Below are 55,790 nucleotides of genomic sequence, written 5' to 3'. Positions count from 1 at the left end.
ATCGGCGGTCAGTTTCTCGGCGGCGGCTACGGCCTCCTCGGGGGTGTCGGCGGTGATGCCTTCTTGCACGCGAACGCCGTACTTTTTCAGGATTTCCTTACCCTGGTATTCGTGAATGTTCATAAAAACAGTAAAGGGGTGGTGATGCTGGTCGAACCGGTGCTTTTGCCGCCGGGTGGCGGCAGTTACCGGCGCGAAAGTACGGCTTGGCACCGTCATTGTGCTAGCCCGCCGCGGTTATTGCGCATACCATTGCGCCAAAACAGCCTCCGCGAGCTTGTGCTGCGGGGTAAAATCGGCGTGGCGGCGGGCTGAGCCATCGGCTGCCAGCCCCGGGTACCACTTCCAGATGAACGTACCCTTCAGCCACGGCTGGCCCCAGCAAGCCCGAAACAGCGCCTCGTAGCAGCGGGCCTGAGTAGCTTCGTCGGGGGCGGTAGTGGCCATGCGCTCGGGCCATTCCCAAGGCTTGGCTGCCGCGTCGGGCGTGGTTTTGTAGCCCACTTCGGTGAAGACAATGGGCTTTTTACTTTTCTGCTGCCACCGGGCCAACCGTTGCACATGTGGCTGCCAGCCGCACAGCAGCGTATCGAGCGGCGGGCTGGCAGCCGTGCTCAAGGGGAAATACGCCTGAATTCCCACGTAATCCAGTGCGTCCCAGAAGCGGATTTGCTCGTACTCACCGCTCCAGTTGGCGGCGTAAGTGAGTTGGCCGTGATACGTTTTACGGATGGCTTTGATGAGGCTGCGCCACGCTTTTTCGTGGGCCGGTTCGGTGGCGTGCAACAGCTCGGTGCCAATGCAAAGGCCCTCAAAATGGTTGGCTTCAGCCAGTGCGGCGTAGTGCAGCATGAAAACCGAATAGTTGGCAAACCACGTATTCCAATCGGCCGGGGTGGCCATGTTAATGTCGCCGGGCCAGGCGCCACGCCCGCGCACCCATAGGTGCGGCTTCAGCAGCGTGCCGATGCCGTGCTGCCGCGCCAGCCGGGCGGTGTAAATCAGGCCCGCGTCGCTTTCGCCCCACAGGCCACGCCGGCCCACAGGGCGCTCGGTATTCATGCGGATGGCGGGCGCGGCGGCATCGGCCTGCCAGCCGAAGGGCATCTGGGCAATCCAACTGATGTGGTCACGCAGCAGTGGGGCCAGTTCGGCGGCGGTGATGGAGTCGCCGGCCACCCAACTCACGCCGCGCAGTCGGGTGCTGTCAAAAGCTATAAATTTTCGTGTCAGCTGGCCGCTCGAAGACAGGGCAAATTCAGCTTCCAGCTCGCGGGCAGTTGGCGTGTTTTCGCCGGACTGAGCCAGCCAGGGACTCCCAATTTTCCACGCTCCACCTAAAACGATAGCAGTGGCTATTACGATGGCCAGCCGGCTCCGCCACGAAAACAAGGAAGAAGGCATGACGAAGAACATTCGGGCCGAAGACATGCCCAAAGCTACATACTCGGGAAAGTTGCGTATAGGGCCAACAGGCTCCGCCCGGATTGTGCGTAGCTTTGTTGCTGCCCGCATTCATTCACGTCTATCGTTGCCCGCCGTTGCTGCAAGCTATCAACATTCATAAGAGTTACAATTCCCTGAACGTACTCAAGGGCATTGACTTGACGATTGAAAAGTCGGAAATCGTGAGCATCGTGGGCTCGTCCGGAGCCGGCAAGAGCACGCTGCTGCACATTCTGGGCACGCTGGACACGCCTGACTCGGGCGAAGTATTGTTTGACGGTGAGCTGGTGAGCGCACTGGGGCGCAACGATTTGGCTCGGTTCCGCAACCGACACATCGGCTTCATTTTCCAGTTTCACAACCTGCTGCCCGAGTTTACGGCCCTCGAAAACGTGTGCCTGCCCGCCTACCTGGCCGGCCGCACCGAAAAAGAAGTGCGCGTGCGGGCCCGCGAGCTTCTCGCCATGATGAACATGGAGCACCGCGCCGAGCACAAGCCCAGCGAAATGAGCGGCGGCGAGCAACAGCGCGTATCGGTAGCCCGCTCCCTCATCAACTCGCCCGAAATCATCTTCGCCGACGAGCCCAGCGGCAACCTCGACACCAAAAACGCTCAGGAACTGCACCAGATTTTCTTCCTATTGCGCAAAGAACTGGGCCAAACCTTCGTCATCGTAACTCACAATGACCAACTCGCCGAAATGGCCGACCGCAAGATTGTGATGCGCGACGGCCACATTCTGGAAGGCGGCTAAGCCTAGAACAAGAAAATCAGCCGGTCATGCTTCGCTGACGCTCTGCATGACCGGCTATTGGTTTCTTAACCCACCCCTACCGCGCCGGGTCGGCTACGAACCAGAAGTCGCCGGAGTCGTTGAGGTTGTGGCCTTCGACCTTACCTCTTGTGGCGGCATCGCCGGCGTAGTAATAGAGCGGGTGGCCGTTGTAGACGAGCTGCTCGCGGTTTCCATCGCGGGTGATGGTGGTGAACTTGGTGGCTACGAGTGTGGACGGCAGTGCGGGCTTGCCCATGTACAGCGCGGGCCATATGGCAGCGCAACCACCCGTGCAGTTGGTGGGCAGCGTGTTGGGGTTGGTGTTGTCCTTGGCGAAATAGTACAGCGTCCGCCCGTTGATATCGGTCATGTATGTTTTGGAGGACGAAGTGCCAGCCGTTTTGTCAACCACCGTTTTGCTGGCTAGCACCACGCCGTAGTTGGGATTGAGCACATGCCAGACGCCGCCCACGCCGTTGCCGCCGGTGGTGCCGGGAGCTTCGCGGGTGTACACACCGTTGGTGGCCGGGGCATAGTAATAGAGCGGCCAGCCTTTGTAGGTGGTTTGCGAGCGGCCGTCAGTGGTGGTTTTGGTGGCAAAATCAGCTGCATTCAGCGATTTAGGCACCTTGATGTTGGCTTCGTAGTACACGGGCCACAGGGGCATGCAGGTGGCGCTGGTGCAGGCGTTAGTGCCATCCACGTCGCGGGCAAAGATGTAGAGCGTGTTGCCAGCAGCGTCGGTCAGGTAATTGCCGAGCGTGGCCGAGGTGGCCATTTTCACGTTGGCCACGGCGTCCTGGTCGACTTCCGTAGCGGAGTCTTTTTTGCAGCTGCTAAGGCTTACGCTCGCCGAGCCGAGGAGGATTAAGCCGAGACCGATGGAGGAGGCGCTCCGCCGAAGAACGTTTGTCAATATTGCCATGATGGTGGGAAAAGTAAGCCGTTGAGAAAGTTGATGGGATGGTCCTACGCCTCAAAAAGGAGGCGCATAGGGGAGCCGAGCAGGTCAGTAGACCAACCGGAAAATGAGCCGGGTACGAAAACCGGCAGTTGAAATAGGAGGAGTGATGGATGGAACAGCCGGCCGGGGCTGGACAGGGAAAGTCGGCGCCAACATTTCCTTGCTTGGCCACGGGCCGGCCAGTGACACAGCAGATGAGCAGCACCGGTCGCGAGCCGGCGTGTGGCCGCTGTGTCAGGGGCTACATTCCCCTACTCGGAGCAAGTGCAGGAATGGTTGTTTCAGCGGAGCGAAAAGGAGCAGAAAACTGTTTGAGAAAGGTTGTGGTTCGCTGCACAACCCTGAAAAAGGAGAAGACGACCTGGTCATTTGCTAAGTATTCCGCTGAAATGGACTCTTACCAACCTGATTAGCCAGGAACAAAAACACTTATTTTTTACTATTGCTAATAAAACACTGATATACAACGATAAAATTTACCAATATTTTTGGCTTTTGTGGCACGATTCCTTTTACCTTTGGGTTATTAACACGAACATCAGTTGGACACATTAAAACAAAGCACCGCCATGAACGAGGCCACCAAAACCACCAAGGACGTTACCAAAAAAGTTAAAGTCGAGAGCTATGACATTGCCCGCTCCGATGAAACGCTGGATTTGGCGAAGGACCTCGCTAAGTTCATCAAGGACAACAAGCTAACCACGAACGTACAGGGCAAGGAGTTCGTAAACGTGGAAGGCTGGCAGTACGCGGGCTCGCGCCTCGGCATCGTGCCCATCGTGGAGCACGTCATCAACGTGAGCAGCGCTGAAGAGCTTAAATACCAGGCCAAAGTGACGCTGTTTGACATGCGCCACGGTACTACGGTAGGTGCAGGATTCGCCGTGTGCTCGAACAAGGAGAGTGGCAAGAAATTCTACCAGGAGTTTGCCATCATGAGCATGGCCCAGACCCGCGCCATAGGCAAAGCTTACCGCAACTGCCTGGCCTGGATTATCCGCGCCGCCGGCTACGAGCCCACTCCTGCCGAAGAAATGGACTACGATACTAACAGAGCGGCTGTGGCTCCCACTCCGGTAGCTGCCCAGCCCGTGCCCGCCATGCAAGTGGTGCCCGCCGAAACCCCGGCTCCGACCGTAGCCGCTGAAGCTGCCGCCCCCGTGCAGTACGCTACGGCTTCGCAGAAAGAGGAAATCATCCGCCTGCTGAACCACCCGGTCATCACCCGCCCGGAGAAGACCAAGATGCTGCTCAACATTAACCGCCTCGATGAGGAGCGCGCGCTGCAAGCCATTGCCAAGCTGCGCAAAGCCATCGACGACCGTGAGAACGGTGAAAAGGCCGCTGCTTAATTCCTTTCCTTCCACATTTCTACCAGCCCGGCGCCGCAAGGTGTCGGGCTTTTTTGTGGCTACTCGTACCTGGTGTATCATGCGGTGAAACCAGCACGGCCTGTTACTCAAGCAACCCACCGGCTACCCGGACCGCCTGAACAGTACAGGAACCACCAAGCCTCTATGGGCTTTGCACCTCGCTGAGTTGAACTTGTGCGGACCAACCGGGTTATGGCCTTGCTTTTTAGTAGCCAGTAGCTGCTCCGCCAAGGCCAGCCCACTGAAAATGCACGGTCCCATCCTTCTTACCCGATAGGTAGAAACCCAATGAAATCCTCTCTGCTGACGGCCGCGCTGGCCACTTTCGCGGTTATAGCACAGGCCCAAACCAGCGCCCCATTGCGCGCAGTCGCCGACCAGATTGCTACCAAACAAGGCCCTCTCACGGTGCAGCCCATTACGCACGGCAGCTTGGTATTGACGTGGGGCGGCAAAACGATTTACGTAGACCCCTATGGCGGGGCGGCGGCCTATGTCGGACTAGCCGCGCCTGATGTAATTCTCATCACCGATATTCACGGTGACCACCTGGACCCGAAGACGCTGGCGGGCCTATCCTTAGGCAAGGCCCTGATGGTGGTGCCGCGGGCGGTGGCCGAGAAGCTGCCAGCCGAGTACAAAGCACAAGTTCGCATCCTGAACAACGGCCAGCGGCTCGACACGCTGGGCCTGACGGTTTCGGCCATACCGATGTACAACCTGCCCGAATCGGCCGACGCTCTCCACACCAAAGGCCGGGGCAATGGCTATGTGCTGAACTTGGGCGGTAAAAACGTGTACCTCTCCGGCGATACCGAAGACACCGCCGAAATGCGCGCCCTCAAAGGCATCGATGTGGCCTTCATGTGCATGAATCTGCCCTACACCATGGATGTAAACCAAGCTGCGCAGGGAGTATTGGCCTTCAAGCCGGGCATCGTATACCCGTATCACTACCGGGGTCAGAACGGCCTGAGCGACGTGGCCGCCTTCAAGAAAATGGTGAACGCGACCAACAAGAAAATAGACGTTCGGCTACGCAACTGGTACCCGGCAGCCCAGTAGCGTTGCGGAACTACGTGGAGCATCCAATTAAGCAAGGGCTGGCTAGGCAGCGGATACGCTGCCTAGCCAGCCCTGATATTCAGCAGGCGACCGTAGCCTACCGCTGGTGCGGCCCAGGCGGCAGCACCTCCTCTCCGGGCACGTCCCGCACCAGCGGCTCCAAGCCGTAGCGCAGTGCTGCTTACTTGCGCGGAGCAGGGCACCCGTTTGACAGTGGGGTATGCTATTCTTGTAGTCTCAGGCAAACACATAGTGTGACGACAACTACATACTATCTAATCATTCACTCAACAATCTTGTAGTCGAGCCCTTTTTTGAACATCCTTCTTTCGGACTCCAACAAGTCCCTTGACCAAGCATCACTGTCGATGTGGTACTCTTTGATAAGATTCCCTTGCTCATCCCACTCTTGTTTGCGAATAATATAGCCTAGTTCAACAATCGCGTCAGATTTGAGTTGGCCATTCTCGAACCACTTTCGATTGTGGCCATGCACCCGATTCCACCGATAGTCCGTCTCAGACTGAAGTTGGCCGTTTAGATACCAGTCTTTAGACACACCACTCAAGACCCCATCTTCATAAGCTTGTTCACTCCATAAATTACCCAACTCATTCATCTCGTACGCGACCCCCGTCAACGGTTTATCGTCGAATACAATGATGCGGCTGCCACCCGCCGTGAATTTCTCATCCAAGTCATCTGCATTTACTCTCAACATGTCGTTTTAGTGTTTATAGGTTAATCGTTGCCGATGACGCGCACCCCTTCCGTAAGGTGCCAACAATTAATACAACGTGGTGGTACCCCCTGGCCTAATGATTTGCTTACTAACGAGCGGTTGTGCAACAAGAATTCACCAAGTTCTGATTCCTGCATCGCTCGGCCTGTCACTTTTTCTCTAGCCTTCATTGCTTTATTTAAAGCAACAATTTCACCATGAGTGCCAGCTCTTCCGGCTCTATCCAAATCGTCCGAACTAGCATCAATTTCCCCTGCTTCCTTTTGGGTAATATATGCTTGAACTCTTTTCGCAAGTAGTAGGGTGCAAATCATCGGGAAGCACTTCTACATTTTTCCCAAAGTGCGTTACTCCGGTTAGCGGGTCTTTAACGCCGGCCAAGACAGGACCTCTCACTTTGTTGGATTCAACGGCCGCACCGGATGGCAACTTGGTCCCCAGTCGTAGCGCTTCGGCTTGCGTTTCGGTCACTAAGTCAACCCCCTGCGCCCATACTTCGCTTCAACTTCGGCCAGACTCAGCGGCATTCCCTGCGGCTTGAGATTAGCAGAAATGTATTGTCTTTTCGGCGTGTCGCCCCCCGCCCCCATCGCCCCGCCAATGCCCAGCTCGCGCCCCGCCGCTGGAGCCGCAGCCGCCACCACGGCGGCCGCCCCCGGCACCCCGTGCTCCCTAGCAGCCGGGGCCACAAAGGCCGCGGCCGGGCCGCCGGGCGCGATGGTCCAGCCCGTGGGGTCGCTCAGCGTTAGAAAGCACTGGTAGGCCCTGCCTTGTGCGGCGCCGCTCACGAACTGCTCCTGGTAGGCCGTCGGCAGGCGCAGCGTTTCGAGGGGCTGGCGGCCGGTGACGGGCAGGCAAACCACGCGGGCGGCTTTCCAAACCCAATGAAACGTAATGACATGTTTTACTACGACTTAAGCAGCATGTCTTTCCCTTTTTCAGTTATTAATACCGAATTATTTTCCTGCTTCCATATTAATGCCGCGTCATCTACCAGCGCACGCACCCGAATCAGTAGCTCACCGTTCTGAATTATAGCCGGGTGAGTGCGCATGAGACGCATATCAATGCTGCGTAAGCCTACTGCTTCGCCACTATTTATAGAAGCAACAAGCTTCAAAATCTCGATATTTTCGGTGCTAATCATAGTAATTTACAGTAAGGCATCTGGATGGTAAAGAAAGCTATTGCCTTGGGCATCGTTGTCTGCTAGTTGGTAATCTTCTAAAGTGGCTGTATGCGTATCGTTCCACACTTCGTAACCGGGGTCTTCGCCGTCCGGCACTCCTAGCTGACGGTAGCGTTCATATTCACGAATTTCGTGCGTATAGTAGCGCTTATCCCAATCAGTAGCAGTAAGCTCATTGCTGCTGATGCGTTGTAAACGGCTAATCATGGCAACATTGGCAGGGTCCTTCTCAAAGCGATTAGTGTGCTGAATAACAAGGGCTATTCCGTCCTTGGTGACCACTGCGTTCTTCCAATCTAAGCTAGCAATAGGACCTCCGCAACTGTCCGGGTCGTATGGGCGTCTGCTGAATACGCCCACTGTATCACCCATCCCGTTTGGCCCTCTGCCGCCGGTATGCGCGATTAACGTGCTACTTGCCACTGCCCCAACTGCTACCGGCCCGTGCTCCCGCGCAGCCGGAGCCACAAAGGCACTAGCCGGCCCACCCGGTGCCATCGTCCAGCCCGTGGGGTCACTCAAGGTCAGAAAGCACTGGTAGGACCCGCCTTGTGCGTCGCCGCTACGGAATTGCTCTTGGTAGGCCACACAGTAGGCCGCTGGCAGGTGCAGCGTTTCCACCGCTCGCCCGCCGTTGGCGTCCAGAAACACAATGGCTGTGGTGTGGCGCTGGTCGGGGTCCGTCGCCCAGGCCGGCAGTACGTCCCCGTCGGGCACGTCCAGCACCAACTGCACCGGGCCGTAGCGCACCTTCGCACTCGCCCGGCCCCGCAACTGCGTGGCTTGTTCAACTTCGAAGTGGCAGTGCGTCACGGGGAAGACGTGGCCTGCTACGTGTAATTCAGCGGAGAAAGAGGCTATGGTGGAAGGAGAAGGCAGGCTCAGGCTAAACGGTAGGCGACAAAGCTAAGTTGTACCGATGATATGACCGCCGCGAAGGCTCCCAATGGGTGTGGTAAGACGCTGAAGGCCTTTCGGCGCTACTTTCGCTTATGCTTCCGCCCGCCCCCGCCTCTGCCCCCGCGCCGCTTGCCCTATTGCAGGCGCATTGGGGCCACACGGCGTTTCGGGCCGGGCAGGAGGACATCATCAATTCGGTGCTGGCCGGGCACGACACGCTGGCGCTGCTGCCCACCGGCGGCGGCAAGAGCATCTGCTTCCAGGTGCCGGCCCTGGCCCGGCCGGGCATCTGCCTCGTGGTGTCGCCGCTCATTGCCCTGATGAAGGACCAGGTGGACAACCTGCGCAAGCGCGGGCTGAAAGCCGAGGCCATTTACGCCGGCATGAGCCACCAGGAAATCGACCAAGCCCTCGACAACTGCGTGTACGGCCGCAACGTGAAGTTCTTGTACGTGAGCCCCGAGCGGCTGCTGACGGAGCTGTTCCAGGTGCGGGTGACTAAGATGAACGTGGGCCTGCTGGCCGTAGACGAGGCCCACTGCCTCTCGCAGTGGGGCTACGACTTCCGCCCCCCCTACCTGCGCATTGCCGAGCTGCGCGAGAAGCTGCCGCCGGGCACGCCCGTCATCGCCCTCACGGCCACCGCCACGGCGCAGGTGCAGGCCGACATCGTGGAGAAGCTAAAGTTTGGGCCGAACGGCCAGGTGTTTCGGCAGAGCTTTGCGCGGCCCAAGCTGTCGTACTCGGTGCTGCACACGGAGGACAAATTGCGCCGGCTGCTGGAAGTGGTGCGGGGCGTGGGGCCGGGCAAAACCGGCATCGTGTACGCTCGCACGCGGCGGCAGACGGAGGACACGGCGTCTTTTTTGCAGCAACACCGGTTTGCGGCGGCGGCCTACCACGCGGGCCTACCAGCCGACAAGCGCACCAAGGTGCAGCAGGATTGGATTGCCGACAAAGTGCGCCTGATTGTAGCCACCAACGCCTTCGGCATGGGCATCGACAAGCCCGACGTGCGCCTCGTGGCCCACCTCGATGCACCTGACACCCTGGAAGCCTATTACCAGGAAGCCGGCCGGGCCGGGCGCGACGGCCTGTTTGCCTTCGCCGTGCTGCTGGCCGGGCCCAATGATGGCGACGAGCTGCGCCGTCGTACCAACCAGTCGTTTCCGCCGCTCGACACGGTAAAGCGCGTGTATCAGGCGCTGGCCAACTACTCGCAGACGGCGGTGGGCGGTGGCGAGCTGGCGGCTTTCGAATTTGATATTCAGCAATTCGCCGAAACCTACCGCATCAAGGCCGTGGACGCGCACAATTCGCTCAAGATTTTGCAGCGTGAGGGCTTCGTGCAACTGAACGAGGCCGTGAATCAGCCGGCGCGGGTGCACCTCGTCATCAACCACCAGGATTTGTATGCCTTCCAAGTGGCCAACGCGCAGCATGATTTGCTGATAAAAGCCCTGCTGCGGTTGCACGGCGGCGAACTATTTGCCGATTTCCAAACCATTTCGGAGAATGCCCTGGCCACGCACCTGCGCCGTAGCGTGGTGGAGGTGCGCCAGCAGCTGCGCTACCTGCACACGGCAGGCATCCTGCATTACCAACCAAAACAGGAGTCGCCGCAGGCCATGTTCACCACACCCCGATTTGACTCAGCCAAACTGCCCCTCGACCAGGTGAAGATGACGGCCGCCCGCAACCTGGCCCGCCACAAGACCAACGCCGTGGCCCAGTACCTGAGCGGCACCCGCTGCCGCCAGATTCTGCTGCTCTCCTACTTTGATGAAACCGACCCGAAGCGGTGTGGGGTTTGCGACATCTGCCTGGCGGAGAAGAAAGCCGCCCAGGCCGCCGAGCAGGTGCCTTCGCTGCGCGAGCCGCTGCTGGCGCAGGTGCGGCAGGCGGCGCTATCGCCGCGCGAGCTGCTGGCCCGGTTTCCTCCCAAGGATGCGGCGGCCGTGACGGCAGCAGTGCGCGAGATGGTGGACCGGGGCGAGCTGGCGTACGCGGCCGATGGGACACTACAGGCTAAGCCCTAGCAGTTGCTTGCGTTTGCCAGCGGGCGGCAGCGCAGCCCGCAACCTACCCGGCAGGTGTATTATGAGAAATGCAGTAGCCAAAGTCTGATTTCTGCCGAAAATTTCTTTGGTAACCAACCCCTTACGGCCAATTGTCTAATTATTATAATATCCTTTGTTATTCAAATTTGATTTGGGAGCGCTGGCAGTTGACCCACATCTTTGGCCATGCCTAGCAGCTTCCAAAGCCCTGCTGCTGGTCTGTTGCCGCCGCGCCCTGCGGCCGGCGGTTCACCCGATATACTAATTACTAACATGAACGAACCCGATGAATCGATGACTCAGCGCTTGAAGATTGGCGAGGGTCACATCAGCGGCAATGCGTCTATTTGTCTGGCAGTGATGGCCATGGCGGCGGTGCTGTGCTTCCATTACCCGGAGTACCTCACCACACCGGAGTTCCGCGAGCTGTACACCGGCGAGATGATGAAGACAGTGCTGATGGCCGTCATTGTGGCGTCTTTCTTGTTTGCAACGGTAAGCTTCCTGCTGAGCAAGGAGAAAAAACGCGCGGTCACGGGCATCGTGATTTCGGCTATGGCGGTAGCTACGGGCGGGTTTGAGGTGCAGGCACGGTCGGTAGAGAAAACCGTGTGGCACGTTGGCCTCGATTGGCTGCTGATTGACCTACTGCTGCTGGCGGTGATTTTCGTGCCTATCGAGATGGCATTTCCCCAAAATAAGCGGCAGTCGCGCTTTCATGCCGAGTGGCGCACCGACCTGGTGTATTTCACCGTCAGCCACTTGTTCGTGCAGTTTTTTGGAGTGATTACCCAGGCCCCGGCTAAGCTCATGTTCGGCTGGATGGGGTTGGCGCCGTTTCAGCATTGGGTGCAGCAGTTGCCATTCGTGGCGGGTTTCCTGCTGGCGCTTTTTGTCACCGATTTGTTTCAGTATGCGGCCCACCGCTTGTTTCACTCGCATGTGTACTTGTGGCGCTTCCATTCGGTGCACCATTCTACCCAGGCCATGGATTGGCTGGCGGGCTCGCGCACGCACTTCGTGGATATTTTCGTGACGCGCTCTATTTCATTTATTCCGCTCTATGTCTGCGGTTTTTCGGAATTCACCTTTAATGCCTACATCCTCTTTGTGTCTATTCACGCGGTGCTTATTCATGCTAATACAAGCATCAACTTCGGCTTTGTGAAGTACCTGCTGGTCACGCCGCAGTTTCACCACTGGCATCACTGCGAAGACCCGGCCCACTACGGCAAGAATTTCGCCATTCACTTCCCTCTCATCGACCGGATTTTCGGCACGTACTACCTGCCGGGCACCACTTGGCCCGAGGCCACGGGCGTGCGCGAAGGCTCCTACCCCAAAGGCTACTGGAAGCAGTTGAAGCACCCCTTCACCAAGAGCCCCTTCGACAACGACCTGAACATGGAAGAACCCAGCAGCCGGTAAGCGCACCCAACGGCAACGGCCCCACGGACCACCCAGCATTTATTGGGTTGGTCCGTGGGGCCGTTGCTTCTTACTTGCTACTTGCCTTCGGCCGCGTAGGCCTGGTAGCCGCCCAGCAGGTTGCGTACGTTGGTGAAGCCTTGCTGGGTGAGGAAGGCTTTGGCCGAGGCGGAGCGCCCCCCCCCTTTGCAGTGCACGATGATTTCCTGGTTCTTCCACTCGTCGAGTTCGTCGAGCTTGTCGGGCAGGGTACCAAGAGGGATGTTTTGGGCGCCGTCCATGCGAGCTTCTTCGTGCTCCCAGGTTTCGCGCACGTCGATGATGGTGGGGGTTTCGCCGGCTTTCTGGCGTTGGATGAGTTCGGCGGGGGTTATGTCGGCCATGGTTTTGGGACTTGGAGTCTGAGGGTCTTGGGGACTTGGTGGGGCGAAAGTACGGCCGAAGTATTCTTGGTTTCGTAACGCCCGGTCCGTCACCGACGTGCGGCGCAATCCGTACCTTTGTGGTTCCCGGCAGGCTATAATATTTCCAAACCTGCCGCTTCGCACTCCTCGCCGCCCTGCTTCTGCCAGCCAGAAACCCAAGTTCCCACGACCCTAAGTCCCCAGTCCCATTTTCCCAATGAAACACATTTTCTCTTCGCTGCTGCTCACGCTGGCTTTGGTGCCCGCCGCGCTGCATGCGCAAACCGCCCCGGCCATGCCCCCCGCTGCGCCGGCCAACCTCTCGGGCGTGACCCTGCGCGACTGGTACCGCGTGAACTGGTACGACGGCAAGCGCGTGGAGCTGAGCTACAACACGGCTCGCGGCAAAATGTATAACTACGCCGACAACTATAACAACCTGGTGACCTGCGTGTACTCGGGCTACCAGGAAACGGTACCCTATAGCACCACCAACACCAGCACCACCACGGTGAACCGCATCAACTGCGAGCACACGGTGCCGCAGTCGTGGTTCAACCAAGTGGTGCGCATGCGCTCCGACATGCACCACCTCTACCCCACCTACGATACCTGGAACAACCTGCGCGGCTCGGACCCCTACGCCGAGATTCCTGACGCAACTACTCAAACCTGGATGCGCCTGCTGGTCAGCCAAAACACCATTCCGACCACCAACCTGGCCGAGTGGAGCGAGGACACCAATACCCTGTTTGAGCCCCGCGAAGACCACAAAGGCAACGTGGCCCGCTCCATCTTCTACTTCTACACGATGCACGCCGGGCAGCCCAGCCTGGTGGCGACCGGCCACGACAACATCAACACCATTGCCGACATCAACACACTTTATGCCTGGCACCTGGCCGACCCGGTCGATGCCCACGAGATTGAGCGCAACCGCCGCGTAGCCATTAGCCAGGGCAACTACAACCCCTACATCGAGCACCCCGAAACCGTAGCTACTGCCTGGGGCCTCGCGCCTCCCGGCCCTGTATTCAGCTTTGCCACGGCCGCCGGCACTATTGCCGAAGGCAACACCGGCACCGGTACCTACACCCTGACCTTGCGCCTGACCCCTGCCGCCACTACCGCTACCACCGTGCAGGTGAACGTGAACGGCGCGACCTCAACCGCCACCAACGGCACCGACTTCACCTTCACCTCGCCTACTACCGCGACTTTCCCGGCCGGCAGCACCTCCCAGACGGTGACCGTGACCGTGAACGGCGACACCCAGCCCGAAGCCGACGAAACCGTCATCCTGAACCTGACCAACCCCAGCACCGGCAACAGCGTGGGCAGCCCTGGCAGCCACACGCTCACCATCACCAACGATGACGGCCCCGCGCCGGCCGTGAGCTTCGCCACCGCCACCGGCAGCATCACCGAAGGCAATGCCGGCACCAGCACCTACACCGTGAACGTGACGGCCAGCGGCACCCTGCCCGCTGGCACCTTCACCGTGCCGGTGACCGTAGACGCAGCCAACAGCACCGCCACCTCGCCGGCCGACTATACACTGAACACCACCAGCCTCACCTTCAGCAGCACCGCCCTCACCCAGGCCGTGACCGTGACCGTGACCGGCGACGTGACCTTCGAGTCCAACGAAACGGTACGCCTGCGCTTGGGCACCCCCTCCAACGCCACCATCATCGTAGACCAGCCCAATACGCACACGCTGACCATTCTGAACGACGATACCCCCCCAGCCGGCGCGCCCTGCACCAAGCCCTACTTCTCCCAGTATGTAGAAGGGCAGGCCACCAATACCAAGGTGCTGGAGATTTACAACCCCACCCTGAGCCCCATGCCGCTGGCCGGCAAAAGCGTCGTGCTGTATGCCAATGCCGCTACCACGCCCACCTTCACGCAGCCCCTCACGGGTACCATTGCCCCCGGCGACGTGTACGTGATTGCCAACTCTGGTGTAGTTGATGCTGGCGTGGCGGCACAAACCGACTTGCAAAGCAACGTGGCTTTCTATAATGGCGACGACGCCATTGTGCTCTTCGATGGCACCGATACGCTCGACATCATCGGGGTAGTGGGCCAGCGGCCCACCGAGTGGACAGTGCCCGGTGGCTCTACCCTCAACAATACCCTCGTACGCCAGCCCACCACCAGCCAGGGTGGCCGCTGGAACGGCCCCTACGGCAGCACCACCTGGAGCGCCGGCGGTGTAGACAACTATGCCGGTGTGGGTAGCTACACCAGCTCGGCCTGCTTCATTCCGACGGCCAGCCGCAACGCCTCAGTGCTGCGCAACTCGTTGGGAATCTATCCCAACCCGGCTTCTGAAAGCGTGCAGGTGCGCCTGCCCGGCCAGCCCGGTGCCCGCCCCGCCACCGTGGAGGTCCTCGATATGCTGGGCCGCACCGTGCGCCAGCGCACCGCCCAGCTCAGCGCCAACGAGGCTACTTCGGTGGACCTGCGCGGCCTGCCTGCTGGTCTCTACGCCGTGCGCGTGCAATGCGCTGGGCTGGAATACACCGGCCGCGTGGTGGTGCAATAGCCCTGCCTGCCCCTCCACAAAAGCGCCCCCAGCCAATTGGCTGGGGGCGCTTTTGCTTTTACTTTAGCCCCGGTGCGTTGCCTCGTCGTGCACAAGAGGCGACAGGTACCCCGAGGACTTCAGGGTGCCTGTCGCCTCTTGTGCAAGGCGGATTGAATCCTTCAGGATACTTGTTGCCTCTTTTGCAAGGCACCCTGAAGCGTTCGGAGTGCCTGTCGCCTCAGCAGAATGGCATCCCGGCTCAGGCCAGAATGTCGGCGTACTCGTCGTGATGACGCTTTACGAAGCCGTGCATAAACGTGCAGGTTGTTTTCACTTTCAGGTGGTTTTCGCGGGCAAAGGCCAGGGCGGCGCGGGCCAACTCTTCGGCCACGCCCTGGCCGCGCAGGTTCTCGTCAACAAAGGTGTGGGTGAAGTCGATGAGGTCCTTGGTGGGACGGGCATAGGCTAGCTCGCCGGAGAAACCATCTTTGCTGATGGTGAATTCTTGGTCGTCGGAGTGGTGATGAACGGACATGGGAAGGAGATGATGAGCGGAGAGATATCAGGCGACTGGTAGCAAAACTCAACGGCAGCCGCTGGTTTGCGTAGAGGAAGGTAAATACGGACTGCGTCCGTTTGGTTTTTCACTTTCCTACTTTTTTCCTGCTGCATGGACTCCCCGACCCCTTCCCAACAGAACGAAAACGACCACCGTCCGCAAGACCAGCAAGCGCGCGCCGCCGACGCCCAACCCAACGTCAACGACCCCATCCGGCACGCGGCCAGCCCCAATTACGGCACCTTCGGCCACGCCGACGATGCGGCTTTCGCAGCCAGCAGCTCCGGTGGCCGTAGCGGGTCCAACGATAACCCGGACGAGTTTAGCGAGTTCGACGACCGCGAGCAAGACGCCCAGAATGCCCCCGAAAACGCCGAAGACCAACCCGGCCACATCATGCAAAACCAGGCCCCTGAACTCGTGCGTGAAGTAGAAGCCGAGGACGCCGATAACGAAGAACTGCGCAAAGCCTGGGCAGAAGATGACCCGCGCTACGCTGGCGGCGGCACCCACAACACCCGCGAAGAGGACGCTGACGCCAAGTATCCCAAGAACGACGACTAAGTTTCAGGTACTAGCGAGCAGTCAATGATGCGCAATTACCGCTCTACATTTACGGCTTACTGATACCTGCTCACTGTTAACCTAACCAACCATGTCCCCAGACAACGACAACCCTAAATCGACGGATAGCTCCAACACCTTCGACGAGATTTCCAACGGCGAAGACGGCGCTTCTACCGCCATGCTCAACGCCGAAACCTACGGCCAGCAGCTGGACGACAACAACGCCTCTGGTCAGGAAAAAGCCGACGAGATGGACGACTCCCTCCGCATGGACACCCAGGAGATGACCAAAACCGGTCCCGCCCCCGCTTCTGATGAAAACCTTCCCCGGGAGCTCACCGACCCCAGCGACCGCGCCTTCACCCTGCCTGAAGAGCAAAGCTAGACGGCTTCGGCTTAACGAAGAACGAGGCGTGAAGAATTATCGATTGGTAATTCTTCACGCCTCGTTCTTCGTTAAGCCGAACGTGTTAAAGCCGCCAGCCTACTTGTGCTCCGGCGTACCAGGCCCGCCCGGGCGCGGGCTGAAAATACCGTTTGCCAAAAGCATTCAGGTCGTTGCCGAGGCTGTAGCGGCGGTCGGTGGCATTGTCGATGCCCGCATAGATGTTCGTTTCCAAATGGCCGGTGAAGCTGCGCCGCCAGCCGCCCCGCGCTCCAAATACCCAATAGCCGGGCGCCTCATCAGTGTTGGCATCGTTGAGTACGATGCGGGCCTGGTGGCTCAGGTTGGGGTTGAGGTAGAAGCCCAGCCGCTGGCTGAAATCGAGCCCTGCGCTGAGGGTGTGCGGCGTGGTGCCGGTGAGGCGGTTGCCGCTTAGGTCGGCTCCGCCGCTGGAGTAGCCGCCGAAACGAAAGTCGTTGTAGGCATAGCTGCCCCAGGCACGCAGGCCGTTCGGTGCTCCCGGCATATCCGTTTCCTGCCGCCACAGCCAACCGCTCAACGCCGCCTCAATGCCGCGCTGGTGGGTGCTGCCAGTGTTGCGAAACACGACGATGCCCTGGTCAGTGGTGCTGCTGACGATGGTCTGGCGCAGCTCCAGGTCGAAAGCGGTTACTTCGTAGGTCAGGCGATTGGCGAAGAAACTACCGCGCGCCCCCACCTCGTAGCTGGTGCCCCGCTCGGCCTGCAGGTCGCCGTTGAGGCTGCCGTCGGAGGGCCGGATTTCATCAATCGTGGGCGGCGAGAAGCCCGTGCTCACACTGGCGTACACCGACAGATTGGGACTGAACTCGCGCAGCAGCGCCAAGCGGGGCGAGATTTCGGGCCGAAAGTCGCGGCTGAATTCGTAGCCAGTGGGGTTGGTGGCGGCACTGCTCACCCGCGCAATGCGATGGCGCAGGCGGTTGTAGCTGGCGGCCACGGTGAGCTGAAAATCGGCTGGCAATTCATAGTCGGCTTGCGCGAAGGCAAAGCCAGTCGTGGTCGTGATTTCGTCATTGTAGCGCAGCACGCCGGGCGTGCCACCGTTGTTCTGGTAGCTCCGCCCATCGGTGAAGCCGCCCTGAAACTCGCCGCCGCCCTGCAGGCGCAGCACGCGCCCGGCCAGCGTGGTGCGGTAGCTCAGGGCCGTGCGCCCGCCCAGGCCCAGGCCGGTGTTGCGCTCATAGTCCACCAGGTAGGGCGTGCGAATGACCGTGCCGCTGCCGTAGAGGGTGGTTTGCAGCTCCAGCTTATCCGTGAATCGGTACTCGTGCGTGAGCCCCAGCAGGCCAGTGCGTGAGGCGTAAAAGGCCTGCTGGGCCACCGTGCCGGGGGCTGTAGCCGTGCCCGGTCGCGCCTGCCGCGGGTCGGCATCGAATTGCGCCTGCGTAAGGCCACCGGGCAGTTGATAATTGATATCGGTGTAGAGAAAGTGTGCGGCCAGGGTGGTTTTGGGTCCGGCCACGGTGCGGGCATCAAGGGCGAAAACGTCGCGTCGCAGAGCACTTTGCTGGCGGTAGCCGTCCAGCTCCTGGTGGGCATACTGGGCCCGAATGCTGCTGGTGGCGCTGCCCGTTTCGGCCGTGATGGTGCTGCGGCGCAGGCCATAGCTGCCCACCGTAGCACCCACCACTACCCGGCTGCTGCCAGGCAGCACTTCCGGGGTACCAAATAGGGCCACGCCACCCGTACCCGCGCCATACACGCTGCCGGCCGGCCCCTTCAGCACTTCTAAACGCCCGATAATGGCGGGGTCGAGCAGGTTGAGCGGGGTGCTGCCGCCAGCCTCGGTAAACGGGATGCCGTTGTAATACACCTTCACGTTGCGCACCCCAAACGGCGAGCGCAGCGTGCTGCCCCGAATGCTGAGCCGGTAGCTGGCCGTGGCCCGCTCTTCCAGCCGCACGCCGGGCAGCGTGTTTACGGCCTGGGTGAGAGCGGCGGGGTTGAACTGCTGAATGACGCGGGCATCGATAATGCCCACGGCTGCAGCCGTGCGGCGCAACGGCAGCTGCTGGCCGTAGCCGGTAATGGGCACGTCGGGCAGCACTACGGTGCGGGTGGTATCAGCAGGGGCTTGGGCGTGGCTGGGTAGTTGAGCTACCAGCAGCACCGGAATCAGGTAACGAGCGAACATAAACACAAGGGAAGCAGAACGACGTAGACCATTCAGTTACGCGAATTGTTGCCGGACAATGGACTTTGGGAAAGTTTTCCGCCGAAAGACTGCTACATACATGGTGGTTGCACGGGGCATGCGGCGAGTGGCAGACTGGTAACTTGCCACCATGAAATTTCTTTTACCCGCCTGCTTCGTCGGGAGCAGTTTGCTGGCGTTGCCGGCTGCCGCGCAGCAAGTCAACCGCATTGACGACTTCAACCGCATCGGCTGGTTTGTGTACGAGGGCGACCACGCGCTGGGCCCGCGCTGGACCATTCACACCGAAGCCCAGGTGCGCCGGGTCGATTTCGTCACCGATTGGCAACAGCTGCTGCTGCGCGGCGGCCTGGGCTACCAGGTGCTGCCGCGCCTCAAGCTCGGCGGAGGCTACACCTACCTCAGCACCCACCCATATGGCAAGCACCCCACCGCCGATGCCGGCACCTACCCCGAGCACCGCTTCTACGAAGACGTTACGCTGAGCGACACGCTGGGCCGCGTATCGCTGGCGCAACGGGTGCGGCTGGAGCAGCGCTACGTGGGCGTGCCCGGGGCTGCCGGCCCACTCAGCAACTCGGAAGTGTGGCAGCGTCAAAACCGCATTCGCTACCAGCTGGCGGTCGAGTTTCCCTTGCAAGGCTCCACCCTCGACGACCACGAATGGTACCTCACCGGCTTTGATGAGGTCTTCCTCAACTTCGGCCGCGAAATCACAGCCAACGTCTTCAATCAAAACCGTCTGGCTGGCGGCGTGGGCTACCGCTTTCAGGAGAACTTCCGGGTAGAACTGCAATTCCTCAACCAAATCACCCAGCACTACGACCCCGACCCGGCCACGAAATTCCCGGTCTACGAGTTCAACAACGGCTTCCGCTTGGGCGTGAGCTACAATTTGACGCTGATAAAATAAGGGCCCGTTGATGGCGTTGGCAGTAGCGCGGACTTTGTCGTCCGCGTCCCCAATCATTCCGCCACACGAACTATAAGACTCGCGCTATTCCCCATCTCATGCGTTTCTACCTGCCTCGCCGCTACCGCCGCAAGCTGCTGTTTCCGCCCGGCCTACTGGCGCTGGCGGGGCTGCTATGGCTGGGGTGCGTGGCGGTGGGGTCGTGGCGGGAGCAGTTGAAGCCCAGATACGCTATAAGTATCACAACGCCTGTACGGCTGATTCATCACGACTCCCAGTTTCCAACTATTCAGTTCGAATTACCCAATCCCGATTCAGTCTGTGAATCCTGTAATTGGCACAATGCTTCTTTTACAGGAAACCCTATTGCTGATAAACATGAGCAGGCACTAGTTGTAAAGTATGTCCGCAATATTATTGCCGACACCATGCATGCTGGAGGTATACGAATACGCTTCACCCCAACAGCACACTACGCAAGCTTAGTGTTTATATTGAATTTGATGAACGAGAAGGCGGTTAAAAAGTGCTGGCTCGACATTACACGCAAGCCTGTTACTTACTATGTCATTACCAACGCGTATAAGTCCAAAATAATTAAGCCCAAAACAACCATTGAGGTCGCAACTATTCCCATGCATTGTTTGCTGAACAACGATGTCATCTATTCTCAGAATAAACCATCTGATATAGAGCTTACCAAATCACTAGCTGGTTTCTGGAAACTGAAGTGGCTACGGCCGCTGCGGCAACCGGAGTGGCGAATCTCCGTGGGGCTGCTGGCAGCAATGGTCACACTCAGTGGCTGGCGCATCATCCGGGCTTGGCGCATGGCCTAGCCTCCGTTATTTTGGGGCTGCTACTCTCCACCAAATCCTGATGCCCGCCCTTTCCCCCGACCTGCGCCGCGCCCTGTTCAGCCTGCCCGAACGCGAAAAAGACCAGCTCCTGGCCCGCCTCGTAGCGCAGGATGCGGTGCTCACCGAGCAGCTGGCTTACCGCCTGCTCGAAGGGCCTGAGGCGCTGGAAACCCGCCGCGCCGTGCTGCGTGCCCAGGTCGACGACCCAGTGCGCGGCTACCACCCTACTCCCAACGACCTGCTCGTGATTCTGCGGCAGCTTCAGGCGCGGCTGGCCTACCACGCCAAGATTACGGAGGATGCCTTCGGCGAGATTGAGCTGAGCTGGCGTCTGTTGGCCAACGTGTTCCGCCACCAGCCCGAACTCACGGCCCGCCTGCACGGCCCCACCCAGCCGCTGCTTCAGCACCTCACCAAGCGCACCCACGAAGCCCTCAAGCAAACCACCAAGCTGCACGAAGACTACCACCTGGAGCTGGCACCCGCCGCCAACGAAGTGCTGGCCGCGCTGTGGCAATCTGGGGCCGCCCCTCTGGCCCGGGAGGCCGGACTGCCGGTGCGCTTCGCTCAGTGAGGAATGAAAAATGAGCGTAGCGTCAAAGTGCCCGGAATACAATGGGCATAGTTACGCTCACCCAAACGGGCTGGCCGTGGACCTTACCGGGGTTCCACCAGGGCATAAGGCGCACGAGGCGCAGGGCTTCTTCGTCGAGGCCGGCGCCGAGGCCGCGCACCACATGGGGGTCGTGCAAGTGGCCTTCGGAGTCGACCACGAAAGTGAGGTACACTTTGCCCGACAGGTGGCGGTCGAGGGCGGCGGCGGGATAGTTGAGGCGGCTACTTAGAAACTTCAGCAGGGCCGCGTCGCCGCCCGGGAAGGAGGGTAACTCGTCGGCGGTGAAGTAGACGGTGGGCGCGGTTGCGCCGGTAGCAGCTTGGCCCAGGCCATCCGGGTTATTATCTACCGCGACAGAAGCTGTTTGGGCCATTGCCCAACTGCCAGAGGTAAGCAGCAATCCACCAATGAATGTACAGGTGCGAAGCATAACAAAGCCGGGCAAAAGCTATTTCACAAAGCTACCCGTGTCGTTTTGGCGGCAGGTTTGCCCGGAATTACCCTTTTGTTGTGCTTGTGTTGAACCCAGTAGCTGGATTGTGCTGGATGGTTCTTTCGAGTCAGTCGCAACACCTTAACAGCTATTGCGTAAGCATGGTCGGGTGCCACCGGCCGACGGCCACTGCGCCATTCCTTTCCACTTAGTCCCTCCTGCCATGAAAGCCTCCTTCTTCTCCCTGCTGCTCGCCCTCTGTGTTGGGGCTGCCGCCACTGCCGATGCCAAGCCCAGCCCCGGTGCCAAATCCAAACGCGCTTACTCGCACAACAGCGAATCGAGTAGGGGCAAAACCAGCAAGGCTCAATTCCGCAGCCAAAGCATTCGCCCGGTTATCGACCTGCACCCTCACAAGGCCGGCACCTTCAAAACAGCGAAGGCCGCACCGTCTTATAAGTACTACAACCCTCGCTAGCTGACCCAGCGAGCCTTTTCCGCACCAGCCTCGCCAAACGCCGCCGCTCCCCTTGAAGGAACGGCGGCGTTTGCGGTTAATTAATCCCGTACTCAGTGGCCAGGGTTTGCGCATTAAAGCGGTTTCGGCATCGATGGTTAGTAGCGCGAACTTTTAGTTCGCGTGCCTGCGCTGTTTGACAGTCGTTCCAAACGCGAACGGAAAGGCCGCGCTACGGCCCGGCCGGTATATGGATGCCGAAACGGCTCTAAACATGGGCGCACGGGAGTTCCTAGCAGGGTGCGCAGTGGAAAAGCACTGGCTCGCCGTGCGCGCCGGCTATTTTATGACGGCAACTATTCTGCGAAAAACGATGCTTTTATTTTGATTCGGAAACCCTGCCTCACGGGCATCCCAACCAAGGTCCGACTACGTAAATCAGTATCTTTACCAATAGTCATTACCGTTATTCTTCTGCTTGATGAAAAACACGTTACGCCTATTTCTAATCTTATTATTAATTGGATTATCCTCCCCTGGCTACGCAGTAGGCGCACCGCCCACCATCCCAGGCCGCCTCGTGCTGAAGCTGCGTGTCGGCCAGACGCCCGTCGCCCTGGAAGCCGCCCTGCGCGCCCTGAGCGCCACCGCACCGCAACAGAAATTTCCGCACGCGCTGGCTCCCAGCCCGGAGCGCCCCGGCAGCGTGGACCTGCGCGGCATCTACCAGTTTCAGACCTCGGCCACACTCGACAAAGCCCGCACCATGCTGCTGGCCACCGGCGCAGTGGAGTACGTGGAGCCGCTCTACATCCGGAAGCCGCTCTATCAGCCCAACGACCCGCTGGCCGATTCCACGCTTACCAGCCTTACGGCCAGCCAATACTACCTCAAGCAGATAAAGGCCTACCGCGCCTGGGACGTAACGCGCGGCGACAGCAGCATCGTCATTGGCATTACGGACGGCGGCGTGCGCCTCACCCACGAGGATTTGCGGCCCCAGATTAAGCATAATTACGCCGACCCCATCAACGGCATCGACGACGATGGCGACGGCTACGTGGACAATTTCACCGGCTGGGACCTGGCTAACAACGACAACGACCCCGGCTACGATGTGGCCATCGTGCACGGCTCGCTGGTAGCGGGCATATCGTCGGCGCGGGTCGATAATGCCGCGGGCCTGGCCGGCGTGGGCAACCGCTGCCGGTTTCTGCCCTTGAATATTTACCCGAATACGGCTACCGGCACCTTCGCCGGCATCGAAGCCATTGTGTACGCAGCCGACCACGGCTGCCAGGTCATCAACATGAGTTGGGGCGCGCCGGGCGGCTATTCGCGCTTCGAACAGGATGCCATCACCTACGCCGCCGTGAACCGCGACGCCGTGCTGGTGGCTGCCGCCGGCAACACCAATGCCGACCTGCTGTTTTACCCGGCCTCGTATGACCACGTGGTGTCGGTGTCAGGCGTCGACAATACCGACCGCAAGGTGGGCAGCGCAACCTTCAGCCACCGCGTCGACCTGGTGGCGCCAGGCATCAGCATCCTCACGGTGTATGGCTACCACGCCGGTGCAGTCGATGCCGATTACACGGCTGTGGGCGGCACCTCTTTTGCCGCGCCCATGGTGGCGGCGGCAGCGGCCCTGGTGCGCTGGCAGTTCCCAACTTACACTGCGGCCCAGGTAGCCGCCCGCCTGCGCCAGACCACCGATAATATTGACGCACTAAATACCACTTGGGTGAGTCGCCTCGGTACCGGTCGGCTCAACATGGTGCAGGCCCTCACCCGTGCCAATGTGCAGGAAGCGCGTGTGATAACCAGCACGTTTGCCCCCGCCCGCCCCGCCTACACCCCCGGCGACACCATGCGCCTGACGGCGACCGTACAGAATCTGCTGGCCCCAATGGCCGGCCTCACCGTCACACTCACCTCGCTCTCGCCCTATATCACGGTGCAGACGGGTAGCTTTGTGGTAGGCAGCTTGGCTACGCTGGGCCAGGCCAATAATGCTGCCGCCCCCTTCCGGCTGGCCGTGACCGCCAGCGGCATCCCCCTGAATACGACGGCCACACTGCGCTACCGTCTCACGGCTACCGGCGGCTTTCAGTACGACCAGTATGTAGACCTCGTGTTGAACCCCGACTACGTCGTGCTCAGCGCCAACGACCTAGCCGTGACGCTGACCAGCCGAGGCAATCTGGCCTACGATAACCTGGCCGGCACCGTGGGCGCGGGCCTAACCTATCGCACCAGCGGCAATATGCTGAGCGAAGGCGGCCTGATGCTGGCCACCTCGTCCACCCGCGTGTCGGACCGGATTCGGACCAGTGGCGGGCTGTCGCGGCAGTCGTTTTTCAGCCTGCGCCAGGCCACCCGCCAGCAGCCCGGCCCCCGCGCCGACCAGGAAGCACGCATTGCGTTTCAGGATACCATTCCGGTAGTGGGCAGTCGCATTCGGAGCGTGGGCGTAGCCGTGCACCAGCGGGCCTATGCCTGGGCAACCCCCGGCCGCCGCGATTTCATCGTGCTGGAATATTCGCTAAAAAACCTTACCGCCGATACACTCAAGCCACTTTATGCTGGCATTTTCACAGATTGGGACTTGCCCAATCCCGACGGTGCTGCCCGCAATGCCGCCGACTACGATACTACCCGGGCGCTGGGCTACTGCTATGCCTTGGGCCAGCCCACTACGGCCTCGGTGCCCGCACAATACGCGGGCATTCGCCTGCTACGCGGCGGCACACCAACTGTATATTCCATCAATAGCGGTGCTTCGGTGGGCAGCCCCGTTCGCCTGGCCGACGGCTTTTCCATCGCCGAGAAATTCCTGACCCTGAGCAGTGGCACCGCCCGCGCCCAACGCAGCGCCGGCCTGCCTGGTGGCGCTGATGTGACGCAGGTAGTAGGTACCCGCATCGCCAGGCTTGCCCCCGGCGACTCCACCACGGTGGCCTTTGCCGTGCTGGCCGCTCCTACCCTCACGCAGCTGCAGGCCAGTGCCGATGCGGCAGCCAGCACTTACGCTACCGTGTTGCCCACCCGGCCCACCACCAGTCTGGTCGGCTTCAAGGTGTACCCCAATCCCACAGCCGGCCTGCTGCGGGTAGAAGCACCCGCTGGCTTCGGACTAACAGAAGTGCAGGTATTCAATGCATTGGGCCAAGCCGTGTTGCGCCAAAACGCTGGCAGTAATGTTATTAATCTGAGCCTGAATGGCCTCGCGCCGGGGCTATACACGCTGCGGGCCCAAGGCCAGAGTGGTGCATTGACACGGTCGGTTGAGGTCCGTTAAGAAGCTGTATTGCCTGCGCTTCCCGGCCCAATGTGCGGAACTGTCCGACCGGTTGTTGAACGAGGGCGCTGCTGGGCGTACTACTTCAGGAGCATTTTTACGCTCAACTCACCTGCCACAGTTCATCCCAGCGTGTGGTGTATAGCGGCGAGCGATGGGCTGCACGACCAGCCCAGACCGGCTGCTGGTCGTTGCCCTCGGCATCTTTGGTAACGCCGGCTGCGGCCAGCCGCACTAGCTGCCGGCCGAAGCGGGCATTGAGACTGTCCAGCGTTGCGGTGAGCTTTTCGCTACGCGCGTGGTCGGGAGCGGGGGCGGTGAACAAGTCGAGCTGCGGAGCTTGTCCCATCGGTTCCAGCCCGCTGAGCAGCACGCCGGCCCGATGGTACGCCACACCGGGGCGGCGCAGCTGGCGTAGTCCATCCAGGGCGGCGCGGGTTAGCAATGTTGGATTGCTGGTAGCCCGGGGCAGCGCAATGGCGGCCGTGTAAGTGCTGGGCCCGGCCACGGGGGCATACTTATCCGTGCCAAGTATCACCGTGACCAGATGCGCCACGAGGCCATGCCGCCGTAGCTTCTCAGCCGCCTTGGCGGCGAAGGTGGCTACGGCTTCGGCGAGCACAGCGGGCTCGTGCTGGGGGCGGCCAAAGGAGCGGGTGCACACGGCGCTGTGGCGGCTGGCGTGGCTGGTCGGAAGCTGATGGTCGGCTTCGTCCCACTCAACCGGGTTCCAGTCGTGGCAGGGCTGGCCGTGCAGCTCGCGCCACAGCCGCTGGCCCACCACGCCGCCCATGTGCCGGCGCAACCAGTGCTCAGGCAGCGCCGCCAGCTGGGCTCCGGTGTTGATGTCCATTTCCTTCAGCTTGCGCGCGTAGCGCCGGCCCACGCCCCAGATGCTTTCCACCGGGGCCAGGGCCAACGCTTCCTGGCACTGCGCAGGCGTTTCCAGGAGCAATACGCCCCCCGTGCCTTGCTTGCGGGCCAGCCGGTTGGCCAGTTTAGCCAGGGTCTTGGTGGGCGCAATCCCCACACAGGTCGGAATGCCGGTGTGCTGCTTCACCGTTTCGCACACCCGGATGCCGTACGCCAGCAGGTCGGGCGCGAGCAGGCGCATGCCTTGAAAATCCAGAAAAGCTTCGTCAATAGAATACACTTCCACGCCTGCGGCGAAGTGGCTGAGCACCTGCACTACCCGACGGCTCATGTCGCCATACAGCGCGTAGTTGGACGAGAACACGCGTACTTGGTGCTGCATCAGCAGCGGGCGTACCAGGTGGTAAGGCTCTCCCATTTTCAGGCCCAGCGCCTTGGCTTCGTCGGAGCGTGAAATCAGGCAGCCGTCGTTATTTGAAAGCACTACGACGGGCCGGCCTTCGAGCTGCGGGGCAAAAACCCGCTCGCAGGAAACGTAAAAATTGTTGCAATCGACGAGAGCGTACATCCGGTTTTATTCCAAGGCTCGCCGATAAATATCCGCTGTTCATCGACATTACCAGCATTAAGTAAAAGAGATATTACACTTTTGACGCACTCGCCAGCTACCTGCTGACGGCCGGTCCACTAGCCAACGAATGAATGACGTGCGTCACCACTCCCCACACCACCAAGCCCGCATCGGGTCCAACGGGGAGAGGCGCGTAGCGGACGTTCTCGGCCACCAGCCAGGGTTGGCCAGCCCGAAACTGCAGTCGTTTGATGGTGTGCTCGCCGTCTACCACAGCGACCACAATGCTGCCGTGACCAGGACGCAAGGCCCGGTCCACGGCCACCAGGTCGCCGGGATGAATGCCGGCCCCGGTCATGGAATCGCCACTGACACGGGCCAGAAACGTGGAAGCCGGATTGCGAAACAGGTGTTGCGTGAGGTCGAACGGACCTTCGAGATGGTCGTCGGCGGGTGAGGGGAAGCCGGCCGGCACCGGGCAACCAAACAGCGGCAGTGTCCGACTACTACTTAAGAGCGATGCCGAAATAAAATCGTGAAGTGATGCAAGCATAATTGTTTTCGCGCGTCTATCCTGGTAAACCAGAATGCTAATTACTAACTTAATTAGCAGATAGTTTTACTACGCCTGCCGCAATCCGCCAACAATTGGTTGGCGTATATCAATATCCTTCACGGGAAAATCATGCAGCATTTATAAATTCCGGCCTTTATTCTGTAAAAAAGAATAAAAAATATTCTTACCATTTTTTTTAGTTTTCTGTAAAATTAGTATCTTTGGGTATGTCAAACGTCAAGCTTCCTACGCCGCTGCCCATGCAGCAATTTGCCCGTTGCGTGAACAACGCGCAACGCCCGGCCGACTACGTTGGCGACTGGCCCGAAATGGGCCGTGTGTACGCGGTGCGCGTGCTGCCGCATGTGCGCACTGGCCAGCCCCAGGTGCACGTCCTCGGCTTTTATGCCGAGCGGCCCTACGGCGCTTTCGCCGCTCATCGCTTTGAGCAAGTGGCCGATGTGTGGCTGAACTAGGCCCCGCAGGCCGTCAGTCCGATGGTTTCATCCCTTATGGCCCCGTTGGCTTTGCAGCCGGCGGGGCCTGCTTGTTCTTAGGCAGTAAACACTTGACCGTCATGCGGAGCGCCGCCGAAGCATCTTGCGTGTTGGAATAAGCCAAGCAGTTAACGATGCGAGCGAGATGCCTCGGCGGCGCTCCGCATGACGGTTTACCTGTACCGCTCCGGTTATCGGCCGTAGATGCGGAAGATGCCTTTGTCGGACGGGGTCCAGAGGCAGGCGCGTTGGCCGCAGGCTTTCAGGGCGTTATTTGTCCAGGTGTTGCAGGTGTAGAGGAAGCTGTACACGCGGTGGGCTTCGTAAAAAGCATCGTCTTGGCCGTAGCTGTGGCCTTTGATGTGCTGCACCTGGCCAGAAGCATCAAGGGCGAAGCTTTGCTGGATATAGGCGATGAGGCGGGCGTACTCGGCCTGGCTAAGGTGGAGCGGGATGGTTTCGGGGCCGGGAGCCAGGCTGTGGAAATACGTGGTGTGCATGGCTGAGGAACCCAGCCAGAACGCAGCCACGAACGCCGTGCTGAACTTGAGGTCGGCCCAGGTCGGCGTGTCGAGGTAAAATCCTTTGTCGCCCCAGCCAAAGGCGATGTAGCGCATGGTGCTATCCTGCGAGGGAATGTTGGCGAAGGGCAGCTGCTGGCTCCAGTCAATCTGGGCCGTTTTGATGGGCAGCACGATGTCGGTGTGGACACCGTTGGTATGCAGGAAAACGGTGACATCGGCGGGCGCATTGGGCTCCTTTTTCTCCACCGGGATGGATGAGAGCGCCAAGGCCGACCCAAGGTATAACGCCGCGACGCCTATCAGCGAGCCCAGCGTATAGCCTGTAACTTTCAGCGTTTTGCGAAGCGTTAGCGGCATAGGTTCTTAAGCACTAAGCTACTGGGGAGTGCCAGCGCGCTGGGTATCGCGGGTATTTTTCTGCACGGCAATGGCCGCGAATATGCTCAGCAGAAACGACATGGCGTAGAAGCCTTTTTCGCTCAGCGCGAGCGTAGCGTTCCAGAGTCCGATAGTGAGCAACAGGATGCAGAGCAGGGTGGAAAACCAGCTCAGTCCATAGTAGATATTGGTAACGGGGATACCTTCGAGGCGGTCGCGCACACTCTTTTGCAGCGAAATGGCCGAGAACAGGCCGTACATGAGGATGGTGAAATAATAGCCCTTTTCGTTGAGGGCCATGGTGGCATTCCACAGCCCGATGACGAAGGCAGCCATGCCGGCCAGCAGCGCCACCCAGGAGGCGGCAATAAAAGCATTAGACGGTTGCGGCTGGGGGTTCATAGCAAAGGAAACGGTTGTGTTTAGGCTGCCAAGTACGGTAGAAATTGGATAATGGCCAGCGAAAAGCTGGCGCTGGCCACCCGTACTTTTGCCCGGCTGTCCGCCACTTCGGGCAGCCCCTCCCCTATCTATGTGGACCTCAACTTCTCAGAAGCTTGCCACTCTCGACGCCGAATGGCGCCAGCCCACGCCGCGCTTTCGCAATTTCCCGCTCATTGCCCGCTACCATAGCGTCGTGCAGAACGAGCCGGCCTACCACCGACTCGACCAGCAAACCTGGACCGACCTAAACGGGGATGAACTGTTTACCCTGTTTGATGGCACGGTGAGCAAGGTAGGCCAGCAGTGCCTCTATCACCGCCTGCGCAGTCCGCAGAACGATGCCGAAGCGTTGCGGGAGTTTGACGAAGCGGCCACTTTTTTTGTTGAGCAGCCCAAGCCGCGCGGCCAGGTCCAACTAGCTCTCAACCGCCTTACGTCAACCGAGGCATACTACATCACCGACCTGCTGAGCGGCAACGCCTTGCCCGCCCTGCCCTGGACGGCTGCCGCCCCGGCCATGGTGCTGCTGCTACTGGCTACGGTGGTGGGCGGTTTCTGGCAGCCGGGGCTGTGGCTGTTGTCCGGCGGGTTGTTTCTGGTGCACACGCTGCTGCATTTCATGTACCGCCCACAAATCGCAGTGGGAATACGACCCGTGCTACAACTGGGCAGCCTGTACCGAGCAGGGCGCGATTTGGCGAAGCTAACTCTACCCCTGGCGCCTTTGCAGCGCTTGACCGCCCCACTGGCCCGGCTGGGCTCCATCGTGAATAAGGTGGCTTTTTTGCAGGTCGAGGGCCAGCTGCAGGGCGACCTTTCTATGCTACCCTGGCTGATACTGCAGTACATTAAGACGGTGCTGCTGCTTGATTTCATCGTGTACCACAGCTGTCGGCAACAGGTAGAGCAACACGCCAGCGCTATTCGGGCGGTGTTTGAGGCAGTAGGTTATGCGGATTGTGCCGTAGCGGTGGCCGGGTTTCGGGCGCGGCACCCGCACTGTGCGCCACAGTTTGAGCCCAATGGCGCGGGGCTTCGCTTAGTGAGTGCCTACAACCCGCTGGTGCCCGGCTGCGTGCCCAACGACCTGACCGTGACGGAAGCCAGCATCCTACTCACGGGCTCGAATATGTCGGGCAAAACCACCTTTATGCGCGCCATTGGCCTCAATGCGCTGCTGGCCCAGACTATTGCCACCTGCCCGGCCAAGGCCTACACAGCACCATTTTGGCGGGTGGTATCCAGCATCAACCTGGCCGATAACCTGCCCGAAGGCAAGAGCTACTATTTCGCGGAGGCCGAAGCTGTGCTGGGCTTTGTGCAGGCTGCCGAGAACGAAGGCGGCTACTTATTCATTCTGGATGAGCTATTTAAGGGCACCAATACGGTGGAGCGCATTGCGGCTACCCAGGCGGTGCTGGCGTATCTGCAGCCGCGCAGCCTGGTGGTAGCGTCCACGCACGACGGCGAATTGGGCGCCTTGCTACACCCGGCTTTCACGGAGTACCACTTCTCTGAAACCGTGACCGAGGCCGACTGGTATTTCGACTACCTACTGAAGCCCGGCCCGCTTACCACCCGCAACGCCATCCGGCTGCTGGCCCGCGCAGGCTACCCCGATGCCATTGTGCAGAACGCCCTAGCCCTGAGCCGCACGCTGGATGCGGCCGGCGCCTGAGCGGCACGACGTGCTACCGACGGCCTACCATTCACACCAAGTCGCAATACCAGAAGCCCGTATCAAACGGGCTGGGGTCCTTATCGTCGCCACATTCGTAGTCGGCGCCGTTAGCCGAAGTGGCCGGCGCGGTGTATTTGCGGTGCACAATTTCACCTTTTTCGAAGGGAATGGGCTGGCTGAACAGCGGACCGTCGAAGACGAAGGTGTGGAACTCGCCGTTTTCGCCGCAGGGGTCCACGTTGGCGGGTAAGTCGCGTAGGAAATCCTCGTCGATGACCCGGCCCACGAAGCTGCGGTCCAGGTATTTCTCATTGACGCAGGTAGTGATGGTTTTGAAGCCAAGGCCAATGAACTCCCGGATGAGCTCCGTGGTAGGCACGCCCCAGAGCGGAAACACGGCCCGCAGCTCCACCTCAGCCAGCTTGTTTTCGCGGTATTGCCGCAGGTCTTCCAGGAAAATATCGCCGAAGATAGAAGCCGTTGCGCCTCCTTTCTTTAGTTCTTGCATGGTGCTGGCCATCAGGGTTTCGTAGGCTTCCATGCTGGGCATTTCGGGCAGAAACAGCTTCCGGCAAGGCAGTCCCAGGGCTTCGGCCTGCCGGTCGAGCAGTGCGGTGCGCACGCCGTGCATGGAGATGCGCTGGTACGGCTCGCTGACGGTGGTGAGCAGCGTCTGGACTGCGTACTGGCCTTGTTGCCGCACTTTGTAGAGCGCCAGGGCCGAGTCTTTGCCGCCGCTCCAATTGAAAATGGCTGGTTGTTTCATGCAGCGGCAAAGTAACGGCCGAACCACAGCAGATGGTGCGGCTGGCGCGGCTTGCTACCTTTAGCCCAGTCCAAACTTCCGCCACTTTCCCGCTGATGAAACGCTTCCTGTTGCTCGCGCTGCTTATTGGCAGCGCATCCTATTCTGCTTCAGCCCAAAGCGCCTTCGATGTGCCCGCGCAGTACTCCTTCAGCAAGCCCGACGACTACGCGCAAGTGGAGCCGCAGGTGCTGAGCACCATCAACTGGCTGGAGGAAACGCCGGCCAACCAAGACGTGACCCGCCGGCAGCAGGCCCACCGGTTTCTGCTGGCCTGGGCCAGCGGCAGCCCCAAAGTATCCATCGGCCTGCAGCCTTACGTGGGCGAGTTGGCCGGCAAAAACACGGCCCTGCTCATAGCCTACATGGGCGGCTGGACGCGCTACAGCCTCCAGCATCCCGGCGACAAAGATGCCCTCACGCTCAATACCGAAGGCGTAAAATCCATGCTGAAAGTGTACGACCTCGGCGGCATCGACAAGAGCAAAGGCATGGAAAACCTGCGCGCCGTGGCCGCCAAGGGCGAGCTGGACAGCTGGCTGCGCAGCAAAATCAGCACGAAGTAACTGCCTTACCGAATGCCGGTTGGGCTGGCTACTGTTTGTGTCAAACGCCGCCGCTGGCAACTTTTCCGGTCCCAATCCCGAAAAGCAGTCCATGCACTTCACCGTTATCACCCCCACGCACCAGCGCCGGGAGCTGCTGCCCGAAGCCGTGGCCAGCGTCCGCGCCAGCATCAATGCCCCGCTCGATTTTTCGTTTGAGCACCTGATTTACGACAATGGCTCGCACGATGGCACAGTGGCCTACCTGCGCGATGCCGCCGCCCAGCCGGGGCCGCCGCTGCGCCACTGGCACTCGCCCGGCCGCCAGCTGGCCGGCCTGGCCCGCAACCACCTCATCCAGGAAACCGCGCCTGATGCCTGGATTGTGCCGCTCGACGACGACGACATCATGCTCCAGCGCACGCTGTTTCATTACGGCACCCAAATCAACGCTAACCCCGGCCGGTCCTGGTTTGTGGCCGATTTCCTGCGCGTGGACGAGCACGGCCGCTACCTGCCCAATGAGGATTACTACGCCTGGCCGTTCGAAACGCCCACGGCCATGCTCCAAGCCATTTTCAAGGCTGAGCACTTTATTCAGGGCAACGTGTGCTACAGCCGCGCATTCGTGGATGAAGTGGGTGGCTACGATGGCGAACTGAAGATGGCCGAGGACCTGGACCTCTACGTGCGCTTCCTGCTGGCCGGGCAGCTGCCGGTGCTGTGTCCGCACATCAGCCACCTGCACCGCTTCCACACCCGCAACGTGAGCATTGGGGTAGACGCGGCCACGCATAACGCCGATTTGCAGGTGATTTATGCCAAATACCGAGAGCATCTGCAAAAAATGGGAATTGCGGAGCCTGGAAAATAGCTAAATCCTTATTTTTGGGCTTTCCCTTGCCCTATGTCCGCTCCTACACCCCAGGTTTCCGAAGAAGTGTATAGCATCCCGGCTGCCTACCGGAAAATGGAAAACACGCACATCCTGTTCTGGCTCTTGAAGGACATCGCTTGGTGCATGGTGTGGCGGCCGCTGGGCCTGGCCATGGTAGTGCCTACGCTGGGCATTGCCCTCGTCATTGCCTGGCGCACCCGCGCCTACGCCTCGGAGCTGGCCCACAACCTGGCCATCGTGTTCTGGATTACGGCGAACTCCTACTGGATGACCAGCGAGTTTTTTGGGTTCGACACCGTGCAGGTGACGCCCTACATCACAGGCAAACACCTGGCTCTTATCCCGTTCCTCATCGGGTTAAGCATTTTACTGTATTACTACCTGGTGACCAAGCCCCGCGAAAATAGAGAGGCGCAAACAGCCACGCTGTAGGAAGCCGCAAAAGCCCGTTGACTACTTAAACGCCGCCAGCACGTACTTGCCAATCATCTCATCAGAAGGCGACTGCTGGTTGAAATTGCCGCCCGTTACGATTACTACGAGCTTCTGCTCGGGCCACACCGAAATGCGCTGGCCGCCGTTGCCCTGCGCCATGGCACCGTGGTAGCGCCGGCCGGCCACGTCCAGGTATTTCAGCCACCAGAGGTAGCCGTAGCTTACGCCCTGCACCACGGAATGCTGGGCGAGCGAGGCGCTAACCCACGCCGCTGGCACCAACTGCTGGCCCTGCCACTGGCCCTGGTTAAGGTAGAGCAGGCCGAATTTGGCCATGTCGCGCGGGCGGAGCGACAGCTGGCAATACGTGTCAGCGCTGGTCGAATCGGGCTGAAAGCGCCAATCAAAGTTTTTGATTCCCAGCGGACCAAACAGCACCTGGCGGGCAAAATCCGGCAGTGGCTGGCGAGCCTGCTTCTCGATGATGCGGCCCACGGTTATCGGATTGCCCGAGCAATACATGCCCTTGCCGCCGGGGTGGTCGCTCAGGGGCAGGTCGAGGGTGTATTTGACCCAGTCCGGGGAATGGTCCATGGTGGTTTCGTTGCCCACCGACTGCTCGTTGGCGATGTCACAGTCGAGGCCACTCTGGTTGGCCAGCATGTTTTCGATGCTGATGCGCTGCTTTTCCGGCGAGTCGTTGCGCAGCTTATATTCCGGAAAGTACGCCGCCACGGGCTCCTGCACACTCTTGATGAAGCCCTGCTCAATGGCGATGCCGGTGAGGGCCGAAATGACGCTCTTCGTAGCTGAGCGCTGCGAGTGCAGCGTCTCACGGTCGTACTCATAGAAATATTCCTCAAACACCAGCCGCCCGTTCTGGAGGACGAGCACGCTGTGGATGTTGGGCAGGCTGCCGTCCACAATCTTTGTCACCATCGTGGCCAGCAGCGCCGGGTCGAGGCCGGTGTTTTGGAGGGTGCCCACGGGCAGGCCGTCGGTGGTTTTGGGCGGTGCCGTATAGCGGTACACGAAGGGCTGGCCGGCCGCCAGCGGACGCGGCGACCACATCTGCGGCGGAAGGTTCAGGTTGCCTTTCAGCCGCCGGTACACCTGCTGCTTGAGCGTGTAGGAAATAACCTTGCCGCTGGCATCGCGCTGAAACTGCACGGCATTGTTGCTGCCATCCGCAAAGCTATCCGGGCCCACGGCGTGCAGAGCGTAGCGGGCATCGGCAATAATGGCATACAGCACGAGGTCGCGCGGGGAAGCGGCCATTTGCAGCGTGGCCCGGTTCTCGTACTCGTACAGGCCTTGGTATTCCTGGAGCTGCACCAAGGTGCGCGCGAACGGAGCCTGTGCAAAAACCCGCGCGGAGGTGAACCCAAGAAGCAGCAACAACACCCACTTTTTCATAGCATGACTGGCTTGGTGAAAGGCCGCCGGATAGGCCGGCGAGGTGCTACAAAGGTGAGCCGCCGACGGACCGACCACCAACCACCAATGGGCGACATTGCGGCGACATTTCTATGACAATTGCCCTCAGATAAGTGAAAACGCACTTTTCAACCCGTTTCGGCGTAGTCTAAAACAGGCGCAGCCCCACCGGGTAGCCCGTGTACCGCCCCTGCCGCGCCCGCCACGCGCCCAGCAGCAGCAAGGGCGCGTGCAGCAGATTGAGGGTGAACAGAAACACCAGCGGCGCCAGCACGATGACAATCTGGAAATACATGATGAGGATAATCTGGGTGGCCAGCAACAGGCCGTAGCCGCCATAGGTCACCAGCGTCCAGACCAGCTCGAAGTTGAGCAGCCGGCTGCCAGCTTCCTGAATTTCGGGCACCTGCCGCCGGTGGTAGCGCATCAGCAGCGGCAGCACGATGTTGGCCCCCGGCAGAAGGATGTAGCTGAACGCCGACAGGTACATCAGGGCTACGTAGGCGGGTGTACCATCATCCGGAGCCGCCGCAGCGGGCAGCACAGGCGTCGAAGCAGTGGGTTCCGGGAGTATTGGTTCGGGAGCAGTAGGCGGTGCGGGTTGCGGCGCGGCTTCAGCAGCCACAGAAGTAAGTGCTTCTACGGGCAGCTCAAGGGCCGTGGCCAGGGCTTGCAGCGTGAAGCCACGCGGCAGGCTCTCGCCCTTCTCAAGCCGCTGCACCGTACGCAGGCTAAGTCCGGCGGCCTCCGCCAATTCTTCCTGGGACAGCCCCCGGCGCTTGCGGTTGGCAATGAGGGTGGCGGCCAGCAATTGTGGGGGCTCCATGGGCAGTTACTCGTTCAGATAGACAGCCGGCTACGCGCGAGGGCCACGCTTAGCAGGCTGCGGCAGGCTTGAGGACGAAGGTATACTGCCCGACGAATCCTCGTAGCTTCGCGGCTCATCCGCCCTCCGCCCCTACATGTCTTCTGAGGAACAGCAAGCTTTTACCGAGCTCCAGGACTGGCAGCACCGCATGCAGCTACCGCCCTCACGGCTGAATAATTTTGCCCACCGCGTGCAGGTCCGCCTCAATGCTTTTCTGCCCGAAAGGCTCCATCAGGCCATCACGGCCACCATCAAGCAGATGGTGCGTGGCGTACTCTTTGGCTCCAAGTACACCACCAGCAAGCCCCTGGCCAACGCTCCTTTCGCTACCCGCGAGGTCGAAGCCCGCATCCGCATCCGCGACTACCGCACCATGGCTACGGCTGAAGGCGCCGTAACCGGTGCAGGCGGCTTTCTGCTCGGGCTGGCCGACTTCCCCATCCTACTGGGACTCAAAATCAAGATGTTGTTCGACATGGCGGCCCTCTACGGCTACGACGTGCACGATTACACCGAGCGGCTGTACCTGCTCTACGTCTTCCAGCTCACCTTCAGCAGCCAGCACACCCGCAACATCACCTACCGCCGCCTGGCCCACTGGGACGCCTACCGCCTCACCCTGCCCCTGAACCCGGACGAGTTCGACTGGCGCACCTTCCAGCAGGAATACCGCGACTACATCGACCTCGCCAAAATGGCCCAGCTCGTGCCCGTCATCGGGGCGGCCGTGGGCGCCGTGGCCAACTACAAGCTCATCGAACAGCTCGGCGATACAGCCATGAACTGCTACCGCCTGCGCCACTTTGCCGCGGCCGAAGACGTGAAGCGGTTGACGGATTAGTGCTGTGGAGTAGACCGGCCCGCCATGGCTCCACAATCTCAATCGCCTAGCATGTCAACTGTCATCCGTCCGTTTTCGTTTTTCTCCTGAATGCTTATTCGCACCCGGTACTCGGCGGCTACGGGCTGGCCGGCTACCACTTGCGGCAGCCAAGTAGTCTTGAGGTTCCGCAATCCCGATAAAATAAATTCTTCGAATGCATTGGGCAATATATTCACGCCCAGCCCAAGGTGGGTCTGCTGGCCCGTCGAATCTACTGAAAACACGAAGTTAGCGCTGCCTATCTGGTAATGCTTTAGCAGCGCAAAGGCTTCAATATGGTGGTGAATGGCGTCGCGCAGCTGATATTTCCCACCTACGTAGAGCAGTGGGTGGTTCTCAGCCAGGGCTTGGCCAACCACGGGCTCTTGTGTGCCTTGGTGCCAGTACAGCAGCTGGCGGGTCGACTCATTTATTTTTTGAATGATGTTGTTTTGGGCATCATAATACACCCATACCCCGGCCTTCATCCCAGCGTAATTCATGCCTTTAGCCTGCAAAACGGCTGAAGTATCGACGACCGAAACCACGTATCCAGCCTTGGTCTTTCGGCCATTGGGAGCTGCCTCTTCCAAGCCACGTCTTTTCGTCCAAGCGCAGTGATAATACTGCCACAAACCGTCGGGCAGACCGGCGTGGTAGCTGCCTTTGCTTAGCAGCTTATTCCACGGGTAATCCTCCGAAAAGCACCGCCATTCCCCTTCTTTCAAGCCATTTTCGTAATTGCCGGCCTCAAATACTGCCACACCCGTGCGCCCACCCAGTGGCCGGTACCGGATGTAGGGCCCTTGCCGTACGGTGTGGTCAGCTTTCAGCACACTGAACTCCTCTACCACGCCGGCAGTGCCTTGCTGCAACACCTTCTCGGTTTGGGGCTGCGCTTTTGCGGCCACATTCAGGAGCAGCAGCCCAATTAAATGGATGTACCATTTCATGTGGTCAGTATCGTATTCTAATAAAAGTTAGCTGGCCTCGTTCACCCTGTCGCCGTGCGCTTTCGGCTCCGAAATCACCAGAAAGTGTAGGTCCAGCGGCCCATAATTGGCGATGCGATGCGGTATACCGGGCACAATGTGCAGGCTCTCCTGTGCTGCTACGCGCACCGACTGCTCCCCCACCTCAAACGTAGCTTCCCCTGCCAGAATAAAAAATACCTGCTGCGCCCGTTCATGAAAATGCCGCTGCTCGGCTGTGCCCGGCGGCATGCGCTCCTGAATGACACTCAGTGAGTCGCTACGCAATAAGTGCCAACCGTCGCAGGCATTGCCCCAGATGTAGTGTTCAGCCGTTTGAGTAGAGATTTTCATTCCTGTTAGCTGGGAGGAGCTCCATAAATCCATACCTCAAACATAATATGTTACATCCCAACATGTTCTATGCTTTCGTGTAACAGATGATATGCGCTGTAGCTACGGCAGGCTGGTCACACGGTCCCGGTCGGCCGCTTCCAGTGTCGGACCGGGACCGTGCCATAACCAGAAGGCTACTTATTCACCAAAAGATTCTACAGTCAGCGTTTTAGCAGCATCGGTAATAACACTGTTTATCAGCACAAAGTAACTTGCTGCGCTAGCATGGCCGTTGCTCACACGGGGTAACCACAGGGTCGGAACCTTCCCTAGCTGCATCAGCACCTGCTGCTCGTATTTGGTAGGAACGGTTTTAGTAGTCAGGCCGATGCCGGTTTGCCGCCCGGTACTATCCACCGAAAATACGACCCCGGTATCAGCCGTTTTGCCGGAGGTTCGCCAGAACTCCACATCAAACGCCCCGGCCAGGTCACGCTGCAGCTGCTCCTTACCGCCCACGTAGAGCACGCCGTGGTTGGCCTGAACCAGCGCGCCACTCACCGCTGGGCCGGTGGCAGGCTGCCAGTACAGCAGTTGGGCCGGACTGGCCGAATGGTTGATGGCCTGCACCAGCTTGCCTTTGGCATCGTAGTATTTCCACAGGCCGGCACGTGCGCCATCCAGGCAAAAACCCTTGGCTTGGACCGTGGCAGTGGTATCGTCGGAGGCGATGATGAAAGAAGTTCCAAGGCGCCCGGGGTCGAACACCATTTTTCGGACGGGCGCGGCCCCGCTCTCGTGGTAATATACCCACGGGCCCGCCGGCACGCCGGCCAGGTAGGTGCCCCGGCTCACCAGTCGGTTGGTGGCCTGCTGCTCCGAAAAGCTACGCCATTCGCCCTGCTTCAGGCCGTGCTCGTACGTGCCGGCTTCGTACACCACGCCCGTCATCGGGCCGCTCATTCGGTACCGAATATAAGGACCTTGCCGAACAGCTTTATCGGCTTTCAATACGCCGAATTCCTCTATTTGCCCCGCTTCGTTTTTCTGCTGCACCCGTTCAATTTCTTCCTGTGCCAGGGCTTGCAGTACCGGCAACTGCGCCAGCACCACCAGCCACCCAAGCCGCTTACTATTCCATTTCATCGACCAGATTTTTCTTTCGTGCTTTTTTCGGCAAATTAACCACCTCAACCACAGCAGCCGACCAATCAGGGCGCTATATTCGCCCGGTCGCTAGAGGCTTGGGATTCCAAAATCACGAGGCATCACAGGTCGTCCGCAAACTCGTGAGCAGACCAGCAAAGTCAACGGCCATCATCTCGAAGCTCAGCGCGTCACCGGCGCTACCACGTCACTGCCTTGGGCGTGGCTATTCACAGCAATGACGTGGTAGCACTGGGCAAAATAGGCTATGCTCTTCGCCAGGCCGAGATGTTGTCGCCGTTGCCGTGAATCAGGAGCAGCGGCGGCCCCTTTCGTAGTACAGCTTCACGCCACGCACCAGTTGGTAGTGCCTAGAGGAAGTGGCCGTAGGGAACGGCGGGCTGGGCAGCGGCCAAATACCCAAATTGAAGCAATACTGATAACAAAAGGAATGCTTTCACAACCAATAAATTAGATTAACCGCACAAATACCTCATCAAAGCAGTTTAAAATCTACATGGTAATGGTCATCATGAGCTTTATTTAATACCGGTGTTAAATTCTGGGCAAAATATATACCACTCGCCTTCAGCTTTTTTCCGGATTCAGTCGCAAATAATTCGTCTTTCAACTCAATTTTCAAAATCACTTTGCTAATCATTAACCCGTTTTTTCGGGCATTTTTCTCTAACAACAGCAAGTGAGTTGCCAGTACTTCAAAGTCTATATTAACTGCTGAGTTCAGTGTTGACTTGCCCGTGCTATCAAAACTCAATAAATACCGAAACAACCCCAATCCATTGTAATATTTAGGCTGGTGGTGCTGTACCAGGGGGCTCATAAAATCAATACTCAATCCGTTCTGGTGGGTACGGTGCGGAAAAGGCCGGCCACCTTTGCGCCGGGCGCTTTCCATATAGATAAATGTTCGCCCCGGGCATCTCTCTTCCATTGCCTGATAGGTCGCCAGCACCGTGTGGTATACCCGCGAATTCGTATACTCCCGCCCAAGCACGTAATAGCTGAACCAACTATAGCATTGGAAATTCTTACCGCTGCGGGGTAGTAGGTACCCATTCCGCAAGGCCCCTTTGTTGTAGTCGCCCACTGACACACTTTCGCCTGTATTGCGGTGCGTAAACTGCGCAAAAGACAATCCGGTGACCAGCATGCACACAAGCAGGGGTATCTTAAATTTCATTGCCTGTGTAGAAGATAGGATAATAGAACACCATCGACAAGTAGGTAGCACATTTAACTGCTTAATTCCGCTCTAATGTAACCAAAACGGCCGCCCCGGTTTCCCGAGGCGGCCGTTGTTGCTTAAGCGGCTAGTGCTACTTGCTTATTTCTGCGAGAGGTTGGCACCGCTGGCTTCCTTCATGCGAATCAGGTTCAGGGCCGAGCCGGCTTTAAACCACTCAATCTGGCCCTCGTTGTAGGTGTGGTTGAGGGTGATGAGGTCGGTGTCGCCGTCGGCGTGGTGCAGGCGGGCCTGCAGGGGCTGACCGGGCGTGAAGGTGGTCAGGCCTAGGATGTCGATGGTATCGCCTTCCTCAATCAGGTCGTAGTCGGCCTTGTTGGCGAAGGTGAGGCCGAGCATGCCCTGCTTCTTCAAGTTGGTTTCGTGGATGCGGGCGAAGCTCTTCACAATCACGGCGCGCACGCCAAGGTGGCGGGGCTCCATAGCGGCGTGCTCGCGCGACGAGCCTTCGCCGTAGTTTTCATCGCCAATTACCACGGTGCCGATGCCCAGGCTCTTGTACGAGCGGGCCGACTGCGGCACGGTGGTATAGCCGTCGCCCTGCACGGCGAAGTTGCGTACCGAGTTGGCCTCGCCATTAAAGGCGTTGGTAGCCCCGATGAGCATGTTGTTCGAAATGTTGTCCAGGTGGCCGCGGTATTTCAGCCACGGTCCGGCCATCGAAATGTGGTCGGTGGTGCACTTGCCTTGGGCTTTGATAAGCAGGCGCAGGCCCATAAGGTCGGTGCCTTCCCAAGCCTTGAAGGGCTCCAAGAGCTCCAAGCGGTCCGAGGTCGGATTCACCAGTACTTGCACCGTGCTGCCATCGGCGGCAGGTGCCTGGAAGCCGGCATCCTCCACGGCGAAACCGCGGGGAGGCATCTCCACGCCCTGGGGCTCGTCGAGCTTCACGGGGCCGTTGGTGCCTTGCAGGGTATCGGTGAGGGGGTTGAAGGTCAGGTCGCCGGCAATAGCGAAGGCCGTCACGATTTCGGGCGAGGCCACGAAAGCGTGGGTGTTCGGGTTGCCATCGTTGCGCTTGGCAAAGTTGCGGTTGAAGCTCGTGATGATGGAGTTCTTGCGCTTGGGGTCGTCGGTGTGGCGGGCCCACTGACCGATGCACGGACCGCAGGCGTTGGCCAGCACCACGCCGCCCATGTCGGCAAAGGTGTCGAGGAGGCCGTCACGGGCTACCGTGTAGCGCACTAGCTCCGAACCGGGCGTGATGGTGAACTCGGCGTTCACCGTCAGGCCTTTGTCAACGGCTTGCTTGGCAATGCTGGCAGCGCGGGTAATGTCCTCGTAGCTCGAGTTGGTGCACGAGCCAATCAGGCCCACTTCCAGCTTCTCGGGCCAGCCGTGCTCTTTCACAGCCGCAGCAAACTGCGAGATGGGCCAGGCGGCGTCCGGCGTGAACGGACCGTTCACGTAGGGCTCCAGGGTATTCAGGTCGATTTCGATGAGCTGGTCGAAGTACTTCTCGGGCTGAGCGTATACCTCGTCGTCGGCGCGCAGGTGCTGGCGGATAGCGGCAGCACCCTCGGCGATTTCGGCCCGGCCGGTGCCGCGCAGGTAGTCGCCCATCTTCTCGTCGTAAGCAAATACCGACGTCGTGGCACCAATTTCAGCGCCCATGTTACAGATGGTGCCTTTGCCGGTGGCGCTCAGACTCTCGGCACCTTCACCGAAGTATTCCACAATGGCGCCGGTGCCGCCTTTCACAGTCAGGATGCCGGCCACGCGCAGAATCACGTCTTTAGCCGAAGTCCAACCGTTCATCTTGCCGGTCAGCTTCACGCCAATCACCTTCGGGAACTTCAGCTCCCAGGCCATGCCGGCCATCACGTCCACGGCATCCGCGCCACCTACGCCGATGGCAATCATGCCCAGGCCGCCCGCGTTGGGGGTGTGCGAGTCGGTGCCAATCATCATGCCGCCGGGGAAGGCGTAGTTTTCGAGCACCACTTGGTGAATGATGCCGGCGCCGGGCTTCCAGAAGCCGATGCCGTATTTATTAGAAACCGAGGCCAGGAAGTCGTACACCTCTTTGTTTTCGGTGTTGGCTTCGGCCAAATCTTCGGTAGCGCCGTCTTTAGCTTGAATCAGGTGGTCGCAATGCACGGTGCTGGGCACGGCAGCGGTGGCTTTACCGGCCTGCATGAACTGCAGCAGAGCCATTTGGGCGGTGGCGTCCTGCATGGCCACGCGGTCGGGGGCGAAATCGACGTAAGAAACGCCGCGCTCATAAGCCTGCTTTACTTCGCCACCGTAGAGGTGAGCGTAGAGAATTTTCTCGGTGAGCGTAAGCGGGCGTGCCACGGCGGCGCGGGCCGCCTCGATGCGGGAACCCATGCCGGCATACACCGAGCGAATCATTTCCAGGTCGAAAGCCATAGGATGCGTATTAATAAAGAGTGGTTGTGCAAATGTAGCACCCCCGCCAAGTTGTACCTAGCCAAAATGCGCGGATGCGGGTTTTGGTAGAATTAACGTGGGTTTTTGCGCTTGCGTTCGGGAATAGTGCAAACCCGGGTTCCTGGTGGTTTTTGCAGAGGTGCGCAGTGGCGGACGGCAACCTATTGGCGCGGGTGGCGGTTGTGTAGCTTCCGTTTGCATTTTTGCGCTTACCATGAAATCAATGTCCCTTTCCCTGCTGGCTGCGGCCACGCTGGGTTTCAACCTTGCCGGCTGCTCATCTAACTCTGGCAATTCTTCCGAATCGGCTACCGGCGGTACTACTGCGGCAGCCCCGGTACTCACGCCCGGTCCCTGGCGTGGCGCACTAGCCACGCAGGGCCAGGCAATCCCTTTTCTATTTGAGGTAAAAACTGAAGCTGGCAAGCCAGTAGTGTACCTTATTAATAAAGGCCTGAACGGCGAGGAGCGGCTGCGTTGCGAGGAAATTTCCTCAGCCGGCGACTCTACCACCATTCGCATGCACGCCTTTGATGCCGCGCTAGTGGTGCGCGCCGATGGCAAAGACAAGCTGAAAGGCACTTGGGTGAAGTACGATGCGAAGGACCCGTACCGGGTGCCGCTAACGGCTACAGCGGGCGTGCAGGAGTTGTTTCCGGCCGCTCAGTCAACGGACAAGCCGGGCAGCTTCAACGGCACCTGGCGGGCCACCTTCCAGGATGGCGACGACAGCTATCCGGCCACGGGCGTTTTCACGCAGCAAGGCAACCAATTGACGGGCACTTTTCTCACCACCACTGGCGACTACCGCTACCTTAGTGGCGCGGTAAATGGGCAAAAATTGCAATTGAGCACATTCGACGGCAGCCATGCCTTTTTGTTTACAGCTCAAAACGGACCGAAAGCACCCGTTGATATTACGAAGGAATACGCCCCTAATACCTTGTTCGGTGACTTCTATTCCGGTAAGTCCGGCCATGAAACCTGGACGGCCGTGCCCGACCCTAAGGCCAAGCTGCCCGACGCCGATACCCTCACCTACCTCAAAAAAGGTGAGAGCCGGTTGACCTTCAAGTTTCCCAACGTGATTGAGGGAGGCAGCGTCTCCCCCACCGACCCCAAGTACCGGGGCAAAGTAGTGGTACTGCAAGTGCTGGGCTCGTGGTGCCCCAACTGCATGGATGAGACCAATTTCCTGGCGCCCTGGTACGAGAAGAACAAGCAACGCGGCGTCGAAATCATCGGCTTGGGCTACGAGCGCAGCCCGGAATACACCAAGGCCGCGCCCAAGCTGCGCAACATGCGCGAGCGGTTCAAGATGGGTTATGATGTGGCGTTTGCGGGCGTGGCCAATAAGGACTCAGTGGCGAAGTCGCTGCCGCAACTGGCGAAATTTCTGGCCTTCCCAACTACCATTTTCCTTGATAAAAAGGGTAATGTGCGGAAGATTCATACCGGTTTTTCGGGGCCGGGCACGGGCAAGTATTATGAGGAAGAAACGGCGGCCTTTAATAAGGAGATTGACAAGTTGCTGAAGGAATAGCAGTCTATGCGTTGCGTCTGACAACTTTTATAGCAGCACTAATAAGGACGGCTGCCCGACTACTGAATCGACTATGGCAAGTCGGTCTGGTAGTCAGGCAGCCGTCCTTTTTGCATGTGGTCGCGGGCTGCTGTGAATACGAAGCTATAGGCAATTGAACGAGCAGCCCGAATTGGTGCCTCGGCTGAACGAACCCTGAAAGACGCGTTCTGATAAGACCCTACATAAGTAGAACCATTGCTTCGGGCTACTGTACCGCAGGCAGGCTAACTCAACCTGTTTTTAAAGCGGGAGGCAAATACATTCCCGATTTGAGAATCCTTCCTTTTTAGCAAAAAAATATTTGGTGCACTTGCAACGCATTTAAAATAAATAGGTGAAGACACTGGCGTAAGTCAGAATTAAAACACCCAACTCAACATAAGAAAATTTCAATTTTCCCAGATTTAGACATTATCCTATTTATGGAATTAATATGATAACTGTCAATTATTTACAAATTTTATCCGTCACTTTATCATCAACGCTCAGTTTATCATTATGGATAACTTTACAGTTCGTATTGCCTCCTATCTCCTTGTCTTCGCATTATTTCTTTCAAGCGCAGGTACGCGCGCCCTTGCTCAGCAAGTGAAGCAAGCGTCCTCAGTAGCAGACCGGGATTTAGGCTGCGTTGTTTTCATTTGTGGCTCTGTAGCCAGCAGCGCAAACGCTGTTGATAGTAACCCGGCCACGGCCGCTTCAATTTCGCCACCGCTGGCGGTTGGCACGGCGGCGTTGCGAGTGGGCTTTGATGCCCCGATTCCTTTAGGCGCGCAGGTAAACCTGACGGTTAGCTTTACCGGTAGCGCGCTGAGTCTGGGTTTGGTGAACAACACGACCATCAGCACCTACACCGCTTCAGGCACTCAGGCGAAGCAGACGATGAACATGAGCAGCGTCCTGAACCTTACTACCCTGAACACGAACACAATGAACGTTGGCTTTACGGCTACTGATAAGTTTCAGGAGGTGGAGCTTCGCACGGGTAGTGTGCTTGCCGTGAACGTAGGCTATGCCGTGCAGCTGTACCACGTCACGGCTGCATTTACGCCACTGCCGGTGGAATTGACAACTTTCACGGGTGCAGCCCAGGCCTCAACGGTAGCGTTGAAATGGACGACGGCTTCGGAAAAAAACAGCGCTTATTTCCAGGTGGAGCGCGCCAGTGCCGAAGCGCCCGAGCGGTATCAGGCCATTGGTCAGGTATCCGCTGCGGGTAGCAGCACCCACGCCTTGGTCTATAGCTTTGTGGATGCGCGCCCGTTGGCGCAGGCCTACTACCGCCTCAAGCAGGTGGATAAGGACGGCACTACTGCCTACAGTCCCATTGTTGCTGTGCGTACCACACCCGTGCTGGCCCTGCAAGCCTATCCCAACCCTACCAATGGCCGCCTGACGGTGACGGGCCCGGCAGATGCCCGTTTCACGCTGTTCAACCAGATGGGCTTGGCGGTGCAGGAGAGTAAGCTGGATGCATCGGAAGCTAGGCAGCTGGATTTCAGCCACCAGCCCGACGGCCTGTACTTTCTGCGCGACCACGCCACTGGCACAACCGTGAAGGTAACGAAGGCGGCATTACAGGCTCAATAGGAGCCAGTTACTCAAACCTGGGTTTCACCGGAAGCCGTTGGAACAGCCAAAGTCTGGCTGGCTCCAGCGGCTTCCATCTTAACGTAGCAACCGTCCGACTGGCGAACACCCCTAACTGGAATACCGCATACCGCTATAGCCATTACTGCTGCGCGGTGCTATTGCTTGCGGCGTTTGGTTGGATAGGATTTGGTTTCGAGGGCTAAGATTAGGTTTTCCATGTTAGGTAAAATCTTCGCCGCAGGCCTAATATCTACCTCCCAGCACCGCTAATGCACTGTGTAAAATCTGTTATTATCTGGAGTGTGAAGTGGCCTAGCCAGCAATGCAGCGGCATAAGGTGAAGGCTGGATGAAAGAGGGAAAAGCACTGCTTATTGGCTTATCTACCTAAGCAGCAGTTCTACGTAAGCACTTATACAGCTTCAGCTAAAGCTGTTTTTCTCCTTATCACCCTCTTTCTTTTTCCATGAAAAGCATTCTTGTTCCCACCGATTTTTCGGCCGAGTCGCACTACGCTTTTGAAGTAGCCTTGCAAGTAGCCAAGCAGACGGGCGGTAGCGTTACGCTGCTGCACGTACTGGAAGCTCCCGAAGCCTCCACGGCCAATTTCAGCGCCTATGGCGGGCCGGTAAACGGCAATGAGCTTCCCAACAGCAATGGCGGCATCGACCAGATTTTCATTGTGAAGCTAATGGAGGTGACCAAGCGCCGGCTGCACACCCTGCGCGCCGAAGCCGAAAGCCTGGCCCCGGGTGTGCCGGTGGAAGATGGCGTGGAGGTCGGCCGCATTGGCGACGGTATTCTGAAGGCCATCGAGCGCCACGGCTCCGACCTTGTGGTGATGGGCGCGCAGGGCCACGGTGCTATGGAAAACTTCTTCGTAGGCTCGAACACTGAGCGGCTCATTCGCCTGGCCAATGTGCCGGTGCTGACGGTGAAGCACCAGCAAGCCCAGTTTGAAGTGCGCAACATCGTGTTCCCCTCCGATTTTACGGAGGAGGCTACCGGTGCCATCGCCGGTCTGCAGCAGGTGCAGGCCGCTTTCCCAAATGCCACCGTGCACTTGCTACACGTAACTGATGGAGCCGAAACCCAGGCCACTCAGCAGCACGAGCAGGCCTTTGCGCAACGCGCTCAGCTAATTAATTTCCAAACCAGCTCTATTTCGGCCAGCAGCACCAGCGCTGGCATCGAGCACTTTGCCAAGCAGGTGAATGCTGACTTGGTCGTAGTTCCGACACACGCCCGCTCCGGCCTCAGCCGCTATTTCAACACCAGCATTGCCGAAACGGTGGCCACCCACGCCTTTCCACCAGTACTAACCTATCACCTGGCGTAACTATCCGGTTCAGGTACCCCGAATTTCCACTTGGGTCCGTACTGAGTAAGCAATTCTCACGCGGGCCCAAGTGGAAATTTGGGGTACTCGAAGCTAACGGAGCCGCAGCTTTACCCGGAAGTCCTGTTTTGGCCGGAGGGTAATGAGCGGCTGCATGGTTACGGGCAATTGGCCCGGCACCCATTGTATATCGAATTGCCGGAGCAGCTCCAGCGTCACCAGCTGCATTTCGGTGAGGGCGAACTGCATGCCGATGCACAGGCGCGGTCCGCCTCCAAAGGGTACATAGGTGTTGGCCTGCACTGGGCGCTCCTGGCCCGGTGCAAAGCGTGTAGGACGGAATTCCTCGGGCTCGGGCCAGTATTTGGCGTCGTGGTGCAGGCCGTGGAAATAGAGCGAAAACAATGTGCCTTTGGGGATGCGAAGTCCGTTGTACTCGTCATCGGCTAGCGCTACGCGGTCCACCATCCAGGCGGGCGGGTAGCGGCGCATGGTTTCCTGCACGGCATGCAGTGCCTTACCGAGGCGCGGCAAATCCTCGAAAGCAGGCGTGCGGCCAGCCAGCACGCCCGTCATTTCCTGTTGAATGGCCACCGCCTCGGCCGGGTGATGGGCCAGCAGGTAGGTGAGCCAAGTGAGGGCATTGGCGCTGGTTTCGTGGCCGGCCACCAGCAGAATGAGGGATTCGTCGATAAGCCGGTCAGGGCTCATAGCTTCACCGGTATCCTCGTAGCGCACATCGAGCAGCATTTGCAGCAGGTCGTCGGGTGGGGTGGCACCGGGTTGGGCATTAGCCTTTTGGCGCTGAGCAATGAGGTCACCCAACAGTGTGCGCAACTCAGCAGCCAGCGCATCGTGGTACTTGAACCGTCCTTTCAGTTGAAACCAAAGCCTTAGGTAAGGCTGCCGGATTGAGCGCACAAAAAACGCCTGTATCTCGGTGATGAGCCCCGCTAGCCGGTCCAGCTCTGCCTCCGGGAAGTTGGTACTGAACACCGAGCGGGCAATGATGCGAAACGTGAGGCGCGTCATCAGTTCGTGCACATCCACGGTGGCCGCACCGCCCGCGTCAGCCGCTTTGGCCACAACAGGGGCCAGCGTTTCGGCTGTTATTTCCTGCATCAGGCCCGTGAGGCCTGCCACCCGCTGCCGATGAAAACCGGGCTGAATAAGCCGACGCTGGCGCAGCCAATCGGGTCCCTCATTGGTGAGCAGGCCGTGGCCAATGTAGCGCGAGAAACCTTGTGTAAACTTCGATTTGGCATAGTTGCGATGGTTTTTCTGGAGAATATGCTGCGTGAGGCCGGGGTCGCGGGTGAGAATGCTTTTTTCTACCCCACCGATGAACACCTGCACGGTGTCGCCGTGGTGGGTCAGTATCTGGTTCAGCACCGGTAGTGGGTCCTTTGCTAAGGCAAATGAACGCAGCAGGGAGCGCCAGCGCGGCATCTTTGGCAGCACAAATGGGGCTTTAGCAGCAGCTAGGGGGTCATTCATCTTGCGGAGCCGCAAGCGGATGCGACTACCAAAAATAATCTGCAATCGACGCCAACTCATCTTTTTTCAAACCAGCTCCGTAAACCCGGACAGGCCTTGGCCCACCGCTTCTCTTTCACTCCAAATACCCCTCCCTCTATGTGGATTCAGCAAAACCCCAGCTCACCCGCTCCGCTCGCCGACCTGCAAGGCCGGGCCGTCGGCCTCAAGTTTGAGTGCGAGCACTGCCATACTGAAGTCTTTACCGACCTCATCGGCGTGCCGGCCCCCAACGACCAAGCCGACTCGCCCGAACACGCCGACAACCACGAGATTGAAGAAATAAAGTGCCCCGGCTGTGAAATGACCCACTCCCTCGAAGTCGATAGCTCCTTCGACGGCGTGACCTTCAAGGTGAGTGATGCCAAGGAAGTGAGCTACCAGGTAGCCGAGTAGACCACGGATTCAGACGGTTTTTTCGGATTTCACGGATTTTGTGAATGGGTAAATCTGCATGTATGATAAAACAAAAGGCCACTCAATGAGTGGCCTTTTTTCATCGTGAGTGAGTAAGCTCGTCGTCCACAAAATCCGTGAAATCCGTCTGAATTTGTGGTTTATTTTTCCCGCTCAATCGTATAATTAATCAGCTGCTCCAACGACGTGCGGCTGGGCGACTCCGGGAAGGTGTGCAGGATGGCCAGTGCCTCATCGCGGTAGCGTTTCATGGTTTGAATGGCGTAATCCAAACCACCCGATTTTTTCACGAATTCAATTACCTGCTGCACCCGGTCGCGGTGGCCTTCGTTGTTTTTTACGTTGAAAATAACCTTGCGCTTTTCCAGCCAGGAAGCCTGCTGGAGGGCATAAATAAGCGGCAGGGTCATCTTCTTCTCCTTAATATCGATGCCTACCGGCTTGCCGATTTCGGCGGTACCGTAGTCGAATAAGTCGTCCTTGATTTGAAAGGCAATTCCGACCTTTTCACCAAATAAGCGAGCCCGCTCAATGGCTTCTTTATCGGCCCCCACGGAGGCCGCGCCCACGGCCGTGCAGGACGCAATTAGCGACGCTGTTTTCTGCCGGATGATGTCGAAATAAACGTCTTCGGTGATGTCCAGCTTGCGGGCCTTTTCGATTTGCAGCAATTCGCCTTCGCTTAGCTCGCGCACGGCGTTGCTCACGATTTTCAGCAGGTCGAAATCGTCGTTTTCGAGGGCCAATAGCAGGCCCCGCGACAGCAGGTAATCGCCGACCAACACGGCAATTTTATTTTTCCAGAGTGCATTGATGGAAAAGAAGCCGCGGCGGTAATTGCTTTCGTCCACCACGTCGTCGTGCACGAGGGTAGCGGTGTGCAACAGCTCGATGAGGGCCGCGCCGCGGAAGCAAGCATCGGGCAGCGGGTCGCCGGTGGCGGGTTCGAGGCGGGTGGCACGGGCCGTGAGAAACACGAACATGGGCCGGATTTGCTTGCCCTTGCGCTTCACGATGTAACCCATTATCTTGTCGAGCAGCAGCACTTTCGTGCGCATCGACTGGCGAAACTTGTGCTCAAACTCGGTCATTTCGGCCGCGATGGGGGCCTGAATCTGGTCGAGGGAGAAAGTGGATGGTTGGGGCATTGTGGCGGCAATGATACGGCAGAACGGCGCAGAGGTGTACTTCCCGGCTCAACCTTTCGCCTTCCTTTTTAATTATACCCCCGGCCGCGCTGCTTTGGCGGGCCCTGCCCCTACCTTCGCCAGCATGCTTACCCGCACCTCTTTTTTGCTAACCGGCAACGGCCACGGCCGCTCCTTCGAAGCCGATGCCACGTACCAGCCCACCAGCCAGGCCAAACCCGTGCTGCTGTTTGTGCATGGCTTTAAGGGCTTTAAAGACTGGGGACACTTCCCATTGGTGGCTGATTTCTTCGCGGAGCAGGGCTTCGTATTTGTGAAGCTGAACCTGTCGCATAATGGCCTGGTGGTGGGCGGCACCGGCGATTTGGAGGATTTAGACGCGTTCGGGCGCAATAATTTCAGCATTGAGCTCGATGATATCGGCCAGGTAATCGATGCGCTTTTTACCGACGGTGCCACGCCAGTGCCTGCCACTGAAATGGATTTGAACGGCTTGTTTCTCGTTGGCCACAGCCGGGGCGGTGGGCTGGTGCTGCTGAAAGCGGCCGAGGACCGGCGTGTGCGGGCCCTGACGACCTGGGCGGCCATTGCCGAAATCCATCCGCAGTGGCCACAGGCCGTGTTTGATGAGTGGGAACGCACTGGGGTGCTGCACGTGCCCAACATGCGCACCGGTGTGGAACTGCCCATGCACTACCAAATTGTAGAGAATTACCACGCCAACCGCCCGCGCCTCGACATTTCGCACAACGTGCGCCGCAAGCTGAAACAGCCGCTGCTCATCATTCACGGCGACGGGGACGAAACCGTGAATGTAGCCGCCGCTCACAAGCTGCAGGAGCTCAAGCCCGACGCGGAGCTGCTACTGGTCCCCGGCGCAACGCACATGTTTGGCGGCGCCCATCCTTGGACCAATGTTGAGTTGCCCACTACTGCCCAACACATTGCCGAGGCCACGGCAGCCTTTTTTAAGCGCCAGCTATGAGCGTGGGAAGTGGACCGCCCACTGCGGCTACGGTGGCTTATTTGCTGCTGGGCTCAAACATGGGGGACCGTGCCGACTTGTTATCGGCAGCCCGTAGCCGACTAACAGCCAAGGCGGGCGAAATTGTAGCGGCATCCGCCATCTACGAAACAGCAGCCTGGGGCCGGGAGGACCAGCCAGCTTACCTGAACCAAGCCCTGGCCGTGCAGACGCAGTTATCGGCGGAGGACCTACTGGCCGTGTGCCTGACTACTGAGCAAGCTGCTGGTCGTGAGCGCCAGGAACGTTGGGGCAGCCGCACCTTGGACGTTGACATCCTGTTGTTTGGCACTGAAATCATCGCCACCCCCGATTTAGCCGTGCCGCACCCACGGCTGGCGGAGCGGCGGTTTGCATTGGTGCCGTTGGCTGAAATTGCCGGCGCGTTGGTGCATCCTCAGCTTAACGAAACAATTGATGCGCTACTCGCTCGCTGCCCCGACGTGCTGCCCGTCCGGCTCTGGGCCAAGGAATGAGGTCAGTGCAAGTGGCGGCACCCGGCGCAAGTCACGCGCAACATGCCCAACCCTGACCACTGCAAAAACCAGCATGGTCGCTACTGCCACCATATTTAGCCAACGTGGCAACTGCGCCGGCCAAGCTGCCAGCACGAGCAGCAATATCGGCCCGGCCAGCACGCTGGCATAGCGCTCCGCATCGTGAATACCAGCGGCGCTTTGGGCAAAAACGGTCAGGGCCGCCACCAGCAGCACTAGCATGGCGCACGCACCCCACAACATCCGCAGCACTATTGTGCGGCTGAAAATTAGCAAAGGCCTACTAGCGGACGTAACCACCGCCGTAAACCCAACTGGCGAGGCCTCACGCTGTGGTACGGCACTGGGCCGGGGCCACAGCCACCAGAACAGCGCCAGCAGCACAGCGGCCCATAGCCCATCCGGCAGCAGAGCGCGGCCCGACGCTGGCAGCAGCAGGAGCCAGCGCCCCAGCACAAACCCGTAATCAGCGCCCGAGCTGAGCAGCTGGCTCCAGCCCCGGCTCGGATGGTAGCGGCTCGGCCCGGCATGCAGCGCATACCACTGCCACCACACGCCCCCAGCAGTGCTCAGCAGGAGGTGCAACCCCAGCCCCAACCAGCGTCGATTCGGCAGCCAGTGCCGCCACTCGCCGAGCACCAGCCCGACCCCTGCTCCTGCCAGCAGGAAAAGCCCCAAGGTGCGCTCCAGCGGCATTAAAAAGCCCGTGATGGTCGCGGCCAGCCACCACATCCATCTGCCTGTGCGCAGCCATTGAAACAGCGCGACTGAATAAGTGGCGAACAACAGGATAAATAGACTTTCCGACCACACAAACTTGCTTACTAGTAGCCAGGGGGTGCTGAGCGCCAGCAGAACTGGCAGCACCAGCGCCCGCCCTGTTGGCAGCAGTTGCCGGCCCAGCCAGCTCCACAGCATCAGGCTGCCCAACAGGCAGCTACCGTGCAGTACTCGAATGCCCGCCAACGAGCCGCAGTACCGCAACAGCACGGGGTACAGCGGTGGCCAATAGCGGTACGGAGTTCCGTCGGGGTTGAGTAGCTGGCCGGTGTCGCGCAGCGTCTGGGCGGCGTGCAGGTACAGGCGGGAGTCGCTGGTGCCTGCCAGGCCGGGCATAGTGGCGTAGCCATACAGCGCCAGCTGCAACAGGCCCGCCATTACTAGTATTCCTGCAAAAAGCAGCTGATAGCGCCGAGCCGGAGCTGCAGAAACAGGCGAATCAGCAAAGGCCATAGGGGTGATAAGTCAAACGTCCTGCAGCGCACTGCAGGACGTTTTTTTTGCGCTGCTAAGAATAAGGCTTTCTCCTAGAAGCTGCCAACGGTGGCCGCGGGCACTATTTTCTTCACTAGGCCTTGCAATACTTTGCCGGGACCACATTCCACGAAGTCGGTAGCGCCATCGGCGGCCATATGTTGTACGAGTTGGGTCCAACGTACGGGGGCCGTGAGCTGGGCCAGCAGGTTGGCTTTGATTTCAGCGGGGTCGGTGTGGGGCAGGCCGTCTACGTTCTGGTACACCGGGCAGCGGGCAGGGCTGAAAGTCGTTTTCTCGATGGCCTCGGCCAGGGCGGCGGCAGCGCTTTGCATCAGTGGGGAGTGGAAGGCGCCACCCACCGGCAGCGGCAGAGCACGCTTGGCACCGGCAGCTTTCAGGGCTTCGCAGGCCTGCGCCACGCCTTCAGCCGAGCCCGAAATCACGAGCTGACCGGGACAGTTATAATTGGCCGCGACTACCACATTGCCGCCTTCTGTAATTTCCTGGCAGATGCGCTCCACAGTAGCATCCTCGAGGCCAAGGATGGCGGCCATCGTGCCGGGCTGCTCTTCGCAGGCGGCCTGCATGGCCTGGGCACGGCGGGCTACCAGCGGCAGTGCGTCTTCAAACTTCATTACGCCCGCCGCCACCAGGGCCGAAAACTCGCCCAGCGAATGCCCGGCTGTACTGGCAGGCTCAAAGCCCGGCTGGGCTGCAAACTGCGCCACCGAGTGCACGAAGATGGCAGGCTGCGTCACGTCGGTGCGGCGCAGGTCCTCGTCGGTGCCGCTGAACATGATATCAGTCAGGCTAAAGCCGAGGATATCGTTGGCCCGGGTGAGCAAGGCGCGGGCGTCGAGGTTTTGGTCGAACAGCTCGCGGGCCATGCCGGGAAACTGGCTACCCTGCCCGGGAAAGATGACGGATTTGGCGGAATTCATTGGGTTTGGTGGTTTTAAGCGAAAGTGGGTGGGATTACGGCAGCCAATTGGCAGGGCCTAAAAAGTAAATCGGGCGCAAGCTGCACAAAAAGCCTCATTGCCCCAAACCAGAAGAGCGGACCCATAGCCCGCTCTTCTTTCAATTTTACGTTGTAAAACCCCACAAAAGCCAGTTCAGCCAAAGCTGGCCTCGCCGGATTTCAGCCCCTACCTAATCACCTCCACCCAGCCCTTGTAGGTGCGCTTGGTATTGGCAAAGTCCGCAAACTCCACCTCCGCCAGGTAGTAGTACACCCCGCCCGAGACCCGGGCTGCCTTTCCGAAATCGCCAGTCAACCCGCCGGCGTTCCAGTTGATGAGGACGGGGTCGTCGGCGGTGGTCGTGTTCTGGAACACCTGCACGCCCCAGCGGTTGAAGGCCTGGAAACGGATGCGCCGCACCGGGCTGTTGTTCTTGGGCCGGAACACGTCGTTCTGCCCGTCCCCATTCGGCGTGAACACGTTCGGCAGCTTGAAGAACAAACAGTTGTCCTGGCAGGCCACATTGCTCGTGTCGCTCAGCGCCCCGCTGCTGGCCACGGCCTGCACGGCGTAGCAGCCGCCGGAAAACAGCAGGTTCGGGTGCACAAAGCCCGGCTGGGCCGTGCTGCCCAGGTAGGCGAAGGCCCCCGTCGGCGTGGGCCGGTAGTAGACCCGGTAGCTGGCGATGGCCGCCTCGCAGCCGGCCGGGGCCCGGCCCACGGTCCAGCGCAGGCGGTTGGTGTAGCGCTCGCGCAGCCCGGGGAACTCCGGCAGGTTCGACAGGCTGTCGCAGTTCGTCGTCACCAGCGTCAGCTCTGGTGTACACGGCGGGGTGATGAGGTCCAGGCAGCGTTCCTGGCTACGGTTCAGCAGCGAGCTAAGCGCCGGAATGTTGGCATACTGGCCATCTGTCTGCACGTAGTAGCAGTAACTCTGGCCTTTTACCAACGTTGGGTCGTTATCGGTGTAGGTGCCGCCAGTGGCTGTGCTGGTAGCGGTACCAATGCGCGTGTACGCGCTCGTACCACCCATGCGCCGGTACACGGTCGTTGGATGCGCCGTATTGTCCCAAGGCACATTGTGCGTCCAGTTCAGGTTGATAAAGGTAGCCCTGGGGTCGGGCAGGGCGCTCAGGCGCACGCTGCTAGCGGGTGCCGCCGTTTCGGTGATGGTCGCGCCGGCCCCGGGCGGGAACGTCTGCACAAAGTCCAGCTTGTAGGTATACTGCTTGTCCAGCGTGTTCAGGTTGGTATCGGTGTAGCAGGTATTGCTGAGCGTGGTGATATTCGTCACCGGCACGAAGGCCGTAGCGGCCGGATTCAGCCCCTCGGCCCGTGAAAGCACATAGCTTGGGGTGCCATCAAAAGGTGCACCCGTGGCCGAGCGTGGCTCCGTCCAGCATACCTCAATCTGGCCTGTATTGGTTTGGGTGCTTGTCACGTCAACCTTAATGAGCCGCGCTGAAGCGCCCGGAATGCTGGCACAAGCCTCAGCCGAGGCAATGCTACGGCCGCCGGCGGGCAGCGGAAAATCGGCGTAGATGCGGTAGCAATACGTCAGGCCCCGGTCGAGGCCCCGAACCGTGCCGCTGGCATCCACGCCGGCATCGGTGAAGGTGGTCGTCCCGATTGGCACAGTGCCGATGCGCACGTATCCCGCTGAGGCCGGAATGCCGGTTTCGCAAGCAGAAGGTACCCAACCGGACTGGTTAATCCGGCGGTAAATGTTCATCTGGCTGGCATTGGCGCACTGATACGTGTTCCAGTTCAGCGTG

The 55,790-nt window shown here is 59.4% G+C and carries 54 protein-coding genes (2 of these 54 cut by a window edge); 25 read left to right on the top strand and 29 right to left on the bottom strand.

Annotation, left to right across the window (positions count from 1 at the left end; translation table 11 throughout):
• A protein-coding gene (gene sucC, locus J4E00_RS22000; RefSeq protein ID WP_208177437.1) for an ADP-forming succinate--CoA ligase subunit beta crosses the window boundary here: on the bottom strand, positions 1-123 show its start. Its footprint begins 1,074 nt before the window's first position; 123 of the gene's 1,197 nt are visible here — the first part of the coding sequence; its start codon is at positions 121-123; its stop codon lies off the left edge, out of view.
• Positions 124-237: 114 nt separating this feature from the next.
• A complete protein-coding gene (locus tag J4E00_RS21995; protein ID WP_208177436.1) occupies positions 238-1,404 on the bottom strand; it encodes a glycoside hydrolase family 113 in 1,167 nt (388 codons plus the stop codon).
• Between the two features lie 137 nt (positions 1,405-1,541).
• Between J4E00_RS21995 and J4E00_RS21990 the strand changes: the two genes are divergently transcribed.
• Positions 1,542-2,201, top strand: coding sequence for an ABC transporter ATP-binding protein (locus tag J4E00_RS21990; protein WP_208177435.1), 660 nt, complete (start codon positions 1,542-1,544; stop codon positions 2,199-2,201).
• Between the two features lie 76 nt (positions 2,202-2,277).
• Here J4E00_RS21990 and J4E00_RS21985 read toward each other — a convergent pair whose 3' ends face one another.
• The gene (locus J4E00_RS21985; protein ID WP_208177434.1) at positions 2,278-3,147 is read right to left on the bottom strand and encodes a hypothetical protein; all 870 of its coding nucleotides are present in this window, start codon (positions 3,145-3,147) and stop codon (positions 2,278-2,280) included.
• A gap of 608 nt (positions 3,148-3,755) precedes the next feature.
• Here J4E00_RS21985 and J4E00_RS21980 point away from each other — a divergent pair.
• Together J4E00_RS21980 and J4E00_RS21975 are read left to right on the top strand one after the other, a co-directional pair.
• Complete coding sequence (locus J4E00_RS21980; protein ID WP_208177450.1) at positions 3,756-4,541, top strand: hypothetical protein; 786 nt, start codon at positions 3,756-3,758, stop codon at positions 4,539-4,541.
• 309 nt (positions 4,542-4,850) lie between these two features.
• A complete protein-coding gene (locus tag J4E00_RS21975) occupies positions 4,851-5,627 on the top strand; it encodes an MBL fold metallo-hydrolase (RefSeq protein ID WP_208177433.1) in 777 nt (258 codons plus the stop codon).
• 283 nt (positions 5,628-5,910) lie between these two features.
• On the opposite strand, the gene J4E00_RS21970 is transcribed toward J4E00_RS21975, so the two are convergent.
• From J4E00_RS21970 to tssD, 5 genes are all read right to left on the bottom strand, one after another.
• Entirely contained in the window at positions 5,911-6,348 is a 438-nt protein-coding gene (locus tag J4E00_RS21970) for a toxin-antitoxin system YwqK family antitoxin (RefSeq protein WP_208177432.1), read from the bottom strand.
• 20 nt (positions 6,349-6,368) lie between these two features.
• Complete coding sequence (locus J4E00_RS21965) at positions 6,369-6,683, bottom strand: hypothetical protein (RefSeq protein WP_208177431.1); 315 nt, start codon at positions 6,681-6,683, stop codon at positions 6,369-6,371.
• 156 nt (positions 6,684-6,839) lie between these two features.
• On the bottom strand, positions 6,840-7,232 hold the full coding sequence (locus J4E00_RS21960) for a hypothetical protein (protein ID WP_208177430.1): 393 nt from the start codon (positions 7,230-7,232) through the stop codon (positions 6,840-6,842).
• Between the two features lie 44 nt (positions 7,233-7,276).
• The gene (locus tag J4E00_RS21955; RefSeq protein WP_208177429.1) at positions 7,277-7,516 is read right to left on the bottom strand and encodes a hypothetical protein; all 240 of its coding nucleotides are present in this window, start codon (positions 7,514-7,516) and stop codon (positions 7,277-7,279) included.
• A gap of 6 nt (positions 7,517-7,522) precedes the next feature.
• A complete protein-coding gene (gene tssD, locus J4E00_RS21950) occupies positions 7,523-8,419 on the bottom strand; it encodes a type VI secretion system tube protein TssD (protein WP_317196659.1) in 897 nt (298 codons plus the stop codon).
• A gap of 131 nt (positions 8,420-8,550) precedes the next feature.
• On the opposite strand from tssD, the gene J4E00_RS21945 reads away from it, so the two are divergent.
• Positions 8,551-10,497: a RecQ family ATP-dependent DNA helicase gene (locus tag J4E00_RS21945; protein WP_208177428.1), complete on the top strand. Its 1,947-nt coding sequence runs from the start codon at positions 8,551-8,553 to the stop codon at positions 10,495-10,497.
• A gap of 294 nt (positions 10,498-10,791) precedes the next feature.
• Complete coding sequence (locus J4E00_RS21940; protein ID WP_208177427.1) at positions 10,792-11,946, top strand: sterol desaturase family protein; 1,155 nt, start codon at positions 10,792-10,794, stop codon at positions 11,944-11,946.
• 77 nt (positions 11,947-12,023) lie between these two features.
• On the opposite strand, the gene J4E00_RS21935 is transcribed toward J4E00_RS21940, so the two are convergent.
• Positions 12,024-12,329 carry a rhodanese-like domain-containing protein gene (locus tag J4E00_RS21935; RefSeq protein WP_208177426.1) on the bottom strand — a complete coding sequence of 102 codons (306 nt, stop codon included), beginning with the start codon at positions 12,327-12,329 and terminating at the stop codon, positions 12,024-12,026.
• Between the two features lie 238 nt (positions 12,330-12,567).
• On the opposite strand from J4E00_RS21935, the gene J4E00_RS21930 reads away from it, so the two are divergent.
• Positions 12,568-14,904 (top strand): endonuclease, encoded by a 2,337-nt coding sequence (locus J4E00_RS21930; protein WP_208177425.1) that lies wholly within the window; start codon positions 12,568-12,570, stop codon positions 14,902-14,904.
• 241 nt (positions 14,905-15,145) lie between these two features.
• On the opposite strand, the gene J4E00_RS21925 is transcribed toward J4E00_RS21930, so the two are convergent.
• On the bottom strand, positions 15,146-15,421 hold the full coding sequence (locus tag J4E00_RS21925; RefSeq protein WP_208177424.1) for a GNAT family N-acetyltransferase: 276 nt from the start codon (positions 15,419-15,421) through the stop codon (positions 15,146-15,148).
• Positions 15,422-15,556: 135 nt separating this feature from the next.
• On the opposite strand from J4E00_RS21925, the gene J4E00_RS21920 reads away from it, so the two are divergent.
• Together J4E00_RS21920 and J4E00_RS21915 are read left to right on the top strand one after the other, a co-directional pair.
• Positions 15,557-16,009, top strand: a complete 453-nt coding sequence (locus tag J4E00_RS21920) for a hypothetical protein (RefSeq protein WP_208177423.1) — start codon at positions 15,557-15,559, stop codon at positions 16,007-16,009.
• A gap of 91 nt (positions 16,010-16,100) precedes the next feature.
• Positions 16,101-16,397, top strand: coding sequence for a hypothetical protein (locus J4E00_RS21915; RefSeq protein ID WP_208177422.1), 297 nt, complete (start codon positions 16,101-16,103; stop codon positions 16,395-16,397).
• A gap of 85 nt (positions 16,398-16,482) precedes the next feature.
• Here J4E00_RS21915 and J4E00_RS21910 read toward each other — a convergent pair whose 3' ends face one another.
• Positions 16,483-18,573 carry a TonB-dependent receptor family protein gene (locus J4E00_RS21910; protein ID WP_208177421.1) on the bottom strand — a complete coding sequence of 697 codons (2,091 nt, stop codon included), beginning with the start codon at positions 18,571-18,573 and terminating at the stop codon, positions 16,483-16,485.
• A gap of 151 nt (positions 18,574-18,724) precedes the next feature.
• On the opposite strand from J4E00_RS21910, the gene J4E00_RS21905 reads away from it, so the two are divergent.
• The 3 genes from J4E00_RS21905 (at position 18,725) to J4E00_RS21895 (ending at position 20,941) form a co-directional block, all read left to right on the top strand.
• Positions 18,725-19,507 (top strand): DUF2490 domain-containing protein, encoded by a 783-nt coding sequence (locus J4E00_RS21905; RefSeq protein ID WP_208177420.1) that lies wholly within the window; start codon positions 18,725-18,727, stop codon positions 19,505-19,507.
• Between the two features lie 98 nt (positions 19,508-19,605).
• Complete coding sequence (locus J4E00_RS21900) at positions 19,606-20,346, top strand: hypothetical protein (protein WP_208177419.1); 741 nt, start codon at positions 19,606-19,608, stop codon at positions 20,344-20,346.
• Between the two features lie 40 nt (positions 20,347-20,386).
• Positions 20,387-20,941: a hypothetical protein gene (locus tag J4E00_RS21895; protein ID WP_208177418.1), complete on the top strand. Its 555-nt coding sequence runs from the start codon at positions 20,387-20,389 to the stop codon at positions 20,939-20,941.
• Positions 20,942-20,963: 22 nt separating this feature from the next.
• Here the strand turns inward: J4E00_RS21895 and J4E00_RS21890 are convergent, their stop codons facing one another.
• Positions 20,964-21,413 carry an energy transducer TonB gene (locus J4E00_RS21890; protein ID WP_208177417.1) on the bottom strand — a complete coding sequence of 150 codons (450 nt, stop codon included), beginning with the start codon at positions 21,411-21,413 and terminating at the stop codon, positions 20,964-20,966.
• A 226-nt stretch (positions 21,414-21,639) separates the two neighbouring features.
• Here J4E00_RS21890 and J4E00_RS21885 point away from each other — a divergent pair, with 226 nt between their 5' ends.
• The gene (locus J4E00_RS21885) at positions 21,640-21,894 is read left to right on the top strand and encodes a hypothetical protein (protein WP_208177416.1); all 255 of its coding nucleotides are present in this window, start codon (positions 21,640-21,642) and stop codon (positions 21,892-21,894) included.
• Between the two features lie 460 nt (positions 21,895-22,354).
• The gene (locus J4E00_RS21880; protein ID WP_208177415.1) at positions 22,355-25,174 is read left to right on the top strand and encodes a S8 family peptidase; all 2,820 of its coding nucleotides are present in this window, start codon (positions 22,355-22,357) and stop codon (positions 25,172-25,174) included.
• A 103-nt stretch (positions 25,175-25,277) separates the two neighbouring features.
• Here J4E00_RS21880 and J4E00_RS21875 read toward each other — a convergent pair whose 3' ends face one another.
• Both J4E00_RS21875 and J4E00_RS21870 read right to left on the bottom strand, forming a co-directional pair.
• Complete coding sequence (locus J4E00_RS21875) at positions 25,278-26,615, bottom strand: Y-family DNA polymerase (protein WP_208177414.1); 1,338 nt, start codon at positions 26,613-26,615, stop codon at positions 25,278-25,280.
• A gap of 97 nt (positions 26,616-26,712) precedes the next feature.
• Positions 26,713-27,171, bottom strand: a complete 459-nt coding sequence (locus J4E00_RS21870; RefSeq protein ID WP_208177413.1) for a LexA family protein — start codon at positions 27,169-27,171, stop codon at positions 26,713-26,715.
• Positions 27,172-27,401: 230 nt separating this feature from the next.
• Here J4E00_RS21870 and J4E00_RS21865 point away from each other — a divergent pair, with 230 nt between their 5' ends.
• Complete coding sequence (locus J4E00_RS21865; RefSeq protein WP_208177412.1) at positions 27,402-27,650, top strand: hypothetical protein; 249 nt, start codon at positions 27,402-27,404, stop codon at positions 27,648-27,650.
• 212 nt (positions 27,651-27,862) lie between these two features.
• Here J4E00_RS21865 and J4E00_RS21860 read toward each other — a convergent pair whose 3' ends face one another.
• Positions 27,863-28,552 carry a TIGR02117 family protein gene (locus tag J4E00_RS21860; RefSeq protein WP_208177411.1) on the bottom strand — a complete coding sequence of 230 codons (690 nt, stop codon included), beginning with the start codon at positions 28,550-28,552 and terminating at the stop codon, positions 27,863-27,865.
• A gap of 18 nt (positions 28,553-28,570) precedes the next feature.
• Positions 28,571-28,975: an inner membrane protein YiaA gene (gene yiaA, locus J4E00_RS21855; protein ID WP_208177410.1), complete on the bottom strand. Its 405-nt coding sequence runs from the start codon at positions 28,973-28,975 to the stop codon at positions 28,571-28,573.
• Between the two features lie 130 nt (positions 28,976-29,105).
• On the opposite strand from yiaA, the gene J4E00_RS21850 reads away from it, so the two are divergent.
• On the top strand, positions 29,106-30,695 hold the full coding sequence (locus J4E00_RS21850) for a MutS-related protein (RefSeq protein WP_208177409.1): 1,590 nt from the start codon (positions 29,106-29,108) through the stop codon (positions 30,693-30,695).
• Between the two features lie 31 nt (positions 30,696-30,726).
• Here J4E00_RS21850 and J4E00_RS21845 read toward each other — a convergent pair whose 3' ends face one another.
• On the bottom strand, positions 30,727-31,464 hold the full coding sequence (locus J4E00_RS21845) for a diphthine--ammonia ligase (protein WP_208177408.1): 738 nt from the start codon (positions 31,462-31,464) through the stop codon (positions 30,727-30,729).
• A 95-nt stretch (positions 31,465-31,559) separates the two neighbouring features.
• On the opposite strand from J4E00_RS21845, the gene J4E00_RS21840 reads away from it, so the two are divergent.
• Genes J4E00_RS21840 through J4E00_RS21830 form a run of 3 tightly spaced genes read left to right on the top strand, consistent with a single transcriptional unit; the run spans position 31,560 to position 33,378 of the window.
• Positions 31,560-32,069 (top strand): hypothetical protein, encoded by a 510-nt coding sequence (locus tag J4E00_RS21840; protein ID WP_208177407.1) that lies wholly within the window; start codon positions 31,560-31,562, stop codon positions 32,067-32,069.
• Positions 32,070-32,106: 37 nt separating this feature from the next.
• Positions 32,107-32,922, top strand: coding sequence for a glycosyltransferase family 2 protein (locus J4E00_RS21835; RefSeq protein WP_208177406.1), 816 nt, complete (start codon positions 32,107-32,109; stop codon positions 32,920-32,922).
• 33 nt (positions 32,923-32,955) lie between these two features.
• Positions 32,956-33,378 carry a hypothetical protein gene (locus J4E00_RS21830; protein ID WP_208177405.1) on the top strand — a complete coding sequence of 141 codons (423 nt, stop codon included), beginning with the start codon at positions 32,956-32,958 and terminating at the stop codon, positions 33,376-33,378.
• A gap of 21 nt (positions 33,379-33,399) precedes the next feature.
• On the opposite strand, the gene J4E00_RS21825 is transcribed toward J4E00_RS21830, so the two are convergent.
• Together J4E00_RS21825 and J4E00_RS21820 are read right to left on the bottom strand one after the other, a co-directional pair.
• The gene (locus J4E00_RS21825; protein WP_208177404.1) at positions 33,400-34,797 is read right to left on the bottom strand and encodes a serine hydrolase domain-containing protein; all 1,398 of its coding nucleotides are present in this window, start codon (positions 34,795-34,797) and stop codon (positions 33,400-33,402) included.
• A 169-nt stretch (positions 34,798-34,966) separates the two neighbouring features.
• Positions 34,967-35,644, bottom strand: a complete 678-nt coding sequence (locus J4E00_RS21820) for a helix-turn-helix domain-containing protein (protein ID WP_208177403.1) — start codon at positions 35,642-35,644, stop codon at positions 34,967-34,969.
• Positions 35,645-35,780: 136 nt separating this feature from the next.
• On the opposite strand from J4E00_RS21820, the gene J4E00_RS21815 reads away from it, so the two are divergent.
• Positions 35,781-36,527, top strand: a complete 747-nt coding sequence (locus J4E00_RS21815) for an EcsC family protein (protein ID WP_208177402.1) — start codon at positions 35,781-35,783, stop codon at positions 36,525-36,527.
• Positions 36,528-36,565: 38 nt separating this feature from the next.
• Here the strand turns inward: J4E00_RS21815 and J4E00_RS21810 are convergent, their stop codons facing one another.
• The 5 genes from J4E00_RS21810 to J4E00_RS21790 form a co-directional block, all read right to left on the bottom strand.
• On the bottom strand, positions 36,566-37,501 hold the full coding sequence (locus J4E00_RS21810; protein ID WP_208177401.1) for a toxin-antitoxin system YwqK family antitoxin: 936 nt from the start codon (positions 37,499-37,501) through the stop codon (positions 36,566-36,568).
• Between the two features lie 27 nt (positions 37,502-37,528).
• Entirely contained in the window at positions 37,529-37,873 is a 345-nt protein-coding gene (locus tag J4E00_RS21805) for a cupin domain-containing protein (protein ID WP_208177400.1), read from the bottom strand.
• A 180-nt stretch (positions 37,874-38,053) separates the two neighbouring features.
• On the bottom strand, positions 38,054-39,001 hold the full coding sequence (locus J4E00_RS21800) for a toxin-antitoxin system YwqK family antitoxin (RefSeq protein ID WP_208177399.1): 948 nt from the start codon (positions 38,999-39,001) through the stop codon (positions 38,054-38,056).
• 496 nt (positions 39,002-39,497) lie between these two features.
• Complete coding sequence (locus tag J4E00_RS21795; protein ID WP_208177398.1) at positions 39,498-40,202, bottom strand: penicillin-insensitive murein endopeptidase; 705 nt, start codon at positions 40,200-40,202, stop codon at positions 39,498-39,500.
• A 144-nt stretch (positions 40,203-40,346) separates the two neighbouring features.
• Positions 40,347-42,638 carry an aconitate hydratase gene (locus J4E00_RS21790; protein WP_208177397.1) on the bottom strand — a complete coding sequence of 764 codons (2,292 nt, stop codon included), beginning with the start codon at positions 42,636-42,638 and terminating at the stop codon, positions 40,347-40,349.
• Positions 42,639-42,882: 244 nt separating this feature from the next.
• On the opposite strand from J4E00_RS21790, the gene J4E00_RS21785 reads away from it, so the two are divergent.
• The 3 genes from J4E00_RS21785 (at position 42,883) to J4E00_RS21775 (ending at position 47,175) form a co-directional block, all read left to right on the top strand.
• Positions 42,883-44,202 (top strand): TlpA family protein disulfide reductase, encoded by a 1,320-nt coding sequence (locus tag J4E00_RS21785; protein ID WP_208177396.1) that lies wholly within the window; start codon positions 42,883-42,885, stop codon positions 44,200-44,202.
• A 630-nt stretch (positions 44,203-44,832) separates the two neighbouring features.
• The gene (locus tag J4E00_RS21780; RefSeq protein WP_208177395.1) at positions 44,833-45,834 is read left to right on the top strand and encodes a T9SS type A sorting domain-containing protein; all 1,002 of its coding nucleotides are present in this window, start codon (positions 44,833-44,835) and stop codon (positions 45,832-45,834) included.
• Positions 45,835-46,302: 468 nt separating this feature from the next.
• Complete coding sequence (locus J4E00_RS21775; protein ID WP_208177394.1) at positions 46,303-47,175, top strand: universal stress protein; 873 nt, start codon at positions 46,303-46,305, stop codon at positions 47,173-47,175.
• Positions 47,176-47,268: 93 nt separating this feature from the next.
• Here J4E00_RS21775 and J4E00_RS21770 read toward each other — a convergent pair whose 3' ends face one another.
• Complete coding sequence (locus J4E00_RS21770; protein WP_208177393.1) at positions 47,269-48,672, bottom strand: cytochrome P450; 1,404 nt, start codon at positions 48,670-48,672, stop codon at positions 47,269-47,271.
• Positions 48,673-48,810: 138 nt separating this feature from the next.
• On the opposite strand from J4E00_RS21770, the gene J4E00_RS21765 reads away from it, so the two are divergent.
• Positions 48,811-49,107, top strand: coding sequence for a hypothetical protein (locus tag J4E00_RS21765; protein ID WP_208177392.1), 297 nt, complete (start codon positions 48,811-48,813; stop codon positions 49,105-49,107).
• Between the two features lie 161 nt (positions 49,108-49,268).
• Here the strand turns inward: J4E00_RS21765 and J4E00_RS21760 are convergent, their stop codons facing one another.
• Positions 49,269-50,276: a polyprenyl synthetase family protein gene (locus tag J4E00_RS21760; protein WP_236050014.1), complete on the bottom strand. Its 1,008-nt coding sequence runs from the start codon at positions 50,274-50,276 to the stop codon at positions 49,269-49,271.
• 124 nt (positions 50,277-50,400) lie between these two features.
• Here J4E00_RS21760 and J4E00_RS21755 point away from each other — a divergent pair, with 124 nt between their 5' ends.
• On the top strand, positions 50,401-51,261 hold the full coding sequence (locus J4E00_RS21755; RefSeq protein ID WP_208177391.1) for an alpha/beta hydrolase family protein: 861 nt from the start codon (positions 50,401-50,403) through the stop codon (positions 51,259-51,261).
• On the top strand, positions 51,258-51,776 hold the full coding sequence (folK, locus tag J4E00_RS21750) for a 2-amino-4-hydroxy-6-hydroxymethyldihydropteridine diphosphokinase (RefSeq protein WP_208177390.1): 519 nt from the start codon (positions 51,258-51,260) through the stop codon (positions 51,774-51,776). The genes J4E00_RS21755 and folK overlap by 4 nt, the downstream gene beginning before the upstream one ends.
• On the opposite strand, the gene J4E00_RS21745 is transcribed toward folK, so the two are convergent.
• From J4E00_RS21745 to J4E00_RS21735, 3 genes are all read right to left on the bottom strand, one after another.
• The gene (locus J4E00_RS21745; protein ID WP_208177389.1) at positions 51,723-53,030 is read right to left on the bottom strand and encodes a hypothetical protein; all 1,308 of its coding nucleotides are present in this window, start codon (positions 53,028-53,030) and stop codon (positions 51,723-51,725) included. The genes folK and J4E00_RS21745 overlap by 54 nt on opposite strands.
• A 74-nt stretch (positions 53,031-53,104) precedes the next feature.
• Positions 53,105-53,995: an ACP S-malonyltransferase gene (gene fabD / locus J4E00_RS21740; protein WP_208177388.1), complete on the bottom strand. Its 891-nt coding sequence runs from the start codon at positions 53,993-53,995 to the stop codon at positions 53,105-53,107.
• A gap of 207 nt (positions 53,996-54,202) precedes the next feature.
• Positions 54,203-55,790: the 3' portion of a gliding motility-associated C-terminal domain-containing protein gene (locus J4E00_RS21735; RefSeq protein WP_208177387.1), read on the bottom strand. Its footprint extends 1,385 nt past the window's final position; 1,588 of the gene's 2,973 nt are visible here — the last part of the coding sequence; the start codon falls outside the window, past its right edge — the gene reads right to left on this strand; its stop codon occupies positions 54,203-54,205.

This window comes from Hymenobacter negativus (assembly GCF_017571495.1).
Lineage (GTDB): Bacteria > Bacteroidota > Bacteroidia > Cytophagales > Hymenobacteraceae > Hymenobacter > Hymenobacter negativus.
The sequence above is the reverse complement of the archived record's forward strand: the minus strand, read 5'-3'. Positions and strand labels throughout refer to the sequence as shown.

Excerpts from the sequence above, each read along its gene's own strand:
- J4E00_RS21910 (WP_208177421.1), bottom strand. The coding sequence starts at position 18,573 with ATGTTCGCTCGTTACCTGATTCCGGTGCTGCTGGTAGCTCAACTACCC.
- J4E00_RS21935 (WP_208177426.1), bottom strand. The coding sequence starts at position 12,329 with ATGGCCGACATAACCCCCGCCGAACTCATCCAACGCCAGAAAGCCGGC.
- J4E00_RS21905 (WP_208177420.1), top strand. The coding sequence starts at position 18,725 with ATGAAATTTCTTTTACCCGCCTGCTTCGTCGGGAGCAGTTTGCTGGCG.
- J4E00_RS21890 (WP_208177417.1), bottom strand. The coding sequence starts at position 21,413 with ATGCTTCGCACCTGTACATTCATTGGTGGATTGCTGCTTACCTCTGGC.
- J4E00_RS21970 (WP_208177432.1), bottom strand. The coding sequence starts at position 6,348 with ATGTTGAGAGTAAATGCAGATGACTTGGATGAGAAATTCACGGCGGGT.
- J4E00_RS21895 (WP_208177418.1), top strand. The coding sequence starts at position 20,387 with ATGCCCGCCCTTTCCCCCGACCTGCGCCGCGCCCTGTTCAGCCTGCCC.
- J4E00_RS21870 (WP_208177413.1), bottom strand. The coding sequence starts at position 27,171 with ATGCTTGCATCACTTCACGATTTTATTTCGGCATCGCTCTTAAGTAGT.
- J4E00_RS21825 (WP_208177404.1), bottom strand. The coding sequence starts at position 34,797 with ATGAAAAAGTGGGTGTTGTTGCTGCTTCTTGGGTTCACCTCCGCGCGG.
- J4E00_RS21865 (WP_208177412.1), top strand. The coding sequence starts at position 27,402 with ATGTCAAACGTCAAGCTTCCTACGCCGCTGCCCATGCAGCAATTTGCC.
- J4E00_RS21880 (WP_208177415.1), top strand. The coding sequence starts at position 22,355 with ATGAAAAACACGTTACGCCTATTTCTAATCTTATTATTAATTGGATTA.
- J4E00_RS21795 (WP_208177398.1), bottom strand. The coding sequence starts at position 40,202 with ATGAAATTTAAGATACCCCTGCTTGTGTGCATGCTGGTCACCGGATTG.
- J4E00_RS21915 (WP_208177422.1), top strand. The coding sequence starts at position 16,101 with ATGTCCCCAGACAACGACAACCCTAAATCGACGGATAGCTCCAACACC.
- J4E00_RS21955 (WP_208177429.1), bottom strand. The coding sequence starts at position 7,516 with ATGATTAGCACCGAAAATATCGAGATTTTGAAGCTTGTTGCTTCTATA.
- J4E00_RS21805 (WP_208177400.1), bottom strand. The coding sequence starts at position 37,873 with ATGAAAATCTCTACTCAAACGGCTGAACACTACATCTGGGGCAATGCC.
- J4E00_RS21995 (WP_208177436.1), bottom strand. The coding sequence starts at position 1,404 with ATGCCTTCTTCCTTGTTTTCGTGGCGGAGCCGGCTGGCCATCGTAATA.
- J4E00_RS21860 (WP_208177411.1), bottom strand. The coding sequence starts at position 28,552 with ATGCCGCTAACGCTTCGCAAAACGCTGAAAGTTACAGGCTATACGCTG.
- J4E00_RS21790 (WP_208177397.1), bottom strand. The coding sequence starts at position 42,638 with ATGGCTTTCGACCTGGAAATGATTCGCTCGGTGTATGCCGGCATGGGT.
- J4E00_RS21940 (WP_208177427.1), top strand. The coding sequence starts at position 10,792 with ATGAACGAACCCGATGAATCGATGACTCAGCGCTTGAAGATTGGCGAG.
- J4E00_RS21920 (WP_208177423.1), top strand. The coding sequence starts at position 15,557 with ATGGACTCCCCGACCCCTTCCCAACAGAACGAAAACGACCACCGTCCG.
- J4E00_RS21815 (WP_208177402.1), top strand. The coding sequence starts at position 35,781 with ATGTCTTCTGAGGAACAGCAAGCTTTTACCGAGCTCCAGGACTGGCAG.
- J4E00_RS21975 (WP_208177433.1), top strand. The coding sequence starts at position 4,851 with ATGAAATCCTCTCTGCTGACGGCCGCGCTGGCCACTTTCGCGGTTATA.
- J4E00_RS21760 (WP_236050014.1), bottom strand. The coding sequence starts at position 50,276 with ATGCCCCAACCATCCACTTTCTCCCTCGACCAGATTCAGGCCCCCATC.
- J4E00_RS21745 (WP_208177389.1), bottom strand. The coding sequence starts at position 53,030 with ATGGCCTTTGCTGATTCGCCTGTTTCTGCAGCTCCGGCTCGGCGCTAT.
- J4E00_RS21775 (WP_208177394.1), top strand. The coding sequence starts at position 46,303 with ATGAAAAGCATTCTTGTTCCCACCGATTTTTCGGCCGAGTCGCACTAC.
- fabD (WP_208177388.1), bottom strand. The coding sequence starts at position 53,995 with ATGAATTCCGCCAAATCCGTCATCTTTCCCGGGCAGGGTAGCCAGTTT.
- J4E00_RS21900 (WP_208177419.1), top strand. The coding sequence starts at position 19,606 with ATGCGTTTCTACCTGCCTCGCCGCTACCGCCGCAAGCTGCTGTTTCCG.
- J4E00_RS21965 (WP_208177431.1), bottom strand. The coding sequence starts at position 6,683 with ATGATTTGCACCCTACTACTTGCGAAAAGAGTTCAAGCATATATTACC.
- J4E00_RS21755 (WP_208177391.1), top strand. The coding sequence starts at position 50,401 with ATGCTTACCCGCACCTCTTTTTTGCTAACCGGCAACGGCCACGGCCGC.
- J4E00_RS21945 (WP_208177428.1), top strand. The coding sequence starts at position 8,551 with ATGCTTCCGCCCGCCCCCGCCTCTGCCCCCGCGCCGCTTGCCCTATTG.
- J4E00_RS21785 (WP_208177396.1), top strand. The coding sequence starts at position 42,883 with ATGTCCCTTTCCCTGCTGGCTGCGGCCACGCTGGGTTTCAACCTTGCC.
- J4E00_RS21985 (WP_208177434.1), bottom strand. The coding sequence starts at position 3,147 with ATGGCAATATTGACAAACGTTCTTCGGCGGAGCGCCTCCTCCATCGGT.
- J4E00_RS21765 (WP_208177392.1), top strand. The coding sequence starts at position 48,811 with ATGTGGATTCAGCAAAACCCCAGCTCACCCGCTCCGCTCGCCGACCTG.
- folK (WP_208177390.1), top strand. The coding sequence starts at position 51,258 with ATGAGCGTGGGAAGTGGACCGCCCACTGCGGCTACGGTGGCTTATTTG.
- J4E00_RS21820 (WP_208177403.1), bottom strand. The coding sequence starts at position 35,644 with ATGGAGCCCCCACAATTGCTGGCCGCCACCCTCATTGCCAACCGCAAG.
- J4E00_RS21845 (WP_208177408.1), bottom strand. The coding sequence starts at position 31,464 with ATGAAACAACCAGCCATTTTCAATTGGAGCGGCGGCAAAGACTCGGCC.
- J4E00_RS21980 (WP_208177450.1), top strand. The coding sequence starts at position 3,756 with ATGAACGAGGCCACCAAAACCACCAAGGACGTTACCAAAAAAGTTAAA.
- yiaA (WP_208177410.1), bottom strand. The coding sequence starts at position 28,975 with ATGAACCCCCAGCCGCAACCGTCTAATGCTTTTATTGCCGCCTCCTGG.
- J4E00_RS21830 (WP_208177405.1), top strand. The coding sequence starts at position 32,956 with ATGTCCGCTCCTACACCCCAGGTTTCCGAAGAAGTGTATAGCATCCCG.
- J4E00_RS21800 (WP_208177399.1), bottom strand. The coding sequence starts at position 39,001 with ATGAAATGGAATAGTAAGCGGCTTGGGTGGCTGGTGGTGCTGGCGCAG.
- J4E00_RS21770 (WP_208177393.1), bottom strand. The coding sequence starts at position 48,672 with ATGAATGACCCCCTAGCTGCTGCTAAAGCCCCATTTGTGCTGCCAAAG.
- J4E00_RS21875 (WP_208177414.1), bottom strand. The coding sequence starts at position 26,615 with ATGTACGCTCTCGTCGATTGCAACAATTTTTACGTTTCCTGCGAGCGG.
- J4E00_RS21840 (WP_208177407.1), top strand. The coding sequence starts at position 31,560 with ATGAAACGCTTCCTGTTGCTCGCGCTGCTTATTGGCAGCGCATCCTAT.
- J4E00_RS21850 (WP_208177409.1), top strand. The coding sequence starts at position 29,106 with ATGTGGACCTCAACTTCTCAGAAGCTTGCCACTCTCGACGCCGAATGG.
- J4E00_RS21930 (WP_208177425.1), top strand. The coding sequence starts at position 12,568 with ATGAAACACATTTTCTCTTCGCTGCTGCTCACGCTGGCTTTGGTGCCC.
- J4E00_RS21925 (WP_208177424.1), bottom strand. The coding sequence starts at position 15,421 with ATGTCCGTTCATCACCACTCCGACGACCAAGAATTCACCATCAGCAAA.
- J4E00_RS21810 (WP_208177401.1), bottom strand. The coding sequence starts at position 37,501 with ATGAAATGGTACATCCATTTAATTGGGCTGCTGCTCCTGAATGTGGCC.
- J4E00_RS21885 (WP_208177416.1), top strand. The coding sequence starts at position 21,640 with ATGAAAGCCTCCTTCTTCTCCCTGCTGCTCGCCCTCTGTGTTGGGGCT.